This window comes from Psychrobacter sp. AntiMn-1 (genome assembly GCF_001854065.1).
In the GTDB taxonomy this organism is placed as follows: Bacteria; Pseudomonadota; Gammaproteobacteria; order Pseudomonadales; family Moraxellaceae; genus Psychrobacter; species Psychrobacter pacificensis.
In genome coordinates this window covers 173,014-230,684 of the sequence record NZ_CP012969.1, presented here as the reverse complement: position 1 = coordinate 230,684, position 57,671 = coordinate 173,014, and the positions used below count along the sequence as shown (strand labels likewise).

The window sequence follows — 57,671 nt, the reverse complement described above, 5'->3', positions numbered from 1 at the left end:
GAGTTTGAAGCTGTTTAAATTAAACCAAGCGGAGCGTGACACTGCGTATCTACGTATTGCCTTTGCCAACTTCCAAGAACTTATTAGCAAATACCCAAATAGCCCCTATGCACCAGATGCCGCCCAGCGCATGACATTTATCTATAATCAGTTTGCTGAGAGCGAGATGAGCGCAGCCAACTGGTATATCGAGCGTGAAGCTTATGTGGCAGCTGTCAACCGTGCCAAATGGGTCTTCCAGTACTATCCACTGAGTGAGTCAGTACCAGATGCCATTGCTGTCCTAGCCTATAGCCACGAAAAACTTGGTCTAACAGATTTGGCAAATGAGTACAAAACCCTATTGCAAATCAACTATCCAAACATGCTGACGAGTAATGGCAAAGTCAAACTGAGCACCAAACGTGATCGCTCTTGGCTCAATAAGATTACCTTTGGACAGCTTGGTCGTTCAAGCACAACTGACAACTCAGTGGCAACGGGCGAATATAATGGCGCGACCAAAACCCAAATGATTGGCAACGCAGCCCAGTTGAGACTAGCAGAGACAAACACAACGCCTGCCAACACTCCAGTCGCCAACAATGCGTCTGCACGTAATGGTATTAGCGTAGGCCTAGGTCTGCCTGAAGCGTCAGCTGAGCGCGTGACCAGCCAATCAAGCACTGGCTCGACTGCACGAGAAGCCAACGTCGATCCACTAAATACCAATCCAACACGTCGCACTACGCTAAATGACGACAGTGTGAGTAATATGGATAATAATTGATTATGTGAGGTCTTTTAGCCTAGCTAACACAGTCTGTATTCATTGATAATAAGGTCAACATTACGTTGGCCTTATTTTTCTAGCAGTACCTTATTACCTCTGCCCCAACATAATCGACCTATGGTAAACTGTTTTTTGTATGAGCATTCCTAACCATATTCTTGAACAACTCAATAGCCAAGCTGACCTGATCAGCATCATTGGCAAACACACCACGCTTAAACGCGCTGGTAGTGAATATAAAGGCTGCTGCCCTTTTCACGGTGAAAAATCGCCTTCTTTTTATGTCAATCCACAAAAAAATATCTATCACTGTTTTGGCTGTAGCGTCGGTGGCAATGCCATCAGTTTTTTGCGTGATTACGAGAATCTTACCTTTATCGAAGCAGTCAATGAGCTATCTAAACAAACAGGCATTGAAGTACCAAAAGAAGAGCAACAGAACGTCAGCTATCAACGCCGTACGCCAAAACCTATTGCACCGCCGCCAGTTCACAATGTACCTAGCCCAACAATAGAGCACAGCAAAGTAAATCAAGACGGTGCAAACCAAGACGGCACAAACCAAGACAGCTATCGAAATAACTATCAAAACAACCGTCAAGCCAGTCATCAAAATAATGTTGACCAAAGCGACCAAAATCACATAGACCAGTCAAGTTATGATGACGCTCAGGGTTACGATAATTTCTCGCCGCTAGACGCTTACGAGTCAGCGCCTTATTCGATGGACTCGTATCCATCAGAGCCGTATTATTCAAACCATGCGGACGATAGTGGCTATCCGCCAGTGTGGCTGACAGAAACTGACGCAGGCATGGATAGTATTGGTATCGATCAGACGTCTGATCAAGATGGCAATTTGTACGATCTGCTAGAGCAGATCCAGCAGTTCTATCAGCATAATCTACACACTCACCCTCATGCCAAGCAATACTTTTTGTCACGCGGACTCACTGAAGAGACTTTTGAGACTTTTGGTCTTGGCTATGCGCCATTTGGCTGGCAGCATCTTGAGCATCAGTTTCCACAAGATATTGAAGGACTTAAGGCACTAGGGCTCGTGCGCCAATCAGAGTCTGGCCGTGACTACGATCTGCTGCGTGATCGGGTTATTTTTCCTATTCGTGACAACCAAGGTCGCACCATTGGTTTTGGTGGTCGGGCGCTCGACGATGAGGTCAAGCCAAAATACATCAACTCCTCAGACTCGCCCGTCTTTCATAAGCAGCATGTACTCTACGGCTATTATGAGTCGCGCCAGCAGCGTGCAAATAGCTGGCTGGTGGTCGAGGGTTACATGGACGTCATTGCTCTCTATCAAGCGGGCATCTATGGCGCGGTCGCCTCGATGGGTACGGCAATCAATGAAAGTCAGATATCGCGGCTATTGACACTCAATCCAACGCTGACTTTGAGTTTTGATGGCGACAGTGCCGGACAAAAAGCCGCTTGGCGTACGCTTGAAGTTGCCTTACCTGTGCTTGCTGATGATAAAGAGTTACGGTTTTTAACCCTACCTAATAATCATGATCCTGATACGTTTATCAAGAGCCATGGCAGCGATGCCATGCGTGAGCAAATCAGCCAAGCCATGCCGTTATCACAGTATATTTTTGCGTACTTAAGTGAGCGCTATGACATGAGTCTGGCTGAAGGTAAAGCCAAGCTCATGTCGCAAGTACGCTCATTGACGACCGCTTTGCCAAAAGGCAGTAGCTTTCGCTATTTGCTCAACAATGATGTTTATCAAAAGCTTGGCGGCAGGCGCAGTCAAAATGTCGAGGCCAAAGATGCGCTGCTAGACTTTGATGGTGATATGACCATCAGCCAACAATTGCAGCTGTGCTTTTTGTTTCAGCCGCGCGCACTCATTGATGACCCTATCGAATCGATTTGGCAACAGTCTGGTATTAATGGCTTACACCTACCTGCGCATATCAAACAAAAGGCTTCAGCCGATACGCTGCGTCCGCTTGCTTGGGAAGACCTGCAAGACGCGGCTCTGCTTGACATCGTGAGCACTATCAAACGCTGTCTTAATTATTTGCCAAAAGATGCCAACGCAGCAGCGCATTTTATCTTATCAAATGTGAAGCCTGCGACCCAAGAGATGCTAAGCCGTAATTGGGGCGGCTTTTATAAAGCGCTAACTGCACGCAATATTTTGGGGCTTGATGGCCTGATCGAAGAGCTAGTCAGTCAGCTGCTTGAGCGCAATATGAAGAAAAAAATACAAGAGCTGATAAAAAACCCTGATCATATTAAGCTTGCGATCGTCCGTAAACAAACCCAATTATTGAACGATTGGCTACGGGCACAGCAGGCAGAGCAATCGGCACAGATGGTCACCGTTCAGTCTTAATGTTTAATTATCAAATCATGCCCCTTTAAAATTCTAGCCACTGCCCCCACTACTAATGATTATGCCCAGTAGCATGAGTCACTCCTAAATCATTTAGCTGATGGCAAATAAACGGCAAAAAATGGTCGGTAGCTATCACTAGCTCGTGCTTGACGACTGCGGTCTGTGTTAAACTGTGTCGCTGTATATTGACAGCACTGCTTGGTTAATGATTGTGAGCATGCATCTTTAAGCACAAATTTTAGGTATTATTTTACGTATCTGCTTTTAGATACTATTTTGAGTATTAAATTTTAAGTACTATATTTTTTTAGGTACTGTATTGAAGTCTTTTTAGCTTTTCTAATTTTTAGCTGTTTTTTAGCATTGTTATTGTAGTGTTTTGAGCCTTTATTCATATCAACTCATTTTTGATATTATTGACAACCTCTACGCCATATTTTGATCAATCGATTGATAAGATCAACGCAAAGAGCGAGCGATAGCGAGTCACAATATAAAAATGTCCGATGCAAGTAAGCGAGTATTTATGAACGATAAGTCAGTTTCTCAGTCCACATCTCAACTGGCCACCTTAATCCAAATGGGCAAAGAGCAAGGGTATCTTACCTATGCTGAGGTGAATGACCAGCTGCCCGACTCTATTACCGAAAGCGATCAGATCGAAGATATTGTGCAGATGCTAACCGATGTTGGTATCAAAATCTTTGAGTCTGCCCCTGATGCCGATGACATCTTGATGAACGATGATTCAAGTGATGATGACATGGCAGCAGACGAAGCAGCGGCAGTACTTGCCTCTGTTGAAACCGAGCCTGGTCGTACCACTGACCCTGTCCGTATGTATATGCGTGAGATGGGTACAGTTGATCTTCTTACCCGTGAAGGTGAGATCTCCATTGCTAAGCGTATCGAAGAAGGTATTCGTGATGTACAGCATGCCATGGCTTACTGGCCTGGCACCGTACAGTTCGTCCTTGATGAATACCAAAAAGTACAAGATGGCGAAAAAAAGCTATCTGACGTCATCACTGGTTTCTTAGATCCTGAAACCGAAGAAGATAAAATCGCCGCTCAAGAAGCCAAAGATGCGGTGAAAGAAGAGCGTGAGCGCATCAAAGAAGAAAAAGAAAACCCGCCTATCATCAAAGCTAAAGTGAATGCCAAGGCAGCCGCACTTGATGATGACGAAGATGAAGACGAAGACGACGTTGAAGAAGAAGCTGAAGAAGAAAGCAGCGGTCTTGATCCAGAAGAAGTACGTTTGCGTCTAGAAGAGATCGAGCATCTATTTATCAAAGCCAAGCAAGCGCTGCTTGATTATGGTCGTGGTAGCGTGCAGGCGGATACTGCGTACGCGTTACTTGCTGAACGCTTTATGATGCTAAAGCTCAATAATCGCTTGTCAGACCAAGTCATGGCGATCATGCATGACGTCTACGACGACGTGCGTAAGCAAGAGCGTCAAATCATGCGCTTGGTGATTCGCCGTGGTCGTATGCCGCGTGAAGAGTTCCGTAAGACCTTCCCTAGCAATGAAACCAATGTCGATTGGCTCATTGAGCGTATCAAAGGTAAGCCTGCATTTGCGGGCACGCTAGAAAAAGTCACTGATGACGTTATTTTACTTCAGCGCCGTATTCGTGATTATGAGCAGCAGCTTGATATGAAAATCCACGACATGAAAGACGTGGCACGTCGTATGGCCGTTGGTGAAGCAAAAGCTCGCCGCGCGAAAAAAGAAATGGTTGAGGCCAACTTGCGTCTGGTTATCTCTATTGCCAAAAAATACACCAACCGCGGCCTACAGTTCTTGGATCTGATCCAAGAAGGTAATATCGGTCTGATGAAAGCGGTTGATAAGTTTGAATATCGCCGTGGTTATAAGTTCTCAACGTATGCCACATGGTGGATTCGTCAGGCAATCACGCGCTCTATCGCTGACCAAGCGCGTACCATTCGTATCCCTGTGCATATGATTGAGACGATCAACAAGATCAACCGTGTCTCACGTCAGCTGCTACAAGAAATGGGCCGCGAGCCAACGCCTGAGGAATTAGGCGAACGTCTAGAGATGGACGAAGTCAAAGTCCGTAAGGTGCTCAAGATTGCCAAAGAGCCTATCTCTATGGAGACGCCTATCGGTGATGATGAAGATTCACACTTAGGTGACTTCATCGAAGATGGTACGATCTCAAGCCCTGTCGACGATGCAACGTCTGCTGGACTACAAGAAGCCACTCGTGATGTACTCGGCAACCTGACTGAGCGTGAAGCCCGTGTATTAAAGATGCGTTTTGGTATCGACATGCCAACGGATCATACTTTAGAAGAAGTTGGTAAGCAGTTCGATGTTACCCGTGAACGTATCCGTCAGATCGAGGCAAAAGCGTTGCGTAAACTGCGTCATCCCTCACGTTCTGAGCATTTACGTTCTTTCCTTGAAAATGACTAATATTCAATGAAGCTAAATAAAAAAAGCCGAGTTTATCTCGGCTTTTTTGTGTTTGTTAATCTATGTTATCAATGCGCGCCTAAATTTTGCTCAGCATCTGGTTTGTCATGCACACCGAAATTGTCTATCATCGTCTGGCTTGCCTCGTTCAAACCAATAAGCTCTACCTCAGTGCCTTCACGGCGAAATTTGATAATGACTTTATCAATCGCAGCGATTGCTGTTCAATAACTACTTTAGAGACAGACTCTTTAATATCAAAGGATTCAGTCATACGCTCTGCTGACGAAAAGCATAGGCGAGGATTTAACTTTTTGACCATCCCAATTACCGAGCTTAAGTGACCACCCTACTTCTTAGTTTGAATAAATTTATAGTCTTTTGGGCTTTACAGACTTAGATTCTGTATTAGAATCATACGGCACCTGCAATACTACGCTCACAGATTTCATCGCTAGGAAACTGACATGATTGTCCGGCAAACACCCCACCCGTTTAAGATATTTTTCGCCCTTCGCGGTTCAATCATTCCAAAAATCTATCCGCAGCTGCTATTGGTTACCATCCTTAGTACAGCCATTACCATTATTCAACACTGGATTCCTGACTCTTTTCCTTATTATGGTATCACCACTTTTACCTTATTGGGCATCGCATTATCGCTGTTTTTGGGATTTCGAAATAATGCCAGCTATCAGCGTTGGTGGGAAGCACGGATGCTATGGGGCCAGTTGGTATATGATGCTCGCAGCTTAACGCGCCAAGTCTTATCCTTTATAGATGATGACAACGAGCATGGTCGTGAGACTCAGCGCACCATGGTATATCTGACCATTGCTTTTGCACATGCGGTGCGCCACAGGCTGCGTGGTACGCCACCTTGGGCGGACATAGATCCCTTTGTCGCATCCATACATCATAATGGTATGCGCCAAGCAAAAAATGTCCCTGACCATATAATGCGCCTCATGGGTAAGCATCTCGGCGATATTCGGCGTCAAGGACTGGTCTCAGAGCAAGTCATCCAAAACATGGATGAGCGCCTGACCTCTATGACGATTGTCTTGGCAGCCTGCGAGCGTATTCATAACACACCGCTACCTTTTGCTTATATGCTGCTGGTACATCGTACGACCTACTTGTATTGCGTCATGCTGCCTTTTGGCTTGGTCGCCTCGCTTGGTTGGGCAACGCCCTTGGTTTGTGCCGTGATTGCTTATACGTTTTTTGGGTTAGATGCGCTGAGCGAAGAGCTAGAAGAGCCGTTTGGTTTGGCGGCTAATCAGTTACCTCTGACCGCCTTGTCACGCACGATCGAAATAAATCTGCGAGAAGCGCTGGGAGAAACCAATCTGCCGACTGACATTATGCCTATTGATGGTTATTTGCCGTAAATATTGCCGTCATCTAAGCGCCATACAATAAACCAGCGGCAAACGTAACTTGAATAATCCACCGCACGCCACTATAAATAGCAGACAAAGGTACTGTAGGTAAAATCTCTACTCTAACCAGCTGATTTATTCAAAAATATTATCTATAAAAGCGAGGCTCATATCATGAGTGATGATTCAAAAAATAATAACGACAACGTCGACAACAATGTAAATAACCCAACCAGCAATCAGCCATCAGTGAAAGTCACTGATTTGACGCCAAATAAAGGCGTTCTGAAAGGCAAAAAAACAGACATTCAAAACCCAGAGCTTTGGGAGTTCCCGATGAACTACCCACTCAGCATCATTGGTCATGAAGGTGAGCACGAGAGCCTGCTTAATGAAATCAAGCTGATCTTGGGTAGCCAATTCCCTGATTTTGATTTGGCCTCTATTGAAGTGAAACCTTCTAGAACGGGTCGCTTTCATTCAGCACGGGTCAATCTGTACCTAACAGCCGCTGATCAAGTCAATACACTTTATGCCGCGCTTGATAACGCCAAGACGGTCCGCATGGTTTTGTAAATCGTTCAGACAGGTTTAGCGCCTTTTGGTCCAAGTCGTCACTCGCTAGTAATAACATATGGGTGGCGATTTTTTGTGGTTTGATGTACAATCTGCGCCCGCATTATTGCCGCCATGGTGATGGTTATCAGGCGACAATCACTGAGAAAATAAAAAGCAAACGGCCACACTATTTTTACAAAAAATTTATGATCGACCGCATTTGCGTCTAACCCTTATCCCATCGTCCTTTGCCAAAATTTGGACTGCCTACAACCTTGTAGCAACATAGTTTTATCCTAAAATCAATATAGTATTTTCAAAATTTTCCCGCTATATTGTGCCTACCGATTAACAAACACGCTATATGTAGTACTCAGTGATTTTTGCTATCACTATGGGTAGTGGCTGCTTGTTGCCAAAAAACTACTGCTACCATCGACTACAATCGCGTCATAAAGAATGTCTGCCGCTCCTTTGGCGCGCAGCATCACTATAAGCAATCAAAATAGAGGCCAACATGACACATATTGATAAAATCCAAGTAACCAAGCGTGATGGACGTTTAGAGCCTATTAATTTAGACAAAATTCATAAGGTAATAGCGTGGGCGGCGGATGGATTGGACAACGTCTCTGTGTCGCAAGTTGAGCTAAAGTCGCACATCCAGTTTTATGAAGGCATCAAAACCCGTGATATTCACGAAACCATCATCAAATCTGCTGCCGACCTTATCTCTGAGACCACGCCTGATTATCAATATCTCGCCGCGCGCTTGGCGATCTTCCATCTACGTAAGATTGCGTATAACCAGTTTGAGCCGCCGCACCTGTATGACCATGTCAAAACGCTCACCGACGCGGGCAAATATGATAAGCATATCCTAGCGGACTATAGCCGTGCTGAATTTGACGAGTTAGAAGAATATCTGGATCATTGGCGTGATATGAACCTTGCCTATGCTGCTGTCGAGCAAATGGCAGGGAAATACCTAGTACAAGACCGTGTCACGAAGACCGTGTACGAAAGCCCGCAGTTCTTATATATGCTCGTGGGCATGTGTCTATTTGCCAATTACGACAAAGCTGAGCGCTTAAGCTACGTCAAACGCTTTTATGATGCGACCTCAGAATTCAAAATCTCACTACCGACACCGATCATGTCAGGTGTGCGTACGCCATCGCGTCAGTTTAGCTCGTGCGTACTGATCGAATGTGGTGACAGCCTAGACTCAATCAACGCGACCACCAGCGCCATCGTACGCTACGTGTCACAGCGCGCTGGTATCGGCATCAACGCTGGCCGTATCCGTGCCCTTGGTAGCCCGATCCGTGGCGGTGAAGCGCAGCATACTGGCTGTATCCCATTCTACAAACTGTTCCAAACAGCGGTGAAATGCTGCTCACAAGGGGGCGTCCGTGGCGGTGCTGCGACCCTATTTTACCCATTATGGCATTTGGAAGTTGAGTCATTACTGGTACTCAAAAACAACCGCGGCGTCGAAGACAACCGTGTCCGTCATATGGACTACGGCGTACAATTAAACAAAACGATGTACACGCGCCTCATCAAAGGTCAAGACATCTCGCTATTTTCACCAAGTGACACGCCAGGCCTATATGATGCGTTCTTTGAAGACCAAGACAAATTCGAAGCGCTATACACCAAATACGAAAATGATCCTAACATCCGTAGCCGTCAAATCCCAGCTGCTGATTTGTTCAGCCTAATGATGCAAGAGCGCGCCAGTACGGGTCGTATCTATATCCAAAACGTCGATCATTGCAACACCCATAGCCCATTTGATGCGACGGTTGCCCCGATTCGCCAGTCAAACCTATGTATGGAAATCGCGCTACCGACCAAACCACTGGATAACATCAATGACGAAGAAGGCGAAATCGCCCTTTGTACGCTATCAGCGGTCAACTTGGGTAAAGTCGAGAGCGTCAGCGACATCGAAGAGCCAGCCGAGCTAATCGTCCGTGCCCTTGATGCCCTACTCGACTATCAAGACTATCCGGTCAAAGCTGCTGAAAATGGCAGTATGCGCCGACGTACGCTTGGTGTGGGCGTGATTAACTACGCTTACTACTTGGCTAAGAATGGCGCACGCTACTCTGACGACAGCGCACTTGGTCTGACCCATCAGACGTTTGAAGCATTGCAGTTCTATCTCTTAAAAGCCTCAAACAAATTGGCAAAAGAGCAAGGCGCGTGCCCTGCGTTCAATGAGACCACGTACTCACAAGGTATCTTGCCGATTGATACGTACAAAGCCGACTTGGATACAATCTGCCAAGAGCCGCTACATCTCGATTGGGAAACGCTACGTAGGGATATCACGGAACACGGTCTACGCAACTCTACCCTAACCGCCTTGATGCCGTCTGAGACCTCAAGTCAGATCGCCAACGCGACCAACGGTATCGAGCCACCACGTGGTCTGGTCTCTATCAAAGCGTCAAAAGATGGCATCTTAAAGCAAGTCGTGCCTGAGATTGCTACCCTAAAAGATCAGTACGAGCTACTATGGCAAATGCCAAACAATGACGGTTACCTAAAGCTGGTCGCTATCATGCAAAAATTCGTCGATCAAAGTATCTCTGCCAATACCAACTACGATCCTGTTCGTTATGCTGGTGGCCGTGTACCGATGAAGATATTGCTAAAAGACTTGCTAAACGCTTATAAAATGGGTGTGAAGACGTTGTACTACCATAACACGCGTGATGGTGCGAACGATGCCCAAGCGGATATGGAAGATGATTGTGCTGGTGGGGCATGTAAGATTTAGGTGAGAACCGTTAAAAAATTGCATGTCAATTTTAGGTTCGCAAGAGAAATTCTTTAAATAGAATTTCTGAGGATGGCGGGCTTGGCTTTTGGGTTAAGCTCGCTGTTTACTTATTGTAGTCTTGGCTATTTTATATCATCAGTAACAATATCAGAGACATATCAAATGAGCTTTCTATCTGATCAATCTTTAGAATTCGCCAGAGAACATATAGAAAAATATTATGATTCTGATTTCTTCCCGAAACTAGAAGAATATGAAGCTTTATGGCATTCATGGGACGAAGTAAAAAAAGAACTAATGTCTACCAGTATTAAAAGCATGTCTTTTAATAGTCCTACGACATCTACTTCGACCAAGCCTAAAGGTGGATTCCGTGTAGTTCAACAGCTAGACGCTATAGAAACTTTAATATATATAAGTTTAGCATATACAGTGGCAGAAGCTATTGAGAATAAGAGAGTTCCAAAAGAATCTAAAGTAGCTTGTTCATATAGAATAGAAATTAAGAATGGTAGTTTTTTTTCGAATGGTAATGGCTTTCAGGAATATATAGATAAATCTCAAAGTTTAGCTTCTGAGTTTGATTATGTTCTTTATACTGATATAACAGATTTTTATAATCAAATCTATCTCCATAGACTGTGTAACGCTATTTCTTATGCTGATCATACTTTAGAAAAAGTGGCTGAAGATGTTGAGTACTTTTTATCCACCTTGAATGGGAAAACTTCTCAAGGTATCCCCGTAGGCCCTGCTGCCAGTGTATTGATGGCTGAAGCCATTCTATTAGATATAGATGAATATCTAATTGGCCAAAATATTAAACATACAAGATATGTAGATGACTATAGAATATTCTCAAATAATAAAGAAAAACTCACCTCAGTATTAGAAAATTTAACGCTGTATCTTTACAAGAGCCATAGATTGACCATAGCTACTGATAAAACAGGTATTATGGGAAGTAAAGAATACATTAACAAAGTTATGTTCAATAGTTATGAAATTGAAAAGCAAGAAATTATAAGAAAAATTGAAGTATTCAATCCTTATTCTGAGCAGTTTGAAGAAATGGATAATCCGTTTCTAGACGAAAGTCACTCTTTTGAAGAGCAAATCGACTTGGTTTCTCAAAGAATACTAGATAATGAGCATCTGGACTTAGGAATAGCTAGATACTTTATTAGAAAGTCAAAGAAACATAAAATAGAAAAATCAGCACAGGTTATCTTTGATAATTTCAATTTATTTCTACCTGTAGTGAATGATGTTTTCCTATATCTAGACAAAGTAAGTGATACTAACTTCATTGACAAGTGGAAAAATGAAATTATAGGATTATCAACTTCTTCATTTATGCAGCGAAATCTTGTAAAAACATGGTTCGAGTGGTACATATCTCGAAATATAGAAATCCTTAAGATACCGCAAATTGAGGTTTTTGTATTTGCAAACACTAGCATCAATTGTCAATCGAAAGCAGCTATAAAACTAAATAAGTTGTCATGGATAAGAAGTAAAAAGGACGAAATACAAAATTTTAATAATAAGGAAAAACTAGCTGTTATTAGAGCGGCACAAATCCTACCTAAAGATGAGAGAAAACACTGGCTAAGTTTTATACAGAAAAACTCATCTTCATCTATTGAGAAATGGGTAGCAAAATGGGTGAAAGACATTTGATAGATAATTTAAGTTGTAGGGTTCGTCCAGCGCACCGATGATATAAAAATTGTGTTTAAAGGTGAGCGAGTCGCACCCTACAAAATATACTCAAACAGCAAGGTCGCTAAGAAAAAAGAAAAACACCATAACAAGGTCGTTTAGCCCCGACTATAGCGATATCCTGCTGACGACGATGGCGTTGCAGTCTCTGACTGGACGTAGTATCGAGGCAACAGGAATGCGGTCAGACACGATAGACTGCACGCCAGCGGCTAAGCAGATACAAGCGGTAGGCGGGATTGGCTACCTTAATATTTAAATTTAACACAGTAACAAGTAAGACCTAATTTTCGTGCTAAAATTAGCCCTATATTTAGAGCATAATTTTAATGGAGAATGGGGCATGCAACCGATATTTGCGACACAAACAGCCAGTATTTCAGAGCTAAAAAACAACCCTTCTGCCTTGATCAAACAGTCAGATGGTGAGTCGATTGCGATTTTAAACCACAACAAACCCGTGGCTTACTTGGTTTCCACAGACATGTACGAGCGTATGATGGAAGCGATGGACGATATGGCACTCAGCCAAACCGTAAACGCACGGATGAATGATGGGCAAGCGCCTATCAAGGTTACGCTCGATGACTTATAGTCTTGAGTTTCACCCGTTAGCGTTAAAAGAATGGAAAAAGATAGCGCCAAGCATCCAACAGCAGTTTAAGAAAAAATTACAGCAGCGACTATCCAACCCTCATGTGCCTGCGTCGAAACTTTCTGGACATACAGATACTTATAAAATTAAATTACGCACCATAGGGTATCGTTTGGTATATACCGTTAAAGATGACGTGGTGGTGGTTTATGTATTGGCAGTCGGTAAAAGAGAAAACAACAAGGTATATGACAGTCTGGCGACGCGTCAACCCTAACGAAAACTTAGAAATAACTAAAACGACGGAGGTCATGTGCACTATACCGCAATCATCAAAGACGGTGGTTTGTTTATCCCAAACGTATTTTCAGACCTAAACGATGGTGGCTCGCATATCGTACAAGTCGAGGTTGATATTGCAGCGGTGCGTCAGCAGTTAGAGATGGATGAAGCGCCAAAGGCAGCCGTCGCCAAAAAAAGCGTGGCAAAAGCAGCCAAAAAACCAGCATCGCGCGCGGCTAAAAAAGACGTAAAAACAGCAGCAGAAGCGTCTGATGTGAGTACCCTACGTAAAAGCGCACTGGATGAATTAGAAGCACTCGATGATAGTGAACTGAGCGAAATATTCAAAGCCTATATGAACGATGGCAAAGAGCCCTCACAGATATCGCTAGAGAACCTTTAACCCAAAAAGCCATTGACCAAAATTTATAATATAATCATATCCAATTTATATAATTTCATAACCGTATCAATGATAAAGGCAGTCCCATGACTTACTCGATTTTTTCGCAAACGCCAAACAATGCGCTAACAGAGCCGATGTTCTTTGGTCAGCCCGTCAACGTGGCGCGCTATGACCAACAAAAGCACCCCATCTTTGAGCAATTGATTGAAAAGCAGTTGTCATTCTTTTGGCGTCCAGAAGAAGTCGATGTGTCACGCGACCGTATCGATTTTAGCAATCTGTCCTCGCATGAGCAGCATATATTTTTGAGCAACCTCAAGTATCAGACCCTACTCGACTCTATCCAAGGTCGTAGTCCAAACGTGGTGCTACTGCCGCTAGTGTCTATCCCTGAGCTTGAGACGTGGATTGAGACATGGTCGTTTAGCGAGACGATTCACTCGCGCAGCTATACCCATATCATTCGTAATATCGTCAATGACCCAAATATTATCTTTGATGACATTATGCAAAACGAGCACATCTTAGGCCGCGCCTCTGATATCGCTCAGTACTATGATGAGCTGTATCGCAACTCGCAGCTATATAGCTTATACGGTCCAGGTACGCATAATATAAATGGTGAGGAAGTGACCGTTGATTTACGATCGCTGAAAAAGCAAATGTATCTATGCATCATGGCGGTCAACGTCCTAGAGGCCATTCGTTTTTATGTGTCGTTTGCCTGCTCGTTTGCCTTTGCTGAGCGCAAATTGATGGAAGGCAATGCCAAAATCATCAAACTGATCGCTCGTGACGAAGCGTTGCATTTGACCGGTACGCAGCACATGCTAAATCTCATGCGTAATGGTCGTGACGATCCTGAGATGGTCGAGATTGCCGCAGAGTGTTTTGATGAAAGTATTGAGATCTTCCGCAAGGCTGCCGAGCAAGAAAAAGAATGGGCAGGCTATCTGTTCAAAGATGGCTCGATGATCGGTCTCAACGAAGATATTCTGTGCCAATATATCGAATACATCACCAACTTACGTATGGAAACCGTCGGCTTGCCAGCGGCGTTCCCGAACTCAAAATCAAACCCAATCCCGTGGATCAACACGTGGTTGTCGTCTGACAATGTGCAGGTCGCCCCACAAGAGACCGAGATTAGCTCGTACTTGGTTGGTCAGATTGACTCTGATTTATCAGACAGTGATTTTGACGACTTTGAACTATAAAGGCTCCGAATTATAAGAGCTGAGTTGTAAGAGCTTTGAGCTATAAAGGTTTTAAATTATAAAGGGTTGATCTGTAATCATTTTATCGGTTAATAGTAGGGATAGTAATAGCACAGATATCCCAATAGGATGAGCGATGACTTGGGTAATGACCAGTAAAAAGCAGTTCTATCTACATGATGACGAAAGTCTACTAGATGGACTATTACGCACCGGACACGATGTCAACTATCAATGCCGCGAGGGCTATTGTGGTAGCTGCCGAGTCAAGCGTATTGCTAGCTCGCATACGGTCGATTATCCATTTAACCCGCTTGCCATGATTGAAGAGGATGAAATCCTGCCCTGCTGTTGCCGTGTGCGGGGTGTAATCTATATCAACCATGAGCTGATTGAAAAGCCTTAGCAAAATAGTAGGGACTAAAGACTGGCCTGAACATTAGCTTTTATGCTTTGATAAAATTTAACTCAATAAAAAAGCGCGCTCCTTATCCAAAGGAGCGCGCTTTTTTGTGTAATTTAGCAACACACTTTATTGTGCTACAGAGTCTTGCTCAAACAGTTTCATTAGCTCTTCGCGCATGCGATCACGCTCTGCTTCTGACATCATCGGTGCTTGCTGATCACCTTGGATACTGCCACCCATCCCATCCATACTCTCACCCTGTAGTACGACAGGACGCTCGATGGGCTCTTGCACTGGACGCTCTTCTAGCATTATTTTGACTTGAGCATTTTTGCCGCGGCGTAGTATCTGAGCATCCAACTCAGTGTTCGGCGGCTTACGAGCGACATATTGGATCAAGGTATTGGCATCGGTCATCTCGACACCATCGATGGTTAGGATGATATCGCCAACACGCAAACCACTCTTGGCAGCAGGACTGCCTTCGATGACGTTTAGCACTTCCACGCCCGTTGAGGTCTCAAGCTGCGTTGGGTCACGTAGCTGTGACTGGATTTCGATACCGAGCCAACCACGACTGACGCGGCCGTCTTTGATCAGCGCGTTCATCACTTGCTCGACCAATGATGTAGGAATCGCAAAGCCAATACCCATCGAGCCGCCAGAGCGCGAGAATATCACCGTATTGATACCGACTAGCTCACCACGAGCATCGACCAGCGCGCCACCTGAGTTACCTGGATTGATCGCCGCATCCGTCTGGATGAAGTCTTCGAACTTATTGACGCCCAGTCCAGTACGCCCAGTCGCTGAGATAATCCCTTGCGTCACCGTCTGACCGACCCCAAATGGATTACCAATTGCCAAAGCCAGATCCCCCACGCGAATAGGATCTTCGCGGAAACCAAGCGGCGTCAATCCTGTCATCTCAACCTTAATCACTGCTAGATCACTATCAGGGTCTGTACCGATGATTTTGGCGCGGCTCTTGCGTCCATCGTTAAATGCAACCGTGATCTCATCCGCTTTTTCGATGACATGCGCATTGGTCACGATATAGCCATCTTCTGATACGATCACACCAGAGCCTAGATTGGTATTGCCCTGCTCTTGTGATGGGCCACCATGATATTCAAAAAACCGGCGCAATACGGGATCATCCATATAAGGATGCTCTGTCATCGTTTGTGTGGTGTAGATATTGACGACCGACTGCGACGCGCGCGCAACTGCATTATGATAAGAAGAGATGGGCGCTGGTGTATCCGCAACTGGCTCTGACGCTTGCTGCTCGGCTGGCGGGGTTCTCGGCGGCTCCCACGTGGCCTCCGATGATGACTTCATACTCGTGAACAACCAGATAAACGCTACTAACACCAGCAGCAATAAGACCCAAGGCAACCATTTTAATAAAGAAACCTTGTTACGGGTGTTATTGGTGTTCTGGGATGACGACATATAGAACCTCTATAAATGTAATGCAGACGGACAGTGAGAAATAAGGTGAGAAGACTGCGATTATTCAACCATCATGGCTTGGATTATTCAACCATTATGGCTTGACTAGGTAATTGCTTGATTAGGCAATTAATAGCCAGAGCTAGGCAGACTCACATTTATAAATTATAACCGCAATGCCGTGAAATAGTAACGTATCGTGTACCATTTCAGTTATCCATCTTGTCTACTCTTTTACAGTGCCATGTTAAAATCATCGCTATCAGATATTTGCGATAGATAATGATCAATTATTTATCTTTTATGAGTCTTTGTCTTCAAACAACTTTTTTTAAGCACTATATTTGAATAATACTGCGTTACTGCAAGGCAATAACAATAAGGAAACCTAATGAGCCAAAACACGACTACTGAACCTTCGACCAACAGCATCAGCGCAGAATCATTGACGCAATTTTGTGATGAGTATCTATCTGCTAGTGCGTTCAAAGACTACGCGCCAAATGGCCTACAAGTAGATGGCGGTCGTCCAATACAACGTATCGTCACAGGGGTGACGGCGTGCGAGGCGCTGATTGATGCGGCTATCGCTGACAATGCCGATGCGATTGTGGTGCATCATGGCTACTTTTGGAAAGGCGAACCTGCGCCTATCACAGGTCTGAAAGGTCGACGTATCCGCAAATTGATGCAACATGGCATCTCTATGATTGGCTATCATTTACCGCTCGATGCACACCCCGTGATTGGTAACAATGCCAAACTGGCAGACGTACTAGATATGACCATTACTGGCGCGCTCTACCCCAACGAAACACACCCTGTTGGTAATATCGCCACTTGCACACCGCAGAGTGCTGATAGCCTGATCGCAAAGATTACCCAAGCGCTCGGTCGTACCCCACTACATATTTCGTCTAATTATGAACATCACTCTGATAATAATGCGAAAACGACTGCCAATAGCGAGAGAGTGATCAAACGTGTCGGTATTTGTACAGGCGGCGCCCAAGATATGATCGAACAGGCTGCCATAATGGGCTGTGACGCCTATATCTCTGGTGAAATCTCTGAGCGTACCACGCATATCGCTCGTGAGCTGGGTATCGATTACTTTGCTTGTGGTCATCACGCAACAGAGCGCGGTGGTATTCAAGCGTTAGGAGAGATAGTCGCCCAAGAATATGGACTGCCAGTAACCTTTGTTGATATTAAAAATCCAGCATAAGATAGCCAATATAGTGGCCATCATTAGGGCAGAACTCGAGACGATTAATAAAGAATATAGGCGTTGTTATAGCCATTATCGCAAAACTCATTAATGAGTTTGTGAATATTACGCCCATAATATAGCGACATTTAACCGTTTATATCTTAATTGTTAAGTTTTATCGCTTTTTTCTTAACTCTACTTGAATAATGCAAGCGATATCCGCATATTACCACCTGTAAGAAAGAACGTTTTGTCATGAAACTTCCCATTATTACAGCTTCCGGTTATGGCACTAAAATAATGCTGGCGGTTATTTGAAACTTTATCATGCTTTATGAGCAATGAAATTTTTGAACGTCGCCAGTTAAAACACGATGTATACACTCGATATTTGATTTATACCGTGTTTTTATTTGTAGTGTCGCGATGACAGTTTTGCACCACCTTTTTGATAGCATATTTTATAAGCTATCAAATATGGTTGAGCTGCTTGCCCTCATTGCTGGACAATTAACTTTAGCAGCTAGCCACCTTATTACTAATCACTCAAGGTGTCGTTAGTTATTAAAGTTAGCATCACCAAAGCAGATGAATATATTGGTCTCAATGGCCAATCATTACCTCACCGCTTTGCTTGATGTCGTTGTCTCAATAACTTACTCATGACCTTACCTATGTTTGATATATAGTTGTTTGGCCATTAGCCATATTGCGTTATCGATGAAGGAATCATCTGATTTACATCCTTCGCGTAGTCGTGCGTCCAGATTTTGAAACGACTGTTTTATGCTTTTACTTTAAGCATATGAGTAACACTTCGATAGCGGGCTGACCCACAAATCCACATCGCTAACTCTTAGAGAGAGCATGCTAGTGGCGCTATAATCAAGCAGGATGACTGATACTTATTTTATTCAAGAGTATGATGTCGTCTGAAATGCTGTATTGATATATGCCAAATGATGTGCATGTATTTTTACGCGTTTTTGCGGTAAGAAGGATGGCTAAAATCAGGAGACATCCATGCAACGTATTACTTATCGTGTCAAAGGATCTGCGCAAGGTGCCAAACGTCGTATTTCTCATTTACTACGTCCATCTAAACGCCTACTTAACACCAAAAGTAACATCGTTTCATCTACCCCTACTGCGTCGGGTCGTTTTGCCAGAACCAAGAAGCTGGCACAAGTATCCAGTATCGCTCTGCTCTCTTTGCCTGCACAGAGCCTAACGACAATGAATACAAAGGTATCAGCCTATGCCAATGTCATGCTGCAAAACACTTTGACCATTGCCGCTGTCCCAGGTGATAGTACTTATTTTGCCACTGATGGCTTCCAACATGGCTTTGGTTTTGATCTCGTGCGCACCTATGCAGACGAGCTCGGTGTGGATATCAATCTAAAAGCCTATGCCAATGAAGAGGCTGCACTCAAAGCCTTGAGATCAGGTGACGCTGATATGGCGTTGACCACGGCTAGTACCAAACTAAAAAGCCAGCTCAATCTCTCATCTGTTAATGTCAGCTGTGGCTACGACTCAAGCTTGACTAAAAACGGTCTGCATCCAAAAGTCAGTTGGACGTTCAGCTCACCTAATGATCCACTGTCCAAAAAAGCCAGTTACTTCTTGTGCGATAGCATCAAGCTAAAAAACACACAGAAACTAGCGGCGTTCTACAATCAGAATTTGCTAAAAGACGCTTATAGTCAGGATCATTTCCAAAAAACACTGACAGAAAAACTGCCTGATTATCAGTCTTCGTTTGAAGAGCAAGCGCGCAATTACAATCATGATTGGGAATTGTTGGTTGCTATGGGTTATCAAGAGTCACATCTTGATGCCAATGCGGTATCTCCGACTGGCGTACGCGGCCTTATGATGCTGACCAATAACACTGCAAAGGCTATGGGCGTGTCAGATCGCGTTGATCCTTATCAAAGTATCGGCGGCGGTGCTCGTTATCTAGAGCAAATGAAAGCAGAGTTCGCGGATGTACCCAAGACTGATCGCGTCTGGTTTGCCCTTGCTGCTTACAACATGGGTCCACATGCGGTGAAAAGCATTCAGCGTAAATTACGCGCCCAAGGCATTGACGACAAGAGCTGGGCGAACGTTTATGCGTACTTGGCGGACAACAAAGCATCAAACAGCCGTTATGGCCAAGCAATGCACTATGTTAGCAACATCAGAAGTTATCTTGAGTCTATCAAAACTCAAACTGTCTAGTTAATAGACTCCATTAGATATCAGATATCTTAAGATACCTAAACGATTGGGTACCGTCAGACGCTGACCACGTTGTAACATAGTATCAGCAGCGATATTATTCATCTCAGCCAATTCTTGGGTTGATACACCATATTTACGAGCTAAACCAATCAAGCTATCGCCTGAGCCAACCGTGTAGCTCACCGTCGCTTTTGGCACTTTTAGGGTTTGTCCACGCTGTAGCTGGGCATTCGTCGCCAAGTCATTGGTCGCAGCCAAATCCTCTACAGAGATACCAAACTGACGAGCTAAGGCAATCAAGCCATCGCCAGATTTGACTTTGTAATTTTCAGTATTTCCTAGCTTTTTACCGCTGCTACTACTCTGACTGCTACTGCTTTGATTACTGTTGCTTTGACTACTATTAGAAGCCGAAGAGCTTGTAGAAGCCGAAGAGCTTGCCACGCTACCGCCCGCAGGAATAGTAATAGTACGACCTAATATCAAGTTAGACGTCGTGCTCAGGTTATTTGCTGAAGCTAAATCGCTCAAGCCGATATTATAGCGTTTGGCGACACCTGTTAGCGTATCACCAGATTTTACTTTATAGCTGACGGCTTTATCATTCAGTTGGCGATCAACTAACTCTTTTGAAACCGGTACTTTAATCGTTTGCCCACGTTGCAGGCGCGCTCTTGCATCAAAGTTACTGTTTACAGCAGCGATCTCTGCTGCACTAACACCCAAGCTATTTGCAATACCGATCAAGGTATCACCTGATTTTACTTTATAACTAGTGGTCGCTACTGATCTTGTATTACTAGCACTACTAGAGCTTGTGGTGCTTGCTGCATCGAAATTAACACTAGCAGGTACTTTTAGTGTTTGACCCACATAAAGTGAGCTTGTGCTATTGATACCGTTCAGGCTAGCTAACGTGTCTGTCGATACGTTAAATTGACGCGCTAATACAATCAGACCGTCACCCGGTTTTACTTTATAGTTCTTAGTCGCAGTGCTTGATTTACTTGGTCTGGTAGATGGTGCCGCAGGTGTTGTGGCGGGCGCTTTTACCTTACCAGGTACTAGCCAGAGCTTTTGTCCTCTGAGCAGATCAGCACGGCTACTGAGGTTATTGTAGCTGGCAAGCTGTGTGACCGATAAACCAAAACGGTTGGCCGTACCAATAAGCGTGTCGCCACCTTGTACAACATAGCTTTCAGGCTGATTGGCGGCTGGGTTACTGGCAGCGCTTAGCGGCTCGATAGTTTTGGCATTGTATAGATACAATGTGCTGCCAGATAGTAAGTTGGCACTGGCATCTATTTGGTTCCATTCTGCGATATCACGCCAATTTACCCCTGCACGGCTTGCGATATTCGATAGCGTATCGCCACGTTTGACCGTATAAGTGGTACGCGTGCCTTGTGGTTTTGGTTTACTAACTGACGTTTTAGCAAAGCTCAGCTTTTTCTCTTCACCGCTTGCTTCTAAGATAGACTGCTGCGTCTGTACGGCTGACAGGTTGATATTACCATCCGCGTTAATAACGTTGGTCTCAGAGGTATTGCTACGGATTTGGTGGGCAATGAAGTCGCGCTCTTCTTTGCTAAGCGGTGGCTCTTGGACAATCGTATTATTCTGAGTAATCTGAGCTGAGGTAGTCGGTAGACTGTTGCTGCTCTTGAGCTCAGCATTAATCTTTTTGGTTTCTGCATTGGTTATTGGCGGCTCAGTACGTACTGAGGCATTACCGCTATAGACAGAGCTGCTAGTCGTTTGAGCGGACGGTGAGATATAGCTCGTTATTTGCTGAGGTACGCTTGCGCTGGCAGCATAATCAGCCAATGCGCTACTGCTGGATGGTAATGACGATGAAGTGTATGGCTTGCTATTGTAGCTTGGTGTCGTTGTAGTTGGGGTGCTTGTATTGCTAAAAGCCAATACATTGCTTGTGCCATTACCACGCAATAGACTCAGTTTGGCATCAGCGTTCAAGCTAACATCGTTAGGAATGATAACGCGCTGTGGACCAGAGGAATCCACACGACCTGAAGTCAATGCCGTGTTGAGTCGCTCTAACTCATCATAACTCACGCCTGTAAGCTGTGATACTTCAGATAAGCTCACACCATAGTTGACTGGCACACTACGGAAATGCTGACGGTTAGCGATAGCTGGTAGATATACGCCATACTGTTCAGGCTTGGCCACGATTTCGGCTACTGCCAAAAAGCGCGGCACATAATTCATGGTTTCAGTTGGTAGTTGTAGTGACCAGTAGTCTGTTGGTAGTCCACGTGCGGCATTGGCATCAATCGCTTTTTGGATACGACCAGGTCCTGCGTTGTAGGCGGCTAGCGCCAGCTCCCAGCTACCAAACTGATTGTGTAGCGCGGTCAAAAAGTCATAAGCGGCGCGCGTTGATTCGATAACGTCACGGCGACCATCATAGGTGCTGCTCTGATTCAGACCATAGATACGACCTGTACTTGGGATAAACTGCCATAGGCCTGCCGCTGCTGCACTACTGGTACCACTCGGATCATACGAGCTTTCGATAACTGGTAACAACGCCAGCTCTGTTGGAATGTTGCGGCGCTCAGCCTCTCGTACCGTATGGTAAATGTAGCGACTGGCACGCGCCGTCAAACGGTTTAGATAGTCTTGTCTGCTGGTAAACCAACTCTTTTGCCCTTCGATACGCTGATTATAAATCGGCTTACCACCGTTCATACGGTAGCCGGCACGCAAACGATTCCATAGATCACCATACTGCTGAATAGCAAGCTGGTTGCCCTCCACCATCGTCATGTCAGTGGCTTCTAATAGATCTGCCAATTCATCCAAGCTCTCTGCATCCAAAAACGCAGTTGAGTAATCTGCACTGCTCGTAGTCGCCCCTTGATTAGCAGGACGCTTAGTAATAATAGCTGAGCTATTGGTTGCACCTTTGTTTTTTACTGTTGAGGTGTTGCTACACGCACTGATAAGTAAAGTTGATACCGCAAGCGTCAATGGTAACGCAACAAACGAGCGAGATTTTGATAGCACAGTAGACATGATATTGGAAGTTTCCTAACGACAGAAAGTGATAAGACAAAGTTGAGAGATAGTATAGTATGCAACGTAAAGTAAAGACCAGCCTAATATAAAAGACACTAATAATCATTTTTATTAGTATCTAATAGATTGTATTGACCAGTATCTAGTTAATAGCTACTTGTGATACTGCACGTAATAATACAGCGTTACCAGTAGATACCGTCAGCGTTACACGAGATGTCGTAACAAATGATGTTTGCTGACCGTCTTTCGTCCAGCTCTCATTTGTCGTTACATTGGCTTTTGCCTGATCTCCTGTAATAACAATGTTATCTACAGAGATATCGTAGCGATAATTGGACGTATCATTCCAGCTGTTTTGCAGCAGCTTTAGATACGCATCTTTGTCTAAGCTGGTAGATTTACCTTTTCTAGATAATGAAATCAAGGCATCGTCAGATACCAGACGCGCGACCTGATTAATACTCTTGCTATTTGCGGATGACTTCATCGCTGCTGCGTAGTTTTGCACTAACGCTTCGGTCATCGTAGCGGCTTGCGCATTGATACTAATGGTGCTGGCGACTGCTAATATCGCAGTGACGCTAGCGCCCTTTACCAATAAAGCCAAAAGCCTACTTCCCAATAATTTTTTCATGATAATCCTTAGCGATATTTTTTCGTTTGCGCCGTAGTGACGATCAACGCTCTTTTATCATTTGTGTTGTTGATGTACTTATATAGTAAGTATACTCATATCATATGCCGAGCCTATCATCAAATTCTCACAGCCGTGTGACACCCTGTGTAATTATTGCGAATATAAAAGCACAGGATGCTCACAAAAGCCGTTCTTTGAATCGAAGGTTATTATATCCTCTGATTTCAACAACTTTAGTCGTGATAATAGCAATAGCACTCAATCGATAACGCTAAAATTTGTTTTCGCTATTGCTGTCTTCATACTGCTCATCATCACTGAGTTTCATACCCAAACGCTCTACGCGTCTGTCCATCATTTGTCGAGCCAATGCCTGCATATCTTCCACGCGATCTATTTCATCGACAATCTCAAGACCTAACAATGTCTCAAAGACATCTTCTAATGTGACCAACCCTTTGACTTCACCATATTCGCCAACCGTAATTGCGATATGAATACGATTTTTTAGCATAAGCTCCAACAGATCAAACAGTTTCATTTTAGAGAATACAAACGTGATGTCTCTTTTGAACTGCGTCAAAGGCTTGTGCGTGGCATGGTTGACTTTTGCCAATAGCATGTCAGTTTTTAAAACAAAACCAGTAATGTTATCTAGATCACCATCATAAATGGGCAATCGAGAAAACGTGAGCTTTGGACGATCAACCAATAACTCAGCCACTGTTTTGTTTTCTTCAAATGCGAGCATCACTGAGCGCGGCGTCATGATGTCTTCAACTTTGATCGCGCCGAATGCTAGTAGATTGCGAATGATGCGCGACTCTAGTGGATCGATTTGACCCGATTCTTCACCGATGCTAGCAAGGGCTGCAAACTCACGACGGCTGAACGTTTGCGGTTCTTTACCGCGTACTAATAACTTCGTCAAACGCTCTGATACCCAAATAAGTGGGTATAAAATCATAATGATACCGCGGACAAAGTACGCCACCATACCACTTAGCTGACGCCAATAGACAGTGCCTAGTGTTTTTGGAATAATCTCAGACAGGAACAAAATAGCCAGTGTCATAATGGCTGAGAACAATCCAAACCATGCGCTACCAAATACAATGGTGGCTTGGGCACCCGCTCCGATAGAACCCAACGTGTGAGCAACGGTATTCAAGGTCAAGATAGCTGCCAGTGATTGATCGATATTGTCGACCTTTAGGCTCTTTAGCATATCTGCTTTTTTGGGATTGGTTTCTTGTACATCTGCAATAAACGATGGCGTCATGCTCAGCAAAACAGACTCAGCCAACGAGCAGGCAAAAGAGACACCAATAGCGAGGACAACAAAAAATATCAATAGTCCCACGTTTAGGGCAGTTGGTGCGGCTGCCACGGCGGTTGGCGATGCAGCGCCCGCCGCCCACACAGAATGCGGCAACATCAGCGCCAACGCACAAAGCACGGCAAAGAAGGTATAACCAAATCGAGAACTAGTCGTCATTCTCGGGGGAGGCTCTGCAGATGCGTCTTCACGATGAGCACGCGGACGACATAAACGAGGTACAAACATAAAAGTGGTGAACAAGTTGGGTAACCTAAAAAGAGAAAAAGGAAGATGATATAACGAGCCAATCATATACATTATCGAGGTGATATCAGATATCTACTGATCAATAGTCATAACGGCTCAATGCTGATTTAGACACCGTCTCAAAGCTAAAATAGTGCTTCGATAAATAGCATACTAAATGCATGCAGTCATTGCCATTTGATAGTAGCATTGATGATATCTTTTCACAATAAGTCACTATTTTTAAGTTTTTATTTTTTGGTGACTTTTATTGTTTGGTATTGCCTCAATATTATTTGGCTCAATGGCATATGATATTGATCATTTTGGCATCATATATTTGATATAGCAAAAATATTATCCTGCTATCCGGCGGCTTATTCTCTGCCATTACATCAACAAAAACACGCTCAGCCTATGATTAACAGTTACCAAGTCTGGGATTTTTTGTTACTATGCGTCTAATTTTATTATTATCTATGAACCACTGAGAGACATTATGAGCTTATTTATTCAAGCTGCCCATGCTGCACCAGAAGCCGCTGGTGCTGGATCGCTATTCGGTCAGATTTTACTTCCTGTTGCTTTTTTTGCCATTTTTTACTTTTTGGTCATTCGCCCGCAGTCTAAGCGTACCAAAGAGCACCGTGCCATGGTGAATGCATTGACGGTTGGCAACGAAATCATCTTTGCTGGTGGTTTGATGGGTCGTATCAAAGCGATAGAAGGCGATTATGCAGTTGTGAGCTTAAATAACAACACGGATGTCAAAGTGCAACGTGCTTCTGTTATTTCAGTATTGCCTGCTGGCACAATCGAAAGCGTTTAATCGAAAACGTTTAATTATTACTGAGCTTTATCGGTAGTAATTTAATGGTCGTATCACCACTGGGTGCAATGACCAAATAATGACCGTATATCATTTACGGTCATTTTTCGCTATTAAGGTAGTCGCTATTAAGGTAGTAAGGTACGGCTGTTATATAAGCTAGCCTAGCCTGTAGATATATTGACTTTGCCTGTTTCACCAATGATATTCTTGGTGACTGGGTAAAGATACGTCTGTATTATTTGCTTTACTGTTTTATGTTTTACTATCACCGCGGATGATCGCAATGGAGCCTGATGAATAATGGAGCCTGCTAAATATAGCAGTCAGCCATTGCTGTCGCTAACTTCCCATCTGCTAACTTGTGGCTCACGTCGCCAGTCGTTTATCAACTTAAAGAAGTGATTATGCAATATCCCGCTTGGAAATACTTACTTATTGCCGTCGTGCTCATCATTGCCGGTCTATATGCTGCTCCTAACTTATACCCTGACGAACCTGCCGTGCAGATTACGAGCGCAGCAGCAGGGACTCAACTGTCTGAAGGTATCTTGACCCAGTCTCAAAGCTTACTCGAAGAGGCAGGTCTAGAGAATCATAATGGTACGTTTGAGGGCAACAGTGCACTGGTACGTCTCAACAACCCAGTCGATCAGCTAAAAGCGCAAGAAGTACTACGTCAAAACTTGGGTGAGGACTATGTGGTCGCTCTCAACTTAGCACAAACGACCCCGCAGTGGCTGCGTGATATCGGTGCCAGACCGATGAAACTTGGCCTTGATTTACGCGGTGGTGTACGTTTTGTACTAGAAGTCGATATGGACAAGGCGCTTGAACAGCGCTTGAACAGCGCCAGTCGTGATATGCGACGCGAGTTACGTGCTGAGCGAGTGGCGATTAAAGGTATAAAAACCGAAGACCGCGGCGTTGTACTACATTTTGCTGATACAGATACCCGTAATCGTGCGCAAAACATTTTGCAAGGCTCGATGAGCAATACCTTCAACTTGCAATCTTCAATTGATAACCAAGGTCCTGCATTGGTATTGTCATATAACGACGCAACGCTTGACGAAATCAATAGTTACGCGGTCAATCAAAACTTAACAACGCTACGTAACCGTATTGCCGAGCTGGGTGTGACTGAAGCATTGGTACAATCTCAAGGCTCGAGCCGTATCGTGGTCGAGCTGCCAGGCGTACAAGACACTGCTGAAGCAAAACGTGTCCTTGGACGTACTGCCAACCTTGAGTTCCGTATGGTGGCAGAAGACGCTGATACCTACACAGGCGGTATTCCTCCAGCAGGTACTGAAGCATTCCCATTTGAGACACTCGATGGTCCACCAGTGTTGCTAGAGCGTCAAGCCATCGTCACGGGCGATAAAGTGACCAATGCACAGACAGGCGTCGACGAAAACGGCTCGCCAGAAGTGAGCATCACGCTAGACAGTGCTGGTGGTAAGCTCATGCAAAACGCCACTCGCACCGCTGTCGGCAAGCAGATGGCTGTATTGTTCATTGAAAACAAGCAAAGAATCACTTACGAAGAAGATCCAGCGACTGGTGAGACAACTGAAGTACGTACGCCTTATGCTGAAACCAAGGTCATTAACCGTGCCAATATTCAAGCAGTACTGGGTTCATCATTCCGTATTACTGGTCTTGATAGCACAGCTGAGGCCGCTGAGCTTGCGCTACTACTGCGCTCAGGTGCACTTGCCGCACCAATGTACTTTGTAGAAGAACGCACCATTGGCCCATCGCTGGGTCAAGAGAACATTGATAAAGGCTTATTCTCTACGCAGGTCGGCTATTTATTAGTCTTCGTATTTATGATTATCTTCTATCGCCTATTTGGTGTGATTGCCAACGTGGCATTGGCGGTGAACGTTATTATTATTATTGCGATTATGTCAATTTTGGGTTCGTCACTGACGCTACCTGGTATTGCTGGTATCGTCTTGACCATTGGTATGGCGGTTGATGCCAACGTACTGATCTTTGAGCGGATACGAGAAGAGATTGCCAATGGGGTACGGCCAAAATCTGCCATCGTGGCAGGTTTTGATCGGGCATTTAGTAGTATTTTTGATGCCAACATCACAACCTTATTGGTCGCGTTTATCCTATTTGCGATTGGTACGGGTCCGATTAAAGGCTTTGCGGTTACGCTAGCTATTGGTATTGTCAGCTCACTGTTTACCGCTATTTTGGTGACGCGTGCACTGGTACAAATTGCTTATGGTAAGCGTAAATCCATCAAAAGTCTGAGCATCGGTTAGGAGAACATTATGGCGATCGAAAATAATAACCCTTTAGAACAGCAGAATAATCCTGATCGAAATGGCTCGAACGGTGATGCGACTACTGCAAGTACCCGCCGCCGCAAAAAACCACGCCGTGATGGCAAAGGTAGCAATACCAAAACCAATAACCCAACTACCACCAAATCTGGCAAAAGTAGTGGCCGCCGTGGTGGTAAAGGCCAAGCTGGTACAGACAATCAAGCCCTCTCTACTGCTGTTGATCCTAACCTAGCAGCAAGTGACGCGGCTGATGATGCCGCAGCCATGGCTGAGGGCGGTATCAAAGCCGTTGGTAATCAGCGCATCATTCCCTTTATGAAGATAGAAAAGCCAATGGCGCTGCTATCTTTATTTATGGTGATCGGTAGTATCATTGCTATTGCCGTCAACGGTCTGAACTTGGGTCTTGATTTTACGGGCGGTGTCTCAGCAGACGTGCGTTATGAGCAGCCTGTTGAGCAAGTTGCTGTTGTACAAGCACTGGCAGACAATGGTTTTGATGATGCTGTCGTTCAATATCTCGGTACACGTGAAGAGCTACTGGTACGACTACCGCCCCAGTCTGATAATGTGGATGGGCTGAATACTGACCTAACTCAAGCATTAGCATTGCCTAACAATACCGCTACTATCAGTAACGTCAATATCATTGGTAGCCAAGTGGGTAATGAGGTTTATCTAAACTCCGTTATGGCATTGGTGTTGGCATTGGTTTGTATGCTGGGCTATGTAGCGCTACGATTCCAGTTCAAATTGTCGCTTGGTGCTGTGCTGTCACTATTTCATGATGCAGTGGTGACCATTGGTGTATTTGCGCTATTTGGCTTCCCTTTTGACTTAACGGTATTAGCTGCTGTATTAGCGTTGATTGGTTATTCATTGAACGATACGATTGTGGTTTATGACCGTATCCGCGAAAACTTCCGCCGTGTCCGTGGTATTACCCCAGAGCAGACGATTGACTTGTCTTTGACCGAAACCCTACGCCGTACCATCATGACCATCTCAACAGTCCTATTGGTCGTATTGGCCATGTTGTTCCTAGGCGGTGAAGGGCTATACTGGTTCTCAGTCGCGCTATTTATTGGTCTACTTGCAGGTACTTACTCATCGACCTATATTGCAAGCTCGATTCCATTACGCATGGGTCTATCACGCGATGATTTTATCGTAAAAGTGAAGCCAGAGTTTGAAGAAGAGATTGTCACCTTCAATGATCCAAAAATGTTTGAGCAAGACAACGTCTAGTAAGGTATATTAGAGGACATAGTACACTTATGTAGCGTACGGTTAGCCTTTGTATTATCGCTGATGAAATAGTAATAATGTTTCGACAAGAGCACCTGACTTATGAATAATGAGTCTAGGTGCTTTTGTCTTTATAGCAATTTTGCCTCACTTATCAAATGCGTTGCACTGCTGCTTTGCCAAAACCAAATAATATATTGCCCTCTTTATCGCCTCAGTATAAACGAGCCACCAATGCCAGCCAATACCTCAGCATCCAACGTCATGCCGCCTATCGATACCAGCTATAAGCGTATCATTGCCATTGCCCTACCTGTCCTATTGGCCAATCTCGCCATGCCATTGCAAAGTGTGATCGACACAGCGATTGTCGGTAATATGAATGAGACGGCCAAACTGGCTGGCATGGGTTTGGCAATACAGCTGTTGTCCTTGTTGCTCGTTAGCTTTAACTTTTTACAATACGCCTCCTCTGGTTTATCCGCGCAAGCTTTAGGACAACTGGCCAATCATACTGATAACAATGGGCGCACTGCGACAACAGCGTCACCGTTACTGTCTATTTTACAGCGCGCGTTGTTATTAGCCTTCTTAATCGGCGCAGTTTTGCTACTGGCCAAACCGTGGCTGATCGATGTTGGGTTACAAGTGTTATCAGCCAATCCTGAAAGTGGTCGCGCTGCAAAAATCTATTTGGATGTGCGATTTTGGGGAGTGATCGCTGAGCTGATGAACTTTGCCTTTATAGGTTGGTTTGCAGGGCAAGGCAAGACACGATATATGCTGTATCAGCAGGGATTTATTGCTCTGATCAATATCGTGCTGACTTTATTTTTTGTGTTCATTATGAATATGGGCTTGGTTGGTGTGGCATTGGGTACGACCATTGCGTTTTGGTTAGGTGTGTTACTAGCGTTATCACTAAGCCGCCATCATTTAAAGGTATCATGGACAGCTTTACTCAGAGCAGATAAGCAGCATTTTACAAAAAATAAAATGCTTAGGCTATTTTCTTTAAATAAAGATATTTTTGTCCGTACTCTTATTTTAACGCTCAGTTTTGCTTGGATTACTCGGCTATCGGCTCAAAGTGGCGATGTGATATTGGCCGCCAATGCCATTTTACTACAGGTATTGAGCATCTCAGCTTTTGCACTTGATGGCGTTGCTGTCTCTGCTGAGACGTTAAGTGGGCAAGCTGCTGGTCGGCGTGACTGGCCACGTTTTTTGATGATCATAAAACGCACGGGCATTGTCAGTTATAGCCTAGCAATCCTGCTGAGCGCTATCTGGTGGCTTGCAATGCCAAGTTATCTAGATTTTATGACCAATATTGAATCGGTGTTTGCCCTCGCCTATGAGTACCACCTATATGCCGTATTGTTACCCCTCGTGGGTGTTGGAGCCTACTGGTTAGATGGTATATTTTTTGGTTTGACAGCAGGCAATGTGATTCGTAATGCTGCCCTGATACTAGCTGCTATTTTCTTTCCGTTGAGCTGGCTGCTTTATCAGCAATGGGATATGACCGGTATTTGGCTGAGTGTATGGTGCTTACTGCTATTGAGGCTAATTATCTTAGGCGGATTTTTGTACCGTGCTCATCAATCAGGTAGTTATGAGAGGCTACAGCCAGAGGCTTAAACACTTTTTATTGTACAGCCAATGATCACGCAGTCATTTATCATACAGCCATCACATACCGTTTTGACGCAATACAGTGTTTATTTTTAAGTGTAAAACAATCCGTTTATAAAAACAGTGTAAGAAAATTTAGGATGCCATGTGACCACTCATTCAAACGAACTCAGTCATCAACAAGAACGCACTCACGATTGGGCTGAGGGCTTCAAAAAAAGCTTGCCCGTTGCCATGGGATATCTGCCTGCTGGTATTGCCTTTGGTGTACTGGCACAAGTTGCTGGTATTCCTGTATGGGCAACGGTTATGCTCAGCATTGTGCTCTATGCTGGAGCGGCTCAATATGCTTGTTTGCCAATGCTAAGCGCTGGTCTGCCGATCGGTAATATCGCGACCAATATCGCCGCCATTAATTTACGCCACGTGTTTTATGGTATACCACTATTGCAATATCTACCAAAACATAAACTGGCAAAAACGTATTGCTTATTTGCCCTGACTGACGAGACCTTTTCAGTCATGACCAGTTTGCCAAACGAGGCACGACAAGCACTCATACTCCCTATTAGCTTATTTAACCAAAGCTGGTGGGTACTCGCGAGTGCCATCGGCGTGATAATTGGAAGTACGCTTAGTGACTTAATTCCACATTTGGATTTTGCCTTGGTTTGTCTGTTTGCAATTTTGGCTTATGAGCAATTCCAAAGTATTAAACGTTATTTCCCCATTGGCATCGCTGTAATTGGCTTGATTGTCGCGTCTTTATTCACTAGCGATTGGTTATTGTTGGTGGCTATCACTATCTGTATGTTGATGATTTTGGTACGTGGATTTTGGATGCAGCGTCATGAAATAGGAGAATCTTATGACCAGTAGTTATCTTATTTTTGCGACGCTTGCGATGGCGGCAGTGACGTTCATCACTCGTGCGTTACCAGCATTAATCCCTAGAAAAGTTTTAGATACGCCTTGGCTACATCGACTGAATGAGAGCTTACCGTTGTCAGTGATGGTGCTACTTATCTTAACCAGTCTGTCTTATCAAAACCTGCCAGTAGACATTGCCTTGAGTGATCCTGAGCTACATCTATTGATGGCACAGGTTTGCGCACTTATACTGGTACTCTTTATTTACCATATTAGCCGCCAGCTCTTGGTCAGCATGATCGTTGGTATTGCCGCGATCAATGGTTTTGTCTGGATATTTACCAATTTTTTGATCTGACAGCAGCCTATCTTATACCAACATCCAATATTGATTTTACTGGTATTTTTGGCAAAAAAAAGCTGGACTCTTAATAGAATCCAGCTTTTTATTTTCAAGCAATATATTTATTACTATCTGGCTTAAAGCTCTTCAACACCCATCATATCGACTGGGGTATCAGCCACTATCTGCACGCCTTTCTTGCCAGTTTTGGCCGTATCATTACGCTGCTCTTGCAGATGGTCAAGATACGCTTCATTGATCTGGCCAGTAATGTAGCAGCCATTAAATACAGCACAATCAAACCCTTCGACTCTGCTGTGCTTGGTATCCTTGACGGCATCGATCAAATCATCTAGGTCTTGGAAGATCAGACGGTCAGCACCAATGATCTCACGTACTTCCTCAACACTATTGCCTGAGGCAATCAGCTCGGTACGCACTGGCATGTCAATGCCGTATACGTTTGGAAACTTGACTGGTGGCGCGGCACTCGCAAAAAACACTTTATTAGCACCTGCATCACGCGCCATTTGAATAATTTCATGACACGTCGTACCACGAACGATTGAATCATCAACCAATAGTACGTTTTTGCCTTTAAACTCTAACGGCACCGCGCTTAGCTTTTGACGAACGGACTTTTTGCGCTGCTGTTGACCTGGCATGATAAACGTACGACCGATATAGCGGTTTTTCATAAACCCTTCACGGTACTTGACGTTCATTTTTAGCGCTAGCTCCATCGCTGAGGTACGTGACGTATCTGGAATCGGGATGACCACGTCAATGTCATGATCTTCGCCCCACTCTGCAAGGATTTTGTCAGCCAATTTTTCACCCATACGTAGGCGTGATTTATAAACTGAGATATTATCCATAATAGAATCTGGACGGGCAAAGTACACATATTCAAAGATACAAGGCGTGTATTCTTTTGGCGCTACGCATTGATGCGTATGTAGCTTATGGTTCAAATCAATAAAAATAGCTTCGCCTGGTTTTACATCACGAACGATAGTGAAGCCAGAACCTGTCAATGCGACTGATTCAGAGGCGACCATATATTCGGTGCCGCCGTTTTCTGCCATGCGCTTACCAAAGATAAGCGGACGAATACCGTTTGGATCGCGGAACGCTAGTAATCCATGACCAGTAATCAAGGCCACAACGCCATAAGCCCCTTCACAGCGTCTATAAACGGCTTTTACCGCTTCAAAGATGTCATCGGCTGTTGGATGCGTCTTACCTAGATTTTGCATCTCATGTGCGAGTACGTTCAGCAGCACTTCAGAATCTGAATCGGTATTGAGGTGGCGACGATCTTCGATATACAAAGATTTGGCCAAACTCTCAGCATTGGTCAAGTTGCCATTATGCGCAAGCGTGATACCATAAGGTGAGTTAACATAAAATGGCTGGGCTTCAGCGCTACTAGAAGTACCAGCAGTTGGGTAACGAACGTGACCGATACCAAACTTACCGACCAGCTTCATCATGTGACGATTCATAAATACGTCACGTACCATACCGTTTTCTTTACGTAGGTAAAGTCGACCATCTTGCAAAGTAACAATACCCGCTGCATCTTGCCCGCGATGCTGCAGCATCGTTAAACCATCATAAAGTATCTGATTGACTGGCTCATGAGCTGCAACTCCAATGACTCCACACATATAGCTATATCCTATTTAACTCATACATTAGTACGACAATAACGGCAAAACTGCTGACAGTATGTGGCTAAAATCACGCACTGTCGTCCACCGCTAACCTGATGATTTTGTAAGAAACTTCATGATAATTTTTGATCATCTGTTTTCGATGATCAGTGACACATGTAAACGTTTAGAAGTATAAAAAGAATTAGAACAATAGAAAATTAAGACTGATTGACTTGATCCCAAGCCATACCTAATACATCTGATACCAATGCTTTACCCATGGGTGCATAAGGCATCAGCTCAGGGGCAAGGACTGAGGTTTGCCATTGCGGCATTTGTACTAGTAGTGGCGCAGTCACACTTAACACAACCAATACCATCAGTACATTTTTGGCAGCACCAAGCACCCCGCCCGCCATTTTATCAACCACACCCAGACGCAGTGTCTTGAGCACACCCGAGAATACAAAAGCCACCAAGTGCATAACCGCCAATATCACAATCACCACTAGCAAAAAGGCCATCGCCATTTGTAGCACTGGGCTTTGCACGATACCAGATAATTGAGGCGACACCGATCCTGCGAGCCGGGTCGCAGCGATAAGAGCGATAAACCAGCCTACTAAGCCCACAGCTGTTTTGATCAGGCCAACTTGAAAGCCGCGCCACAAACCAATCAAGACAACAATAGCAATCACAATATCTAGAACGCTCATATCTTGCGCCTCACCATTTTATTCACTTGACTAGCTTTCCATGGCATCATAATAACCACCGATTGCTTGAATACAAGACTGTACTAGCCCAGGTCCTCTATATATAAGACCTGTATAGAGCTGTACCATGTCTGCACCTGCTTCGATTTTTTTGACGGCTTTGGCACCGCTATCGATACCGCCCACACCTATCAAAGCAACTTTACCATCTAGCTGATCAGAGAACTGTTGTAAAATCTGGGTACTAATGTGGCTCACCGGACGACCTGACAAGCCGCCCATTTGATCACCATCACGTAAGTCTTCGACACCCACGCGGCTCAGTGTCGTATTGGTTGCAATCAAACCGTCAATTTCAAAGTCTAATAATTGCTGTGAGATATAGTCAACTTGCAATGGCTCTAGATCAGGCGCAACCTTGAGCACCAATGGCACATAAAAACCATATTCGGTGGCTAGTTGACTGTGACGGTTTTTAATTGTATCCATCAGCTGGGTCAGGGCCTCACCACTTTGCAAATCACGTAAGTTTTTGGTGTTTGGCGATGAGATATTGACCGTGATATATGAGGCATGCGGATAGACACGCTCTAAGCAATACACATAATCGTCTGCGGCTTGCTCTACTGGCGTGTCGGCATTTTTACCAATGTTGATACCGATATTGCCTTTGTATTTGCAGCGTTTGACATTATCGATCAGATAATCAACGCCTTCATTGTTAAAGCCCATACGGTTGATGATGGCGTCTGCTTGCTTGATTCTAAACAGTCTTGGCCTATCGTTGCCTGCTTGCGGTCTTGGCGTGACCGTCCCCACTTCTATAAAACCAAAACCCAGCTCAGCCAGCGCGTCAATATAGTCACCGTTTTTATCCAGTCCTGCTGCCAAACCCACTGGATTGGAGAACTGTAATCCCATACAGTCAGTAGGCTGCATTGACTGACCATACGCCAAACCTAAAACACGCGCTTTATGTGCTTTATCTAATAAAGATAGCGTCATCTCATGGGCGTGTTCGGGATCCATATTAAACAAAAAAGGACGAAGTAAGGCATAAGACATAGTGATGGCAAACCCTGCTCGAAAGAAATAGTGGATAAAGAATATGAATGAAATCAGGCGGAGCGATTATATCAGCTTAACAGAAACAAGCGCAAAGTTTCACACGGTAAATTTCTACATTTAACCCACCGTCAGCGCATACAAGCATTTATTAAATAGCCATAATAATTCACTGTCTTTTAAGCTCAACTGAATCAACAGCGAAAGACAACTAGTATATTACATCAAGGTACTGGGCGGCCGTCAGTGAGTGCAATCCAACCACGTATAATTCGATATAAATGCCAGATAAAGGTGAATGTCACAATCAACAGACCAAAGCCAGCCAGTAACGTCGAACCAATAGCGATATTGCCACTATCAGCTAGCATACTCACACCAAAACCACCTAAAGCAAAAGCTGTGATGACAATACCGATAATAAACCAAACGATACTGTACCAAAACGTTTTGATTTGCCAATCAAAATGCGTGGATAACCATGTACCATCAGCATCGTGGCGCTTGGCATAATTCATCACAATCGGCACGATCCACAGCAGACCAGCGGTAAAATAGCTAATCACATATAAGAAATAAGTGATGTGATTGTAAATGGTTAAAGAACGGCGCTTATCGTTGCTCATACTGTCACTCATTGGTTTGCGTTGTCCTTGCTGGTCAGTAATCTTGTCTGCTGAAAGCTATGCTCATCAGTATCGTTATGAAGAAAGTGCTTTACGCTAAATATCTATCGTTAGCAGTGGCTAATAAACATTTAATGGTGACAGATAAAAGGCTTTTCAATGACATCTAACTCAAAATGCCATTTGAAAAACGAGTTACTAATAAATTGGATTGGAACATATCATGTTCTGTTACTCATATTCTACTATTAAGACCATACCTGCCACTAAACAGTATCGAGTTATAAAGTGACAGTGGCTTGCACTTGGATAGATTTATTCGTTAGGTCTTGCTGCATGGATAACTGCGTGAACTGCCAACCTTGCTGCTCTAACTTGCCAAGAGCGGTACTTACGACAGCTTGACTGGGGTGGATAAAGCTTAACTGCACCGAATCACCAGCCGCAACGACCTGAGCATCTGTAATTCCTGTGGTATTTAGCAGCGCACTAATTCGATTGGCAGGCGGCATGTCAGCCTCTCCATTAGCGTTATTGCCAGCACTTAATGCATTACTATCGATATTACCTGCTTGCGCCCGCAACCAAAAATAATCAGCCACTTGTTCCTGATAATCATTTTCGCTCTCTTTTGCCGCTTGATGAATGCTATAACCACCATAACCGCCGATAAACACCAACAAAAATACGGATAATATAGCTAACGCTAGCTGATCGCGTGGTGGTAATGCTTGCCAGCGCGTTGATAGCATATTTTGGTAACTGCTCATACGCTCAGAGAATGCGTGCGCCTTAGTATTGGTTGCAGAGACAGCTGCACTGCGTTTGGTACGGCGCTGTAATTGTTTCATGTTTTGACCTTTTCTTACCAATACACTGATGAATTATGATGCTGCCGGAGTGTTCGCCGTATCGCTGTTTTCCACCACATCCACAGTGACCTGAGCACTAAATTGACCTTGATCATTACTACTCACTTGCGCAAGCTTGGCATTCAAACCTTGCGCTATTAGCGTGCTCGTGAATTGATCCAAACTGCCACGATCAGGTGCAATGAGCGTAAAACTGAGTGCAGATGGCTGCATCACTAGCGTCTGCGCACGCAGTGAAGATTGTTTGATTAAGGGTGATATCTTTGACAGCGCTGCCATGTGTGATGCAGGTGCCTGGCTGTCGCTAAGCAGTTTTGGCTGTAATTGTACTTGGAGCTTGGTTCGAGTGCTGAGGGGCTCATCAGTGAACCAAGATTGATATTGCGCTGCTATTTCAGTCTTGGTGGCAGCTGTTGCCTCATTATACTGGTACCACTGCACCCCATCGGTTGCCATCTGTAGCACTAAGGCCGATAACGCAACCATCATTGCTACCCGTAAATACGGTGATAACTGTGAGTCGGTTGATTTGATAAAGAAGTTCAGCGCATGACGTTCTGGGTTGTCAATGGGCGCTGGTGTCGTGGGCAAGCTCGTTAATAACAGCTGGTGATCAGCGATCAGCGCTTTAGTTTGCGCCATAGAACTGGTAGTCGCTGATGTTGCTGGGATATCATTGATACCCATACTATCCATTTCATTAGTGGCTGAATCACTGGTAGCAAGGCTATTGGCTTCAATAGAAGTCAGCAACATCACTTCGCTTAAATGCGGAAAGCGCTCAAAGATCAACGGCAAATAGCTGACAGCCATACCTTGGCGCAATGATTGGCGCAATAGCAGAGTCTGCTCGTCTTGATATAATGTCACTTGCTGACCTGCACCTTCTTCTGGCGGCAGCAGTAATAGGAAATCTGGCAGTAGTGCCACTATATTCATACCCACGAGTTGAGCACTTTGCTGCCATGCCTCAATATCGCTTTGTGCCAATGCGTACAGCTGCGTCGTATCAGTATGGCTCAACTGACGAATAACCAATTGCTCAACTGGCGTTAGGGAGGTTTCTTCAAACAAATACTGCTTACCACTATTACCCAGCTGCTTGAGCTGAGCATTATTAAGCGCTGTTTCTACTTGCAATACATGACTTGAGGGGAAATATAAACAAATTGCCTTTTGGCCATTCGATTTATGATGACCATAGATAGTTTGTAACTGTTGCCAACCATCAACCGTCTGCCATTGATGTACATCTTCGCGCCAGACAGCTAGCGGACTATGCTGCGCTCGTAACCAAACATGTAACACTAAACGTGTCCTCGATTATTGCTGCGGTTATAAAAGTACTGTGATGAAGCAGTGCTACTATTTAGAAAGGATTGAGTCATTTTATCTGCTGAGCCAGTCGCTTAATTGGCATGATTGCCTCACTCTGAATTCACCCTATCTAAGAAATGGCTAAGTCAGCCTAGTATGGTTGGTCAGGTACAAAACGATCCACTTCAGTGGCCATCCCAGTCATAACAAACTCCATTTCAAACACTCTGGCTTCTGCCAAAGAGAATGACTCAGGATAATCACCAGTCAACAAGCCTGCGATATAAGCAACGATTGACATATGACAAACAACGACCAGACATTCTGCATCAATATTCGCAATATCAATTAAAGCCTCACGGGCATCATCAGAGGGCGTGATATTATCTTGTACTGTTGAAAGTACGTTGGGCATTCGTGACTGGAATGCAGCCAGCGTCTGCTGCGCCCTATCATAAGGACTGACGATAAAACAATCTGGATGATAGTGTGTGGTCACATACTCTGCCGTCTGTGCCGCTTGCTGTTGACCAAAGTCAGTCAGCTGACGCGCACTATCCGGACGCGTCTCATCTTCGGCTTGACCATGACGTACTAATATAATTTTCATAACCTTCCTTGGTGCGCGGAGTTAGCACTGTCTCTCAATAGTACCTTTTAATAAAATATCTTACTTATCAGCATCGCTATTTTTACTTTTGGCGTCGTCTTTGGTATTGTCTTTAGCGCTGTTACTTGAGTTTTTCATATGAGCGGTAAGCGCAGCATTGCTATGATCATGCGCCATCACAAACTCAACATCACTACGGAATCCCGCTTCCATCAAATGTAGTGCCACGCCTAATGCTGCTTTATCTTCATAAATGACCGCATAGAGCGCATGGGTGATAGGCATATAGATGCCCGCTTTAGTGGCTTTTTCGTGGACTTGCTGAATCGTATTGACCCCTTCAGCAGTTTGACCCAGTTTTTTGACGGCAGCATCAATACTCATGCCGCGACCGAGCATATTACCAATACGATAGTTGCGGCTTAACTCTGAGCTACAAGTGGCATATAAATCCCCCACTCCTGACAAACCTAAAAAGGTTAGCGGATTGGCCCCCTCTTCAACACCGAAACGACTCATTTCTGCCAAGGCACGAGTAAGGATCATTGCTTTGGTATTTTCACCCACTTCATAAGCAGCTGCCATACCCATGGCGATGGCATAGATGTTTTTGAGCGCGCCGCCAAGCTCGACACCGCGTACATCGTCACTTGCAAACACCCTAAAAAAAGCACTGTGCAAAGCTGCTTGTACCGCATGACGCAATGGCTCAGACTCACTTGCAATCACCGTGGCAGACGGCATGTTTTTCATGATTTCTATGGCAAGGTTTGGCCCTGACATAACACCGAAATTCACTTCAGGCAACACTTCTTTAATAATGTCGCTCATCATGGCAAAGGTATCTTTCTCCATTCCTTTGGTCAACGATACGATAGACTGCCCACTGATCAAAGGCGCAATGTTTTTTACCGTTTCGCGAAAAGCCAATCCCGGCACGGCGATAAAGATAATATCTTTGTCTTTGACGGTAGCCGCCAAATCATGACTGTATTTCAAACGGTCATCAAGCTTGTAGCCAGGCAGATATTTTTTATTGGTTTGAGTTTTTGCCATCGCTTTTACCGTACGTTTATTACGTACCCACAGCGTAGCATCGCAGCCATTACGCGCAGCCAAGTTTGCCATTGCCGTACCAAAGCTACCACCACCTAAAAACGCCAAACGCAGCTTGGTAGGGTTGCTGTGAATATCTGCCATGTCTTTTGCGACTGCTGACTCAACTGGACTGCGCGTTGATTTTTTACGACCGATGCCTGACTTACTTGCACGCTCTAAGATACTTGCCAACATACCATTTTGTTTTTCAGACGTATTGTTGCCCGCCTCATTGTTAGCGCTGTTGTTATTTTTATTGCTATCGTTAGGACTTGTCATGTTCTTTTATCCATGTTGACTGACTTATTCTCATAGGAGCTACTGTTCCCAGATATCTCCGATACTCGGGCTCGCGGTCTTTTTGAGGTAATAATTTTACCAAGAGACAACACCGAGTCAAATTACGACTCGAAGCGTACTAACGGCTCGATATCAATAGGTTTGCGTTTGGATTCATCTTTTGGACTAGTGCCAGTATAAACAAAAGCGGTCACATAATCATCTGGACCCACATCAAAATAAGCTTTTACCGCAGGCTCATTACATAACAACCCAGTACGCCAAACTGTACTAAATCCCTGAGCTTTGAGTGCCAGTATCAAATTTTGCACAGCAGCACCTGCACTGAGCATTTGCTCAAAAGGTGGCACTTTTTTATGCTCTTGCATTTGCGTCACGACCGTTATGATAACAGGTGCTCGGAGCGGCATGGTATGGGTTTTTTTGATGGTTTTCTCAGACAGCTCTTCGCCATCTTTGAGCGCTTTTTCTTTTGCTGCGGCTACCAAAGCATTACCTAACTCGTGACGTGCCTCTCCTTGGGTCACAATAAAGCGCCATGGACGCAGTTTTTTGTGATCGGGCGCTGTCGCTGCACACCCAATAGCAGACTCGATTTGATCCCGTGTTGGCGCTGGTGTATCCAAATTGCCCATGCTGCGTCTTGAATTAATCCAACCAATCAGCTCTTCACTGCTAGCTGAGACATCATTTGTGGCTACATTTTTAACGGGCAGTTTATTGTCCTGTGGCGCTTGGTTATTTTCATCTGTTGTCGTCATTGCCTGTCCTTACTTATTATTATTTATTTCTTTTTACGAACTACTTTTAAATCTGATACTTGTCATTGAAAATACTAAGCACCGAATGCGAAAAAATATTTAAGCTGTAGCAATGCTGTTTTAAAAAACATCCACTACGCAGCATCTTCGACGCGGTGATCCATGCGTAGATAATCTTCTGATTGCATCTCAAGCAAGCGTGAGCGGGTACGCTCAATCTCAAACGCTAGCTTTTCCCCTTGATACAAGTCCAAAATCGATTGCTCTGCGCGTACCAACAGTTTTACACGGCGATCATAAAACTCATCGACCAGATAAATAAAACGGCGCGTTGGATCACGCAAATCATCATCTAAAGCGGGTACTGAATCAACTAATACCGTGCTGAATTGTTTTGCAAGTTCAATAAAATCAGATGCCGAGCGCGGTGCCATGCACAGATGTCGAAAATCGCAAAACAAGATATCTTCGGTACGCGCGTTGATTGGGATCTCGCGGCCATTGATAATAATCGGGTCATTGCTGATTTTTTGATTATTAGACAAGCTGGCAAAGCGGTTGGCGAGCCAGTGATGGTTGGCTTTGGTCATTGGTGATTCGTACAACTCTGCTTGCTGAAGCACGCGCAGACGATAATCAACACCGGAGTCGATATTCATCACAGTCGTATGGCTCTCAACCTCTGCAATGGCGGGTAGAAAACGGTCGCGGTGCAAACCATCTTTGTATAAACCAGAAGGCTCGATGTTTGAGGTAGCCACCAAAGTGATACCGCGATTAAACAGCATCGTAAACAAATCACCCAAAATCATCGCATCAGAGACGTTAGACACAAAAAACTCATCAAAACAGATAACGACCGCTTCTTTATAAATAATATCGGCGACTTTTTCGAGTGGATCACTTTCGCCTTGAAGCTTATTCAACTCCTGATGAACACGCTGCATAAAATGATGGAAATGCAGACGCATTTTGCGCTCAATGGTCAATGAATCATAAAACATATCCATCATCCACGTCTTGCCGCGACCGACACCGCCCCACATATATAATCCAGTTGGCGCGGCAGGCTTAGATTTTAAAAACCCAAAGAACCCTTTCTTTTGCGGTGCGCTATTGATGAGCTGATGGTAGATCTCATCAAGATAGCTCATGGCCTGAAATTGCTGCTCATCCCGAGTAAACTCATCGGTACTGACGGCTTTCTCGTAACGTTGCAATGGAGATAAACTCATAATACGACTCATCGTTGGATTAAATAAATATCAAAATATTGGAGTGGCTAAGTGCTACCCTAAAACATAAATTAGCGGTTAAGGTTAAAACTACGTATTACTATGCGTTTCTAATAACTTTTTGAGCTCTGATAATCGACCGTGAAAAAAGTGACCAGCACCATCGACAACGCTTACTGCAATTCCTAAACGATCTGCAAATGCCTGCATATTTTCAGGCGCGATTACTTCATCCGCATTGCCATAAATCTCAAAGGTTTTATCAGCGGGTAAATTGATATCAGTACTGTCATTTTTTTCAACTGAGGGTGCGATAAGCGCGATTTTTGACACGTCAAAATCACCCAATCCCCATATATGCGCGGCTTCAAGTACTTGCTCAGCCACGCGGGCAGTGACATAACCACCAAAAGAAAAACCGCCCAGCCATAGCTTTCGGGCATTGGTTTGTTCAGCAATCCATTGTAGCACGGTCATTGCATCGACCACTTCACCTTCCGCATAATCATGCTCGCCTGTCGATTGGCCAACACCGCGAAAATTAAAGCGCACCACATGCATACCATTGTCACGGGCAAAGCGGTACATAGTCGTGACCACTTTATTGTTCATTGTCCCATCGAACAACGGATTGGGATGACACAGCAGCGCAACGGTATCTGTATTTGGGTCGTTAGGATTGTCATTTTGCCATAGTGCGTCGACCTCGAGCACACCAGCAGGAGCAGGAATCAATTGCATAGTATTACTTATTAATAAAAATGAATGGCTCAATTATCCTAGATATGATTTTTATTTCAAGTGATTTGCTGTGTACGGGTGCGACTTGTTTTATGTTAGGCCAAAGTTGATGCCCAGCAGCTGAGTATATGATTTATTTAAGCACGCTTTTTTTGTCATAAATTGGATAGGTAATACTGCTGTAATACCGCACACAATAAGCGTCTAGACAGGTAATATCTAGATGCGCTACATTCATGAAGCTTTGCCTATCGCTAAGACGTTCTGTTTATATACATTAGGAATTATTTATGAATACCTTTAACAAAACTGCCAGTTTAGGTGCAATATTGGCCAGTGCGCTCGTTTTAAGCGCTTGTCAAAGCACGCCATCATCACCAGTGATTCAACGTGCCAACTCTATTTATGAAACCACAGGAATCGCTGATACCAAAGTCAAAGCGCAGCAAAATGCAATTGATAGTGCGCAAAAAACCTGTCGAAGCAAACAAGTCATTATTGTTGATGACAATGTCAAATATAATGGTATCTTAAATGAACGTACTGGCCGTATGGTTGGGCAAGTGGGTTCCGTGGTCGGCTCAATCTTTGGCACGGGCACGCCAGATTTGTCACGCAATGATGATTATGAATACAAGATCAATTTTCGTTGCCAGTAACTCTCTATCAGCAACTCTCTAAATGAGCGACGCCATTTGCGTTTCTCTAGCATCACCTGACATACTGTGATTGATGGAATAGCCAACAAGCCGCGATATGGATGATATATCAATCAAAGCTTGTTGGCTTTGCTTTTTGTGCGCGCCCTTTTGGGTTAAACTATCCGCTATCGTATTCAGCATATCTTCATCAGTCTTTATATTTTCATTATCTTTGGTCTTATATCATGCGCAAACCTAACCTTTCAAATATCAAACAGGCCAAAGTACTCGCACCTGCCAAAGATTTGGCCACTCTAGAGGCCGAGCTCGCTGAGCAAGAAGACCATTTAGAGGATACGGTCCTACGCCTGAGTGATTACTTATCCGCGGTTGAAATGGTCATCAAACAGACCTTTGACCACCGGGTATGGGTCAAAGCTGAAATCCGTAATCTGTCGAGCAAGGGTGGTCACTATTATTTTGAATTGGCAGAAAAAGACGATGATGGCAAAGTGGTCGCCAGCTGCCGCGGCAACCTTTGGCGCTTTAAAGCGGCTCGTGTATTAGCCAAGTTTGAGCGCGCAACGGGTATGCCGCTTGAGCGTGACTTGACCGTACTCCTTAAAGTATCGGCAGGATTCCATCCCCAGTACGGTTTTTCAATCACGATTGAGGATATCGATCCCAGCTATACCCTAGGCGACTTGGCACGGCAGTATGCAGAAATGGTTGATCGCTTAACAGGCGAAGGGCTATTACACCTCAATCAGCAGCTGCCTACCCCTTTTGATATCGAGCATGTGCTGGTCATCGCGCCTGAAAAGGCGGCTGGATTGGGTGACTTTCAAGCAGATGCGGATCGCTTAGCCAGTACAGGTGCTTGTCATTTCCACTACCATAATGCGACTTTTCAAGGCAATCATGCACCCGCTGAGATACGCCAAGCCATCGTTAGTGCTCAGCAGCAGTTTTATGAAATTTATCAGCGTTTGCCTGATTTATTGGTGATTATTCGCGGCGGCGGTGCGGTTGGTGATTTGGCTTATCTTAATGATTATGAGCTGGCAGCGTTGGTGGCTGAGCAGCCTGTGCCTGTCTGGGTGGGTATCGGTCATGAGCGTGACAAAGTCATCTTAGATGAAGTGGCGCACACCAGCTTTGATACGCCCTCAAAAGTGATTGCCGCTATCCATAGTCATTTAGCCCAGCTCGTCACTCAGACGCTACAATATCAAGCGCAAATCAAACAAGCCGCTCAGCGCCAACTCAATACGGCGGAACAACAAAGCACACGCCAGTTGAGCCAAATACAGTCGCAAACTATTGGGCAACTCACCGCTCTGCGAAAAGACAATGATTATGCGTGGCGCAGCATTCAACAAAGCGCACAGCGTCAAGTAAAGCAAGCCGCTAGACTGACGGCTGAGCGATATACACAAACGCAAACCTCGGCACGTCAACAACTGACGAAAGCCGCGACCAATAGCAAAACTCATCAAGAATCGATTATGCAAAACGTGCAGCAGCAAGTCATACAATCACAGCGTGATAGCGAACATCTACGTGATATTGTGCTATTACATCGCCCGTCTCGCGTGCTCAAACAAGGCTATGCCATGCTCACGGATGCCAAAAACAACCAAACGCTCACGACCAGCACCCAACTGTCTCCTGAGCAAACCGTCAATATCATTTTAAAAGATGGCAATGCAAAAGCGCAGATTATCGATGTCAATATCGACAAGAAAGCGACTGAAACCTCAGACATGCCCATTTAATCATATAATAATATCTAACAACTACTTATCTACTTACCTTTAACAATTAGGAAATTTTATGACCACCCCTACTCGCAGACGCAAAAAAGCCGCCCCAAAAACCTTTAAGGCGGCTTACGATATTTTAAAAACCAATGCGGCCGAATTACAGCAACAAGACGAGCCTGATATTGATAATCTGATGACCACGGTTGAAGAGTCTATTGCGGCTTATCGCGTTTGCGAAACCCGTATTAACGCGGTACAGCAAGCATTGGATGCGGCCTTCGCCGAAGAAAAATCTACTAGCAGCACGGACAGTTAGTTTATTCAGGCTCATCAACTTCAAAGACTTGGCGTAGATAGGCAAGATACGTGTCATTATTGATCATGGTCTTGCCTGGGCTATCAGACAGCTTGGCCACTGGCTGACCATTGCACTCTACTAATTTGAGCACGATATTAATCGGTGTGATGCCCATGTCATTGGTCAAATTGGTGCCAATGCCAAAGCTGGTTCTAATACGATCTTTGAAGTATTGATGCAGCTCCCAAGCCTTTTCTAAATCCAGCCCATCACTGAAAGTCAAAATCTTTGTCTTTGGATCTATTTTTAATTTTTCATAATGTGCCACTGCCTTATCACCCCAGATGTAAGGGTCGCCACTATCGTGACGCAGCCCATCAAAGAGCTTGGCAAAATACAAATCAAAGTCGCGCAAGAACGCATCCATACCAACCACGTCTGTCAATGCAATACCCAAATCACCGCGATATTCATGCACCCATGCTTCAAGCGCTGCCTTTTGTGAATCGCGCAGACGTACATCCAATGCCTGAAATGCCTGCATAAACTCATGTGCCATCGTGCCTATCGGCGTCATGCCAAGCTGCTTTGCCAGATATACATTAGAAGTACCGCCTACGATTTTTGGCGCAGCCTTGTATAGTGTCTCTACCACATGCGCCTGCCAGCGTTTGCTAAAGCGTCGACGCGTTCCAAAATCAGCGACGATAAACGGCGGCGTATTACGATCTTCTTTTTTCTGCTCTGCCGCATATTGATGCAGCAATGCCACTTTTTCATCAAGGCGGCGCTGTCCTTCTACAATCACACTATCGTCAGATAACGCATTAAAATAAAGCTCATTGACGATAGCCAGCACAAATACTTCAAAGAACATTGCCTGAATCATCGGCCCTTCGATGTCGATAGACAAACGACCTTTTTCATCGATACTGACGGTAATAAACCGGCGTTTTAACTTAAATAATTCTAGATAATCAACAAAGTCTGAGCGCATAAAGCGCAAACCACGTAGGTAGTCCAGCTCATCTGGCAAAAAGCGCAGTTCACACAGACTGTCTAGTTGCTGCTCTAGATCTTTTTTGATATTGGCGAGTGGATAAGCGGTGTCTTTATGATTGCGGCAGCGAAAACGGTAGACCCCATGCGTCTGCGGAAATTGATGCAACATGGCTTGCAACATCGTAAATTTGTACAAATCATTATCAAGCAGTGAGGTAATAATAGGTGAATAAGTAGCAGTCATGCTATGGCCTTAAAAGTGCAGAAATGAGAAACAAGTGTCACCGAATCAACCAAGCGACCTTATGTCTGAATAATAAATAACATCTGGATAATAGACGCCCATAAAGTATGCGTCATCCATAAACCATCCAGTATAACGAAGTTTGGTATTGATGTCAGAGTTCGCATGAGATTGCAGCAAAATTCGTACAACTAGCGAAAATGATCATCGAATATCTAACAGTACATGGTACAAAAAAGACGCTAAGAGTGAACTTAACGTCTTTTTTATTTATTCAAAGGTGGCAATAAAACGACTATGATTTCACCAGTTTTACCAATGGTGCATAGCCCGATTGCGGCATCACATCGACTGGGATGAACTGTAGCACCCCGCCATTGATACAATAACGCAGCCCGCCACGGTCTTTTGGACCATCAGAAAATACATGACCTAAATGTGAATCTGCTACGCGCGAGCGCACCTCAGTACGTACCATATTGAATGCCGTATCTTGATGCTGAGTAATCACTTGCATATCAATAGGCTTGGTAAAGCTGGGCCAGCCGCACCCTGACTGGTATTTATCAGTCGACAAAAACAGCGGCTCACCGCTCACCACGTCGACATAAATCCCTGGTGCAAATAAATCGTCATATTCATGACTAAAAGCACGCTCCGTCCCAGCCTCTTGCGTGATATTGTATTGCGCTTTGGTCAAGGTATTCTTTAGCGCATCTTTGTCAAATTTAGCATAGCGCTTGGGATCTAACGTCTCAGCAATAGTCTCAACTGGCGCAAGCTTGGTGCGAGCTGCCCCTTCAGGCTTATCATCAGCAAGACTCAAATCAATATGACAATAGCCATTTGGATTTTTTGCCAGATAATCCTGATGATACATCTCAGCCAAATAAAAATTATCTAAGGGTTCATTTTCGACCACGACTTTTTGCTCATATTTGCTTTGTACACGCTTGAGCGCAGCATCAATCACCGCTTTGTCTTCTTTGTCAGTGTAATACACACCTGAGCGATACTGCACACCGCGATCATTGCCTTGCTTGTTCAGACTCGTTGGATCAACCACTCGGAAATAGTATTTTAAGATGGTATCGAGGTCTGTTTTGTCGGCATCATAGGTAACTTTTACGGTTTCTGCATGACCTGAGCCACGAATGACTTGCTCATAGCTTGGATTGGCTGTATCGCCATTGGCGTAACCTGATACGGCATCGATGACGCCATCAACGCGCTCCATATAAGCTTCAACACCCCAAAAACAGCCCCCTGCAAGGTAGATTGAGCGGGTGTTGATTGGTTTGCCGGTCTCATTGTAGTACACGCCATCTTTTTGCTTGATGGTTTCGATTTTATTGTTATCTGATGCTTGTGCATTGGCAGGTTTAGCGTTACCTGCTTTGAGCTCAGCGAAGCCATTATCTGCATTTTCGGCAAGTGCGTAGGCTTGCTCTACTGATATATTACCTTTTACCAAGTGTACTAGATTGCCATTTTTATCAAGGATAGCCCAGCTTGGATAAACTTGTACACCAAGCTTATTGATAAGTTCACCTGAAGGGTCAGTCAAGACAGGCAAGTTTGGGTGGTCCGCTTGTACGCCTGCATACCAAGTACTAAACTCACCATCCGCTTTTTCATTCAGGTGACCAGGACTGGCGACAGTCATGACATTCAGCCCTGAAAATTTAGGATCAGTGCGCCATGTCTCAGTCTCCTTTAACGTTCCCAAGCATAACGGGCACCAACTCGCCCAAAATTTTACCAAGGTTGGCTTATTAGGATCAATCACTGCCGCACCTGTGTCGCCTAAGCCGCTCGTTAGCTGCGGCAATGCTTGCATTTGTTTGAGCATGTCGGAAGGCAACATGTCACGAGAGCTTGTGACACCAGTATTTTGACTACCTGATTTGGTACTACTGCTTGCGCTGCTTTCTGCATTACTCATCTGGCCACAGGCGACTAATATGCCTGCACTTAGCACTGTTGTCATGCTAAAGGCGCTAACATTTTTTAGCCAGCTTGGTGAGCGAGGTTTCTTAATTTCTTCATGATTACTATTTTTTTGATTGTTTTTATATGACATGACATGTCCTTGTTACGAATGGTGCGAGTTTTGGCAACCATGAGCGATAAATAGCTCAAAATTCTATTATGAGGGAACTCAAGTTAAAGAGATAAGACTTTGAAAAATGGTGGAGAGACAGTGATTCTGATGGTTGAGACGCATTAGTTCATCTTAATAGTATACAACGCTACTGGAGCCTACTTTAATAGTAAGCTGTTGATAGCTACACTTATTTAACAGGATAGTAAGAGTGCTGATAGAGAAGTATCTGACACCCTCATCAATCCCAATTAAGCTTTGGCACGCATAAACTGCTCGACATAATCATCAGCAGGATTGTGTCTTAAGTCGCTTGGTGTTCCTGTCTGTACTAAGCGTCCGCCATTTAAAATACTGATGCGCTGACCAACTTTAATAGCCTCATCGATATCATGGGTGATAAAAACGATGGTTTTGTTCAGGCGCTCTTGTAGTTCTAATAATTGATCTTGCAACTGCGCGCGAATAAGCGGATCAAGCGCAGAGAATGCCTCATCCATCAATAAGATGGGATTGTCCGTTGCTAGCGCACGAGCCAGCCCAACTCGCTGCTGCATACCGCCAGATAACTCATCAGGGTAGCTGTGCTCTAGGTTGGTCAGCCCTACTTCATTGAGCCAATAACGCGCGATCTCATGACGCTCGCTCACACTCATTTTACGGACACGCAGACCATAAGCGACGTTTTGAATCACAGTCATGTGCGGAACTAAGCCGAAATGCTGAAAAACCATGCTGACCGTTTGCTGGCGGTAGTGCTGCAATTGTTTATCATTAAGTTCTAAAATATTGATAGCGTTAGATGAGCTTTCGTCTACTGGCGCAGTGTTTGCCTGAGTATTATCCTTGGCATGCGTTTTGGTATTGACCGTCGTGTTAACCCATATCTCCCCGCTGGTTGGATCAATCAATCGATTGAGATGACGTATCAAGGTCGACTTGCCAGAGCCTGACAACCCCATGATGCAATGTAGCTCGCCTGCCTTGATATTCAAGTTGATATCGTAGAGCCCCACCGAGTAGCCAGTTTGTTCTTTAACTGCAACGCTATCCATACCCTCAGCCAGTAACGCCATTGCAGACTGGGCTTGCGTGCTATTGGCATTATAGATTTTACTGATATTTTTTAGCTGGATATGATTCATCGTGACTCTCGCTATTTGCTTGATTTTTATGCTGGCTTTACTCATTGACTATTGGACAAGTTTCTACCCAATCGGACGCCTGCCTGCTTTGATCGTTTTTTGACGAGCACGCTTTCCTTGACCAAAGGCTTGAGTAATGCGGTCAATGATAATGGCAACGATAACGATCGCCATACCCGCTTGTAAGCCTTGCCCGATATTAAGCGTTTGGATAGATTGCAATACATCTTCACCAAGGCCTGGGGCACCAATCATCGACGCCAGCACCACCATCGCAAGTGACATCATGACCGCCTGATTAATACCTGCCATAATACTGGGCAGTGCTTGTGGCAGCTTGATCCAAATGAGTAGCTGCAAATGCGTACTACCAAAAGAGCGTCCTGCCTCGACCATTTCATGATTCACTTGGGTAACACCCAACGTTGTCAGGCGAATCAGTGGTGGCAGCGCGTAAATAACCGTTGCAAAAAGTGCAGGCACTTTACCAATACCAAACAGCATCAGTACCGGTATGAGATACACAAAGCTTGGCATCGTCTGCATCACATCGAGTACTGGCGTCACAATCTTGCGCAGCAGCTTGCTACCCGACATGGCAATACCGATAGGAATACCAATCACCACCGTGACCAATACTGACACGATGAGTAACGCTAAGGTATCAATCAGCGCGCCCCATAACCCAAAAGCACCAATCAAAAATAGCCCCGCGCCGCATGCCAACGCAAACCAAATCTTGCGTACACCAAACCACGCCAATACAGCCACTAAGGCGATAATCAGCCAAGGCGGAATAATCGTTAATAATCGCTCAATAGGTAAGAGCAAGTACGTAAGTGTCACCGTGCTAATAGTGCGAAATACGTCTCCGTAGTTTTGGACGACGCTTGATAAGGCATTGTTGAGCGGGGTCTCAAGTGACCATGATGGAAAACTGGATGATAATACCGACTGATCCATAGTAGAAGCAGTATCATCAATCGAGGTGGTACCGTCCAAACTGACACCTAGCTTAGTCGCAAGATTGGTAGCAGCTTCCTCAGACAACCAACCGCGCCAAACGTCTGGGTTATCACGCAAAAACACCAACGCCTGCTCATCGCCACTACGCTTACTCTCACTCATCTCCAAGATAGCGCCGTTCAGCTCATCAGGCGTAAACTGTATCTTTTTGAAGACCTCTGCCAGCTCAGGATTGGTGTCGATAAATGGGGTCGATGCTGCAATACCAAGAGGCGATACGGGAAAGCCTGATACGCAATCAGACGTGCCGTCAGCGAGTAATAGGTCTTGCCAGCAGGCATCTTTGTGATCTGGGAACTCTAAAGCAGCAAAGTCATACTTTGCCATTAGGCCCGTAGGCTGCCAGTAGTAAAACAATAGTGGCTTATGCTGCTCAAAAGCAGAGGCGATTTCAGCATCGAGCGCAGCGCCCGTACCGGGATGAGCATTATTAAAAATACTATCAAGCCCCGTATTTTTTAGAAGGCGCGTATTAAAAATCTCACAGGTCCATCCAGAAGGACAATTCATAAAGCGAGATTTGCTCGGATCTTCAGGGTCTTTGAATAGATCAGCATATTTGGGCAAGTCTTGATAACGACGTAGCCCTGGGTTTTCTTCTAATACATATTTTGGGACATACCACCCTTGGGTTGCGCCACCTTTGAGTGTATCGCCAATGACAGCCACTTTGTTCTGCTCGATGGCATTTTCCATGATTGGTGAGCGTCCAATCCACTGCTCACCGATGATCTGAATATCGTTTTGAGACAATGCGGTCTCAAGCGCAGGTCCTGCTCCTGGCATTTCTTCTACCGTACAACCGTAACCCTCTTCAGCAATATATTTAAGCACCCCAGAAGTAAACTGTCCGCTCTCCCACGTCAGTGCGCCAAACTTGATCGGTGACTCACAAGCTGCGGATGCTGATAAAGGCAGCAACAACGCGCTCATACACAGTAAACTTAATGCAATCCATTGGCGCATGTTCTGTCCTATTTATTGTTTTGTACTGACATGAAAGAAGTATCACAACCACAGAGCATCACGATGCCATATTGACTCACAACATCTATGAATCATTCACTGTTGTTTAGACTTACTACAAAGTGTAGCGACTTATAGGAGTAATAACAAATGCTTATTTTTCGATTGCTGAGATGGTTAAACCTTATGCCATGCAGATATAACACTATCATTAATAAACCTTTTCCCAATGCTAACCTTTGATTTTTTGACAAAAAAATAGCACCTATTTTGATAGATGCTATAGATATAGGTATCGAATGAAGAGAGTTCAAAATCAATTTTTGAATAACTCCCATAGAGCAATTATTTCAAAAACAATGCCATCGCCTTTTTAAACAGTCCACCATAAGGCGGCAATAAGAAATTGAGACCATTAAGCTTAGTTTGTACAAAAACTGGTTTCATATGGCTCAAACGCTCAAAACCTGCTTTGCCATGGTAAGCACCTGTACCAGAATCACCAACCCCACCAAATGGCAAGTCATGCTGGGCGACATGCATGATCACTTCATTGATACATAGACCCCCAGAGACGGTATTGTTACGCACGTTTTCGATGCTGCTATAGTTGTCACTAAAGACATATAGCGCTAATGGACGTGGACGCGCGTTGACGAAAGAAATCGCATCATCCAATGTCTCATAATGCATCAGCGGCAAAATCGGAGCAAAAATCTCATTTTGCATCAGATCGCTATCAGGCGCAGGCTCGCTCACAATCACAGGTGGCATCAAGCGCGTTTCGATATTGGGCTCAACTGCAGTAAGTGCGTGTATCTCAACACCTGTTAGCGCGTCTAGGTAACCCTTGACCCGTTTAAACTGCTCACCATTGATAATGCGTGAATAGTCTGGATTGTTTTCGATATTGGGATAGTGCTTGGCCATCCACTCTTTTGCTAAATGGATAAACTGGTCATGATATTGACGCTGAATCAATACATAATCTGGGGCAATACACGTCTGACCTGCATTTAGTGTTTTACCCATCATGACACGGTTGACCACCGACTCTAGATTGGCATCATCCAATACAATCACTGGTGACTTACCACCAAGCTCAAGCGTCACTGGGGTCAAGTTAGGTGCCGCAGCCGCCATGACTTTTTTGCCGACCGCAGTAGACCCAGTATAGAGTAGATGGTCAAATGGTAATTCGCTAAAGGCGGCCGCAATATCCACCTCACCCAGCACCACACAAATCATATCGGGCGAAAAATAACGAGAAATGGCATCAGCAAATGTCTGAGCAAACTGCGGCGCAGCTTCGCTCATTTTGACCATGACCCGGTTGCCTGCGACAAGCGCATCAATCATCGGACCAATCGCCAAAAACAGCGGATAATTCCAAGGCACCATGATACCGACCACCCCCAATGGCTGCGGCTGAATCTCATTGTGAGCGGGCATATATAGGGGTGAAATAGGCGCACGATACGTTTTCATCCACTTTTTGCCGTGTTTTTTGGCATGACTGATACCTGTGAAGCTCGGGAACAGCTCGGCAAACTGAGTCTCTGATTGGCTACGATACCCAAAGTCTGCGCTGATTGCTTTTGCAAAGCTTTCTTGATTGTCGCTCAGCATCACTTCTAAATTATCTAGCTGGGTCTCACGAGTACCCCAATCATTGATCGGCTGCTTACGGCTTAGCATTTGTAAGCGCGCAAATTGCGCTTTCATCTCATCGATGGTTTTTGCGGTACTCAGTGCTTCAGGCATACGCTGCAGCGAAAAACCTGCATCGGTTGGTGCCTGCTCATGGGCGTGTTGGTTGCTATCTGTCATTTATCTTCCTTGTCGTGCTCATATGATGTCACATGCTCACTATGTTTATTGAATTATGGTGTTACTTTGTTAGTCAGACGCGCGCATCCGTTATATGCCCTGACCGTACATTTTATTCGGTTTTGCTTATCAAACTTTAATGTAGCGCATTGACTGCGCAATGAACAGCTTCTTTGGTTGACTAGTGCGTCTGTACTAGTGTTGTCTACCTATCAGCTAACTCAATGATATATAAATATTTTTATGAATCCCTCATGACTTTTCACCCTTATTATTTAACTGTCTTTTAGACTGCGTGATAGCATATAATCTTTGAGCGATACCTGCCAAAACTGCTACACTAGCCATCGGCATCCTCCGCCTTTACACTGGACAATCATAAGACAGACACGCTCATGCAAAACGACACACAACCGCTCAATGACATGCTGATCAGTAAATCTCTGTCAGCAGCCGATTATGTTCCCACTCTCGATGCCATGCTGTCACGTACTCTCGAACGTATCGATCTAAAAAAACAGCAAGGACTGCGCACGCCTGATGAGTTATGGATCGTTGATCACAACGATGTTTATACGCTTGGACAAGCAGGCAAAGAAGAACACATCTTGCAGCGCACCGACACGCCTATCATCAAGACCGACCGCGGTGGTCAGGTAACTTGGCATGGTCACGGACAGCTGGTACTTTACTGGTTGTTTGACTTAAACAGTTTGGGCTGGAGTGTACGCCATCTGGTCTCCCATGCTGAGCAGGCGATAGAGGATGTGGTAAATGATTGTCTGCGTCACTCACCATCTGCTAGCAGTGAGCATATCAGCGCCCATGCTCGCCGTGATGCGCCTGGTGTATATCTGTATGCGGAGTCACCTGTAACGAATATGGCGGATGATGCAGATGGCATGCCAGCCAGTAGCGACTCTTTGGATGACAAGATTATGCTTGGGAAAATAGCGTCATTGGGCTTTAAGATTAAGCATGGTTTTAGCTATCATGGTATCGCAATTAACTTAGACTGTGATTTGTCAGCATTTAATGCTATCAATCCTTGCGGTTATGCGGGGATGCAGATGTTGCGCTTGTCTGATTTTGTGGCCATGCAGACAGATTCAGAGCAAAAAGAGTCAGAAACACAAACGACTCAACAAATCAGCGACACATTAAACTACAAGATAGTTACTCAAAAACTTATCGACAATATCGCCAAGCGTCATGCTGGACTGATTGAACTACGAGCAATAGCGCCAAAGTGAGTTTTGAGTCCATTTTTGCATAATCTTTTTTTGCATAATATCTTGCACGCTTAGACTTAAGCATTAAGAGAAAATTTGGACCAAACTTGTTATAATCGCACCCAGTACAAATCGGGTGCGGTAAAAATTTTGCAGTATCCCTAGCTAAATCAATCATTCAAACCTCTAAAACAAAAGCAAATTGGAGTATTTCATGGCAGATTTTAATAAAATTTTGGACGCAGGCGACGTAGACGGCGGTATCATCAACGTAGTAGTAGAGATCCCAACTGGTAGCAGTCATAAAATTGAGTGGAATCGCGAATTGGCAGTATTTGAGCTTGATCGTATTGACCCACAGATTTTTGCTAAGCCATGTAACTATGGTTTCATCCCACAAACGCTTGACGAAGATGGTGATGAGCTAGATGCATTGATTTTGACTGAGCAGCCGCTACCGACTGGCATTTTCCTAAAAGCAAAAGTCATCGGTGTCATGAAGTTTGTTGATGATGGCGAAGTCGATGACAAAATCGTTGTCGTACCTGCTGACGACCGTGACACAGGTAATGCTTACAACAGCCTAGAAGATCTGCCAAAGCAGTTAATCAACCAACTAGAGTTCCATTTCAGCCACTATAAAGACCTGAAAAAAGCGGGCACTACTGTGGTTGAGTCTTGGGGTGATGTGAGCGAAGCCAAAGAAGTCATCAAAGAATCTATCCAACGCTGGAAAGACCTATAATTTATTAAAATTGGCATAAATGCTAATCATAGATAAATACCAAAATACCGCGATCGCAATGTGATCGCGGTATTTTTTTGTTTGAATACTCTGTGTGTAACTTGAATACTCTGTATGTAAAATGGTTATAATAAACGCGACTACTCATTCACACGCATACGCCGTAATAAGGACAGCCATGTTTAACCCCGACCCTAGCAAAAAGCCGGTCAATACCAAGTTGCCAAAAGACGTCATCATGATGGTCGAAAAAAACAACTTGGTAATGGCCATCAAAACGTTGGCGGCAGACGAAAACATCAGTATGGATGAAGCCAAAACTAGGATTGATGCCTATGAGACTGCACTCAAAGTAAAACAACAGCAAAAGCTCAATACCATCGCCAGCAAACAAGGTATCCCCAATCAGGCCATTAGTTTCGATAGAGAGCAAGAGATCGAAGATGAGCCTGGTCCATTAGTAAAAAACCGTGTTAAATCTACTCAGCCAGGGCAAGGGTTTAAAAGCTTACAAGCGGGTGTCGACAGTCAACTCAATGACTTGGGTTATAAAAAACCTTTACTCCCTTATTGGCTAAAACGATTACTCGTTATCGCTGTCTTGATGATAGGTATATTTTGGATATTGTGGCGAGTGTTTGGTTAAGTAACGTACTGGATCGCGATACTTTTTATAGAACCGTTTATCGCTGATACTGTAGCCTGCGAGTATTATTACTCACGGGCTGGACAATAGAAAAGCCTAACAAGGCCTGCTGGTTTCGCTAGTCTGTTATAAGTGGTTCCATTATACCAGTCTGTTTTAAGTAGTCTATTAATAGGTTTGAAGGGTGAGATAGTTGGTTCCGTTGGGGTATAGCCTAAAAAAATTAAGGTGAACATAAAAAATGACAGAAGAGCATCATTATATTTCTCATAAAACTATGGTTAATCTATTAAACGATTTATCGCCATTTAATTATGCTTATTTTTATGGGTTTTTTGCAGTTTTTTTCACTTCTTTAATACTAGGCTCCAAGTACAAAAACTATCAAGGTATTACTCCCTTTGCACAATCAATGGAATTAGCTTCGGGTAGAATAAGGTTGCTGAGCGATGCAGTTATACTATATTTTGTATTAATATTTTTTATAATTACTCTCACTTATTTCATGAAAGGGGTATCAAACAAAGTTGTCAGGGAATTTAAACTAGCAGCAAAAAACCCAGATAAGTTAAGTCATGCAGTCGGTGAAAATCCCAAAAGAACTATTCTTATAACTGCATTAATATTACTTCTTATAAATATAGGTTGGTTTATGTTCTTTGGCTTTACCTC

48 protein-coding genes and 1 pseudogene (2 of these 49 only partly in view) are annotated in these 57,671 nt (G+C 44.4%); 27 read left to right on the top strand and 22 right to left on the bottom strand.

Annotated elements, in window-relative coordinates; translation table 11 throughout:
• The 3 genes from AOT82_RS00915 to rpoD form a co-directional block, all read left to right on the top strand.
• On the top strand, nucleotides 1-769 hold the 3' portion of the coding sequence (locus tag AOT82_RS00915; RefSeq protein ID WP_071001406.1) for an outer membrane protein assembly factor BamD. It extends 413 nt beyond the left edge of the window; the window shows 769 of its 1,182 coding nt (coding positions 414-1,182); its start codon lies off the left edge, out of view; it ends in the stop codon at nucleotides 767-769.
• 139 nt (nucleotides 770-908) lie between these two features.
• Nucleotides 909-3,134 (top strand): DNA primase, encoded by a 2,226-nt coding sequence (locus tag AOT82_RS00910; protein ID WP_071001405.1) that lies wholly within the window; start codon nucleotides 909-911, stop codon nucleotides 3,132-3,134.
• Between the two features lie 529 nt (nucleotides 3,135-3,663).
• A complete protein-coding gene (gene rpoD, locus AOT82_RS00905; protein WP_071001404.1) occupies nucleotides 3,664-5,589 on the top strand; it encodes an RNA polymerase sigma factor RpoD in 1,926 nt (641 codons plus the stop codon).
• Between the two features lie 68 nt (nucleotides 5,590-5,657).
• Here rpoD and AOT82_RS13560 read toward each other — a convergent pair.
• Nucleotides 5,658-5,881, bottom strand: a pseudogene (locus AOT82_RS13560) (sodium-independent anion transporter); the annotation flags it as partial.
• Nucleotides 5,882-6,056: 175 nt separating this feature from the next.
• On the opposite strand from AOT82_RS13560, the gene AOT82_RS00900 reads away from it, so the two are divergent.
• The 9 genes from AOT82_RS00900 to yfaE all read left to right on the top strand — a co-directional run bounded on the left by AOT82_RS00900 (nucleotide 6,057) and on the right by yfaE (nucleotide 14,960).
• Complete coding sequence (locus AOT82_RS00900) at nucleotides 6,057-6,983, top strand: bestrophin family protein (RefSeq protein WP_071001403.1); 927 nt, start codon at nucleotides 6,057-6,059, stop codon at nucleotides 6,981-6,983.
• 276 nt (nucleotides 6,984-7,259) lie between these two features.
• The gene (locus AOT82_RS00895) at nucleotides 7,260-7,550 is read left to right on the top strand and encodes a YbeD family protein (protein ID WP_058024867.1); all 291 of its coding nucleotides are present in this window, start codon (nucleotides 7,260-7,262) and stop codon (nucleotides 7,548-7,550) included.
• A gap of 499 nt (nucleotides 7,551-8,049) precedes the next feature.
• Nucleotides 8,050-10,326 (top strand): class 1a ribonucleoside-diphosphate reductase subunit alpha, encoded by a 2,277-nt coding sequence (gene nrdA, locus AOT82_RS00890; protein WP_071001402.1) that lies wholly within the window; start codon nucleotides 8,050-8,052, stop codon nucleotides 10,324-10,326.
• Between the two features lie 165 nt (nucleotides 10,327-10,491).
• Nucleotides 10,492-12,012, top strand: a complete 1,521-nt coding sequence (locus tag AOT82_RS00885; RefSeq protein ID WP_071001401.1) for an RNA-directed DNA polymerase — start codon at nucleotides 10,492-10,494, stop codon at nucleotides 12,010-12,012.
• Between the two features lie 385 nt (nucleotides 12,013-12,397).
• Nucleotides 12,398-12,649, top strand: a complete 252-nt coding sequence (locus AOT82_RS00880; RefSeq protein ID WP_071001400.1) for a type II toxin-antitoxin system Phd/YefM family antitoxin — start codon at nucleotides 12,398-12,400, stop codon at nucleotides 12,647-12,649.
• A complete protein-coding gene (locus AOT82_RS00875) occupies nucleotides 12,639-12,926 on the top strand; it encodes a type II toxin-antitoxin system RelE family toxin (protein ID WP_071001399.1) in 288 nt (95 codons plus the stop codon). Before AOT82_RS00880 ends, AOT82_RS00875 begins: the two co-directional genes overlap by 11 nt.
• Nucleotides 12,927-12,962: 36 nt before the next feature.
• The gene (locus AOT82_RS00870; protein WP_071001398.1) at nucleotides 12,963-13,334 is read left to right on the top strand and encodes a hypothetical protein; all 372 of its coding nucleotides are present in this window, start codon (nucleotides 12,963-12,965) and stop codon (nucleotides 13,332-13,334) included.
• A gap of 86 nt (nucleotides 13,335-13,420) precedes the next feature.
• On the top strand, nucleotides 13,421-14,554 hold the full coding sequence (nrdB, locus tag AOT82_RS00865) for a class Ia ribonucleoside-diphosphate reductase subunit beta (protein ID WP_071001397.1): 1,134 nt from the start codon (nucleotides 13,421-13,423) through the stop codon (nucleotides 14,552-14,554).
• 136 nt (nucleotides 14,555-14,690) lie between these two features.
• Nucleotides 14,691-14,960 carry a class I ribonucleotide reductase maintenance protein YfaE gene (gene yfaE, locus AOT82_RS00860; protein WP_071001396.1) on the top strand — a complete coding sequence of 90 codons (270 nt, stop codon included), beginning with the start codon at nucleotides 14,691-14,693 and terminating at the stop codon, nucleotides 14,958-14,960.
• Nucleotides 14,961-15,086: 126 nt separating this feature from the next.
• Here yfaE and AOT82_RS00855 read toward each other — a convergent pair whose 3' ends face one another.
• Nucleotides 15,087-16,418: a S1C family serine protease gene (locus tag AOT82_RS00855; RefSeq protein WP_071001395.1), complete on the bottom strand. Its 1,332-nt coding sequence runs from the start codon at nucleotides 16,416-16,418 to the stop codon at nucleotides 15,087-15,089.
• Nucleotides 16,419-16,809: 391 nt separating this feature from the next.
• Here AOT82_RS00855 and AOT82_RS00850 point away from each other — a divergent pair, with 391 nt between their 5' ends.
• Both AOT82_RS00850 and AOT82_RS00845 read left to right on the top strand, forming a co-directional pair.
• A complete protein-coding gene (locus AOT82_RS00850; RefSeq protein WP_071001394.1) occupies nucleotides 16,810-17,646 on the top strand; it encodes a Nif3-like dinuclear metal center hexameric protein in 837 nt (278 codons plus the stop codon).
• Between the two features lie 1,008 nt (nucleotides 17,647-18,654).
• On the top strand, nucleotides 18,655-19,860 hold the full coding sequence (locus AOT82_RS00845) for a transglycosylase SLT domain-containing protein (RefSeq protein WP_071001393.1): 1,206 nt from the start codon (nucleotides 18,655-18,657) through the stop codon (nucleotides 19,858-19,860).
• Here the strand turns inward: AOT82_RS00845 and AOT82_RS00840 are convergent, their stop codons facing one another.
• From AOT82_RS00840 to AOT82_RS00830, 3 genes are all read right to left on the bottom strand, one after another.
• A complete protein-coding gene (locus tag AOT82_RS00840; protein WP_071001392.1) occupies nucleotides 19,861-22,905 on the bottom strand; it encodes a LysM peptidoglycan-binding domain-containing protein in 3,045 nt (1,014 codons plus the stop codon).
• A gap of 145 nt (nucleotides 22,906-23,050) precedes the next feature.
• Nucleotides 23,051-23,545, bottom strand: coding sequence for a nuclear transport factor 2 family protein (locus tag AOT82_RS00835; RefSeq protein ID WP_071001391.1), 495 nt, complete (start codon nucleotides 23,543-23,545; stop codon nucleotides 23,051-23,053).
• Nucleotides 23,546-23,819: 274 nt separating this feature from the next.
• Nucleotides 23,820-25,115, bottom strand: a complete 1,296-nt coding sequence (locus tag AOT82_RS00830) for a CNNM domain-containing protein (RefSeq protein ID WP_083328794.1) — start codon at nucleotides 25,113-25,115, stop codon at nucleotides 23,820-23,822.
• A gap of 499 nt (nucleotides 25,116-25,614) precedes the next feature.
• Between AOT82_RS00830 and yajC the strand changes: the two genes are divergently transcribed.
• From yajC to AOT82_RS00800, 6 genes are all read left to right on the top strand, one after another.
• On the top strand, nucleotides 25,615-25,944 hold the full coding sequence (gene yajC, locus AOT82_RS00825; RefSeq protein ID WP_071001390.1) for a preprotein translocase subunit YajC: 330 nt from the start codon (nucleotides 25,615-25,617) through the stop codon (nucleotides 25,942-25,944).
• A gap of 407 nt (nucleotides 25,945-26,351) precedes the next feature.
• On the top strand, nucleotides 26,352-28,229 hold the full coding sequence (gene secD, locus AOT82_RS00820; RefSeq protein ID WP_071001389.1) for a protein translocase subunit SecD: 1,878 nt from the start codon (nucleotides 26,352-26,354) through the stop codon (nucleotides 28,227-28,229).
• A gap of 9 nt (nucleotides 28,230-28,238) precedes the next feature.
• On the top strand, nucleotides 28,239-29,501 hold the full coding sequence (gene secF / locus AOT82_RS00815; RefSeq protein ID WP_071001388.1) for a protein translocase subunit SecF: 1,263 nt from the start codon (nucleotides 28,239-28,241) through the stop codon (nucleotides 29,499-29,501).
• Between the two features lie 234 nt (nucleotides 29,502-29,735).
• A complete protein-coding gene (locus tag AOT82_RS00810) occupies nucleotides 29,736-31,145 on the top strand; it encodes an MATE family efflux transporter (protein WP_071001387.1) in 1,410 nt (469 codons plus the stop codon).
• A gap of 141 nt (nucleotides 31,146-31,286) precedes the next feature.
• Nucleotides 31,287-32,018 (top strand): AzlC family ABC transporter permease, encoded by a 732-nt coding sequence (locus AOT82_RS00805; RefSeq protein ID WP_071001386.1) that lies wholly within the window; start codon nucleotides 31,287-31,289, stop codon nucleotides 32,016-32,018.
• Nucleotides 32,008-32,367: an AzlD domain-containing protein gene (locus tag AOT82_RS00800; RefSeq protein ID WP_071001385.1), complete on the top strand. Its 360-nt coding sequence runs from the start codon at nucleotides 32,008-32,010 to the stop codon at nucleotides 32,365-32,367. Before AOT82_RS00805 ends, AOT82_RS00800 begins: the two co-directional genes overlap by 11 nt.
• A 122-nt stretch (nucleotides 32,368-32,489) precedes the next feature.
• Here AOT82_RS00800 and purF read toward each other — a convergent pair whose 3' ends face one another.
• The 11 genes from purF to AOT82_RS00745 all read right to left on the bottom strand — a co-directional run bounded on the left by purF (nucleotide 32,490) and on the right by AOT82_RS00745 (nucleotide 43,354).
• Entirely contained in the window at nucleotides 32,490-34,025 is a 1,536-nt protein-coding gene (gene purF / locus AOT82_RS00795) for an amidophosphoribosyltransferase (protein ID WP_058024985.1), read from the bottom strand.
• A 206-nt stretch (nucleotides 34,026-34,231) separates the two neighbouring features.
• Entirely contained in the window at nucleotides 34,232-34,729 is a 498-nt protein-coding gene (locus tag AOT82_RS00790) for a CvpA family protein (protein ID WP_071001384.1), read from the bottom strand.
• Nucleotides 34,730-34,759: 30 nt separating this feature from the next.
• Nucleotides 34,760-35,794 (bottom strand): quinone-dependent dihydroorotate dehydrogenase, encoded by a 1,035-nt coding sequence (locus tag AOT82_RS00785; RefSeq protein WP_058024983.1) that lies wholly within the window; start codon nucleotides 35,792-35,794, stop codon nucleotides 34,760-34,762.
• 224 nt (nucleotides 35,795-36,018) lie between these two features.
• Entirely contained in the window at nucleotides 36,019-36,420 is a 402-nt protein-coding gene (locus AOT82_RS00780; RefSeq protein ID WP_071003577.1) for a DUF4870 family protein, read from the bottom strand.
• 281 nt (nucleotides 36,421-36,701) lie between these two features.
• Nucleotides 36,702-37,271, bottom strand: a complete 570-nt coding sequence (gspM, locus tag AOT82_RS00775; RefSeq protein WP_071001383.1) for a type II secretion system protein GspM — start codon at nucleotides 37,269-37,271, stop codon at nucleotides 36,702-36,704.
• A gap of 33 nt (nucleotides 37,272-37,304) precedes the next feature.
• Nucleotides 37,305-38,600, bottom strand: a complete 1,296-nt coding sequence (gene gspL, locus AOT82_RS00770) for a type II secretion system protein GspL (RefSeq protein WP_071001382.1) — start codon at nucleotides 38,598-38,600, stop codon at nucleotides 37,305-37,307.
• A 160-nt stretch (nucleotides 38,601-38,760) separates the two neighbouring features.
• Nucleotides 38,761-39,219, bottom strand: a complete 459-nt coding sequence (locus AOT82_RS00765) for a SixA phosphatase family protein (protein WP_058024979.1) — start codon at nucleotides 39,217-39,219, stop codon at nucleotides 38,761-38,763.
• 60 nt (nucleotides 39,220-39,279) lie between these two features.
• A complete protein-coding gene (locus tag AOT82_RS00760; RefSeq protein WP_071001381.1) occupies nucleotides 39,280-40,596 on the bottom strand; it encodes an NAD(P)H-dependent glycerol-3-phosphate dehydrogenase in 1,317 nt (438 codons plus the stop codon).
• Between the two features lie 122 nt (nucleotides 40,597-40,718).
• Nucleotides 40,719-41,378, bottom strand: coding sequence for a nitroreductase family protein (locus tag AOT82_RS00755; RefSeq protein WP_071001380.1), 660 nt, complete (start codon nucleotides 41,376-41,378; stop codon nucleotides 40,719-40,721).
• A 134-nt stretch (nucleotides 41,379-41,512) separates the two neighbouring features.
• On the bottom strand, nucleotides 41,513-42,613 hold the full coding sequence (zapE, locus tag AOT82_RS00750; RefSeq protein ID WP_071001379.1) for a cell division protein ZapE: 1,101 nt from the start codon (nucleotides 42,611-42,613) through the stop codon (nucleotides 41,513-41,515).
• Nucleotides 42,614-42,703: 90 nt separating this feature from the next.
• Nucleotides 42,704-43,354 (bottom strand): alpha/beta hydrolase, encoded by a 651-nt coding sequence (locus tag AOT82_RS00745; protein WP_071001378.1) that lies wholly within the window; start codon nucleotides 43,352-43,354, stop codon nucleotides 42,704-42,706.
• A 290-nt stretch (nucleotides 43,355-43,644) separates the two neighbouring features.
• On the opposite strand from AOT82_RS00745, the gene AOT82_RS00740 reads away from it, so the two are divergent.
• Nucleotides 43,645-44,013 carry a hypothetical protein gene (locus AOT82_RS00740; protein ID WP_071001377.1) on the top strand — a complete coding sequence of 123 codons (369 nt, stop codon included), beginning with the start codon at nucleotides 43,645-43,647 and terminating at the stop codon, nucleotides 44,011-44,013.
• 18 nt (nucleotides 44,014-44,031) lie between these two features.
• Here AOT82_RS00740 and AOT82_RS13735 read toward each other — a convergent pair whose 3' ends face one another.
• Complete coding sequence (locus AOT82_RS13735) at nucleotides 44,032-44,196, bottom strand: hypothetical protein (RefSeq protein WP_156770944.1); 165 nt, start codon at nucleotides 44,194-44,196, stop codon at nucleotides 44,032-44,034.
• A gap of 44 nt (nucleotides 44,197-44,240) precedes the next feature.
• Between AOT82_RS13735 and xseA the strand changes: the two genes are divergently transcribed.
• Both xseA and xseB read left to right on the top strand, forming a co-directional pair.
• Nucleotides 44,241-45,773 (top strand): exodeoxyribonuclease VII large subunit, encoded by a 1,533-nt coding sequence (gene xseA, locus AOT82_RS00735; protein ID WP_071003576.1) that lies wholly within the window; start codon nucleotides 44,241-44,243, stop codon nucleotides 45,771-45,773.
• 58 nt (nucleotides 45,774-45,831) lie between these two features.
• On the top strand, nucleotides 45,832-46,077 hold the full coding sequence (xseB, locus tag AOT82_RS00730; RefSeq protein WP_071001376.1) for an exodeoxyribonuclease VII small subunit: 246 nt from the start codon (nucleotides 45,832-45,834) through the stop codon (nucleotides 46,075-46,077).
• 1 nt (nucleotide 46,078) lies between these two features.
• Here xseB and pncB read toward each other — a convergent pair whose 3' ends face one another.
• From pncB to AOT82_RS00705, 5 genes are all read right to left on the bottom strand, one after another.
• Nucleotides 46,079-47,305 carry a nicotinate phosphoribosyltransferase gene (gene pncB / locus AOT82_RS00725; protein WP_071001375.1) on the bottom strand — a complete coding sequence of 409 codons (1,227 nt, stop codon included), beginning with the start codon at nucleotides 47,303-47,305 and terminating at the stop codon, nucleotides 46,079-46,081.
• A 295-nt stretch (nucleotides 47,306-47,600) separates the two neighbouring features.
• Entirely contained in the window at nucleotides 47,601-49,346 is a 1,746-nt protein-coding gene (gene msrAB / locus AOT82_RS00720) for a bifunctional peptide-methionine (S)-S-oxide reductase MsrA/peptide-methionine (R)-S-oxide reductase MsrB (protein WP_392397097.1), read from the bottom strand.
• Between the two features lie 314 nt (nucleotides 49,347-49,660).
• Nucleotides 49,661-50,554: an ATP-binding cassette domain-containing protein gene (locus AOT82_RS00715; RefSeq protein WP_071001373.1), complete on the bottom strand. Its 894-nt coding sequence runs from the start codon at nucleotides 50,552-50,554 to the stop codon at nucleotides 49,661-49,663.
• A 63-nt stretch (nucleotides 50,555-50,617) separates the two neighbouring features.
• Entirely contained in the window at nucleotides 50,618-52,546 is a 1,929-nt protein-coding gene (locus tag AOT82_RS00710; RefSeq protein ID WP_083328793.1) for a glycine betaine ABC transporter substrate-binding protein, read from the bottom strand.
• A gap of 345 nt (nucleotides 52,547-52,891) precedes the next feature.
• On the bottom strand, nucleotides 52,892-54,376 hold the full coding sequence (locus tag AOT82_RS00705; protein WP_071001372.1) for a coniferyl aldehyde dehydrogenase: 1,485 nt from the start codon (nucleotides 54,374-54,376) through the stop codon (nucleotides 52,892-52,894).
• Between the two features lie 395 nt (nucleotides 54,377-54,771).
• On the opposite strand from AOT82_RS00705, the gene lipB reads away from it, so the two are divergent.
• From lipB to AOT82_RS00685, 4 genes are all read left to right on the top strand, one after another.
• Nucleotides 54,772-55,629 (top strand): lipoyl(octanoyl) transferase LipB, encoded by an 858-nt coding sequence (gene lipB / locus AOT82_RS00700; protein ID WP_071001371.1) that lies wholly within the window; start codon nucleotides 54,772-54,774, stop codon nucleotides 55,627-55,629.
• A gap of 193 nt (nucleotides 55,630-55,822) precedes the next feature.
• On the top strand, nucleotides 55,823-56,353 hold the full coding sequence (locus tag AOT82_RS00695) for an inorganic diphosphatase (protein ID WP_058024967.1): 531 nt from the start codon (nucleotides 55,823-55,825) through the stop codon (nucleotides 56,351-56,353).
• Nucleotides 56,354-56,531: 178 nt separating this feature from the next.
• The gene (locus AOT82_RS00690; protein ID WP_071001370.1) at nucleotides 56,532-56,999 is read left to right on the top strand and encodes a hypothetical protein; all 468 of its coding nucleotides are present in this window, start codon (nucleotides 56,532-56,534) and stop codon (nucleotides 56,997-56,999) included.
• Nucleotides 57,000-57,240: 241 nt separating this feature from the next.
• Nucleotides 57,241-57,671, top strand: partial view of a hypothetical protein gene (locus AOT82_RS00685; protein ID WP_071001369.1) — the 5' portion only. 154 nt of this gene lie beyond the right edge of the window; 431 of the gene's 585 nt are visible here — the first part of the coding sequence; the start codon lies at nucleotides 57,241-57,243; its stop codon lies off the right edge, out of view.

Bases quoted from the DNA above. Each gene is read 5' to 3' on its own strand.
- pncB (WP_071001375.1), bottom strand. From the start codon at position 47,305: ATGACTGCTACTTATTCACCTATTATTACCTCACTGCTTGATAATGAT.
- xseB (WP_071001376.1), top strand. From the start codon at position 45,832: ATGACCACCCCTACTCGCAGACGCAAAAAAGCCGCCCCAAAAACCTTT.
- yfaE (WP_071001396.1), top strand. From the start codon at position 14,691: ATGACTTGGGTAATGACCAGTAAAAAGCAGTTCTATCTACATGATGAC.
- secF (WP_071001388.1), top strand. From the start codon at position 28,239: ATGGCGATCGAAAATAATAACCCTTTAGAACAGCAGAATAATCCTGAT.
- yajC (WP_071001390.1), top strand. From the start codon at position 25,615: ATGAGCTTATTTATTCAAGCTGCCCATGCTGCACCAGAAGCCGCTGGT.
- AOT82_RS00765 (WP_058024979.1), bottom strand. From the start codon at position 39,219: ATGAAAATTATATTAGTACGTCATGGTCAAGCCGAAGATGAGACGCGT.
- AOT82_RS00745 (WP_071001378.1), bottom strand. From the start codon at position 43,354: ATGCAATTGATTCCTGCTCCTGCTGGTGTGCTCGAGGTCGACGCACTA.
- AOT82_RS00690 (WP_071001370.1), top strand. From the start codon at position 56,532: ATGTTTAACCCCGACCCTAGCAAAAAGCCGGTCAATACCAAGTTGCCA.
- AOT82_RS00875 (WP_071001399.1), top strand. From the start codon at position 12,639: ATGACTTATAGTCTTGAGTTTCACCCGTTAGCGTTAAAAGAATGGAAA.
- AOT82_RS00855 (WP_071001395.1), bottom strand. From the start codon at position 16,418: ATGTCGTCATCCCAGAACACCAATAACACCCGTAACAAGGTTTCTTTA.
- AOT82_RS00715 (WP_071001373.1), bottom strand. From the start codon at position 50,554: ATGAATCATATCCAGCTAAAAAATATCAGTAAAATCTATAATGCCAAT.
- AOT82_RS00810 (WP_071001387.1), top strand. From the start codon at position 29,736: ATGCCAGCCAATACCTCAGCATCCAACGTCATGCCGCCTATCGATACC.
- AOT82_RS00845 (WP_071001393.1), top strand. From the start codon at position 18,655: ATGCAACGTATTACTTATCGTGTCAAAGGATCTGCGCAAGGTGCCAAA.
- lipB (WP_071001371.1), top strand. From the start codon at position 54,772: ATGCAAAACGACACACAACCGCTCAATGACATGCTGATCAGTAAATCT.
- AOT82_RS00830 (WP_083328794.1), bottom strand. From the start codon at position 25,115: ATGTTTGTACCTCGTTTATGTCGTCCGCGTGCTCATCGTGAAGACGCA.
- AOT82_RS00695 (WP_058024967.1), top strand. From the start codon at position 55,823: ATGGCAGATTTTAATAAAATTTTGGACGCAGGCGACGTAGACGGCGGT.
- purF (WP_058024985.1), bottom strand. From the start codon at position 34,025: ATGTGTGGAGTCATTGGAGTTGCAGCTCATGAGCCAGTCAATCAGATA.
- AOT82_RS00800 (WP_071001385.1), top strand. From the start codon at position 32,008: ATGACCAGTAGTTATCTTATTTTTGCGACGCTTGCGATGGCGGCAGTG.
- nrdB (WP_071001397.1), top strand. From the start codon at position 13,421: ATGACTTACTCGATTTTTTCGCAAACGCCAAACAATGCGCTAACAGAG.
- nrdA (WP_071001402.1), top strand. From the start codon at position 8,050: ATGACACATATTGATAAAATCCAAGTAACCAAGCGTGATGGACGTTTA.
- AOT82_RS00910 (WP_071001405.1), top strand. From the start codon at position 909: ATGAGCATTCCTAACCATATTCTTGAACAACTCAATAGCCAAGCTGAC.
- AOT82_RS13735 (WP_156770944.1), bottom strand. From the start codon at position 44,196: ATGCTGAATACGATAGCGGATAGTTTAACCCAAAAGGGCGCGCACAAA.
- AOT82_RS00710 (WP_083328793.1), bottom strand. From the start codon at position 52,546: ATGCGCCAATGGATTGCATTAAGTTTACTGTGTATGAGCGCGTTGTTG.
- AOT82_RS00850 (WP_071001394.1), top strand. From the start codon at position 16,810: ATGAGCCAAAACACGACTACTGAACCTTCGACCAACAGCATCAGCGCA.
- AOT82_RS00740 (WP_071001377.1), top strand. From the start codon at position 43,645: ATGAATACCTTTAACAAAACTGCCAGTTTAGGTGCAATATTGGCCAGT.
- AOT82_RS00880 (WP_071001400.1), top strand. From the start codon at position 12,398: ATGCAACCGATATTTGCGACACAAACAGCCAGTATTTCAGAGCTAAAA.
- zapE (WP_071001379.1), bottom strand. From the start codon at position 42,613: ATGAGTTTATCTCCATTGCAACGTTACGAGAAAGCCGTCAGTACCGAT.
- xseA (WP_071003576.1), top strand. From the start codon at position 44,241: ATGCGCAAACCTAACCTTTCAAATATCAAACAGGCCAAAGTACTCGCA.
- AOT82_RS00785 (WP_058024983.1), bottom strand. From the start codon at position 35,794: ATGTCTTATGCCTTACTTCGTCCTTTTTTGTTTAATATGGATCCCGAA.
- AOT82_RS00760 (WP_071001381.1), bottom strand. From the start codon at position 40,596: ATGACAAGTCCTAACGATAGCAATAAAAATAACAACAGCGCTAACAAT.
- AOT82_RS00835 (WP_071001391.1), bottom strand. From the start codon at position 23,545: ATGAAAAAATTATTGGGAAGTAGGCTTTTGGCTTTATTGGTAAAGGGC.
- AOT82_RS00885 (WP_071001401.1), top strand. From the start codon at position 10,492: ATGAGCTTTCTATCTGATCAATCTTTAGAATTCGCCAGAGAACATATA.
- AOT82_RS00840 (WP_071001392.1), bottom strand. From the start codon at position 22,905: ATGTCTACTGTGCTATCAAAATCTCGCTCGTTTGTTGCGTTACCATTG.
- rpoD (WP_071001404.1), top strand. From the start codon at position 3,664: ATGAACGATAAGTCAGTTTCTCAGTCCACATCTCAACTGGCCACCTTA.
- secD (WP_071001389.1), top strand. From the start codon at position 26,352: ATGCAATATCCCGCTTGGAAATACTTACTTATTGCCGTCGTGCTCATC.
- AOT82_RS00705 (WP_071001372.1), bottom strand. From the start codon at position 54,376: ATGACAGATAGCAACCAACACGCCCATGAGCAGGCACCAACCGATGCA.
- gspM (WP_071001383.1), bottom strand. From the start codon at position 37,271: ATGAAACAATTACAGCGCCGTACCAAACGCAGTGCAGCTGTCTCTGCA.
- AOT82_RS00755 (WP_071001380.1), bottom strand. From the start codon at position 41,378: ATGACGACAACAGATGAAAATAACCAAGCGCCACAGGACAATAAACTG.
- AOT82_RS00780 (WP_071003577.1), bottom strand. From the start codon at position 36,420: ATGAGCAACGATAAGCGCCGTTCTTTAACCATTTACAATCACATCACT.
- AOT82_RS00790 (WP_071001384.1), bottom strand. From the start codon at position 34,729: ATGAGCGTTCTAGATATTGTGATTGCTATTGTTGTCTTGATTGGTTTG.
- AOT82_RS00900 (WP_071001403.1), top strand. From the start codon at position 6,057: ATGATTGTCCGGCAAACACCCCACCCGTTTAAGATATTTTTCGCCCTT.